Source organism: Cupriavidus sp. L7L (assembly GCF_004353535.1).
Taxonomy (GTDB): Bacteria; Pseudomonadota; Gammaproteobacteria; order Burkholderiales; family Burkholderiaceae; genus Cupriavidus; species Cupriavidus oxalaticus_A.
In genome coordinates, this window is record NZ_SMNY01000003.1 from 343292 (window position 1) to 400962 (window position 57671).

Here is a 57671-nt window from a genome sequence, read left to right on the forward strand (position 1 = left end):
TAATTTCCGCGAGTGTTTGCACAATCAAAAGAGCTAAGCAATTTTGCGAGATGATTCTAGCGGTCGGATCATACGCGGAGAAGTCGACTTGCTACACCCTGCCTTTGCCAGTCGGCTTCGTGACAGCAAAAGCCTGCCAGGTTTCCAGGGCGTTGGACCAGTAGACGTATTTAAGTACTTACCGCACGGCCCGCCGAAGGCTGCCCAATCAGTCATCAACAACCATCGACTATGTGTTGACGGGGGCGATTTGATAAGATGTAGCCTCCCGGCTGCGCCTGCAAGCAAGCCGTTTTTTTGCACATTTGTTCCCGATAACGGTGCTTTCCATGTTTTTCCCGCAGGCGGGCGTACGCTCAGGCTTTGATTCCACATGGGAGGCAGGCGACCGGCTGTTTGGCCGCGGCTGGCTGATGCAGGACGATGGTCGCAAGGTGCCCGTGCTCGGTGTCTGGCCTGCCGACAAGCATTGCACGCCGGCCGCGCTTGACCGGCTTGCTCACGAATATGCGCTTCGTGACGACCTCGATGCAACTTGGGCCGCCCGCCCGTCAAGTCTGTTGTGCGAGCGCGATGCGGCAGTGCTTCTGCTGGACGATCCGGGAGGCGAGCCACTCGCCCACCTGGTGGGTGGGCCGATTGACCCGGCGACGTTTCTCGACATTGCCGTGGCCGTGACCAAGGCGGTCAGTCATCTCCATCAGCGCGGCCTGGTCCACAAGGATTTGAAGCCTGCCCATGTCCTTGTGGCTCCGGACCGCCGCCAGGTGTGGTTGCTGGGCTTCGGCATCGCGTCGCGAGTGCAGCGTAGCGCCCAACCGCGTGCGGAAATTAGTGAGATCTCCGGCACGCTGGCCTATATGTCGCCAGAACAGACAGGCCGGATGAATCGCGCCATCGACGCGCGAAGCGACCTGTACGCACTAGGCGTGATCTTCTACCAGCTGCTTACTGGTGTGCTGCCCTTCGTCGCCAGCGACCCGCTGGACTGGGTCCATGCACACCTGGCGCGCAAGCCGTGCCCGCCGGCAGAGCGCAACCCGGCCGTGCCTGCGATGCTGTCGGCGCTTGTCATGAAGCTCCTGGCGAAAGCTCCAGAGGAGCGTTATCAGACAGCCGCAGGGCTGGTGCGGGACCTGCAGCACTGCCGCCGGGCATTGTTGGCGCATGGGCAGATTGCAGCGTTCGCGCTGGGGCAACACGACCTCTCGGGCGCCTGGGAAATACCCGACCGCCTCTATGGCCGCGAGCAAGCCATGGCGACGCTGCTGGCAGCTTACGAGCGCGTGGCATGCACGGGACGCAGCGAGATGGTGACGGTCTCCGGCCATTCTGGCGTAGGCAAGACGTCGCTGATGCGGATGTTTGGTCGCGCGGTTGCCGGGCGCGGCGGGATCCATGCCGCCGGCAATTCCGATGCGCCGGGTGACGTAGCGATCGACGCGCCTGTCGATGCGGGCATACGGCTGCCCTATGCAGCGCTCGCCCGAGCAGTCAGCGGCCTGTTGCGGATCGGACTGGCAGATCACGCGGCCGACATGGCACCCTGGCGCACTGTCATCGCGGAGGCGCTGGGGCCGAACGCCGGTGCGCTTGCGCCATTGCTGCCAGAACTGCAGACGCTGCTTGGTCCGGTACCGTGGATGCGCGACACGCCCTCGCGCGAAACGGGGCCCCAAGTGCAGCTCGCGCTGCGCAACCTCGTGGCCGCCCTTGCGAGCACCGCGCGACCGCTGACGCTGTGCCTCGACGACATCCAGTGGCTCGACGACGAAAGCGTCACGCTGCTGCACCAGATGCTCACTGAGCCGGGCACAGCAGACCTGCTGGTGGTCTGCGCCTATCGCAGTCACGAGGTCGGGGACGGCCAGGGCGTGATGCAATGCGTCGATGCGTTACGCGCGGATGGTGCCGCAGTGACCCAGGTCGAGCTGGGCTGCCTCGACGAATCTAACCTGCGGCAGCTCGTCGCCGACGCGCTCCATTGCGATACCGAAACGGCTGCCGCGCTCGCGCGACTGGTGATGGAGAAGACGGCCGGCAACGCGTTTTTCGCCACGCAGTTCATCAGTGAACTATCCGACGAGGGGCTGCTGCACTTCGACCACGGCTCGGCAAGCTGGACCTGGGATCTCGGCCAGATCGCAGCCAAGGCGCTGACCGACAACGTGGTATCGCTGATGGTTGGACGGATCGACCGGCTGGCGGCCAGCACCCAATCCGCACTGGCCCTGCTCGCCTGCCTTGGCAACGACACCACAGTCGACACCTTGGCGCGCGGTTGGACCGGCGACACCGATGAACTAGAGCCCGCGGTCCGGGAGGCCGTGCGGGCGGGGCTGGTTTCGTGCAGGGAGAACGTGCTGCGCTTCTCCCACGATCGCATCCTCGAAGCGGCCTATTCGCGCATCGCCGAGCCGACGCGGCAGGCGTTCCATTTACGTGTTGGCCGACTGCTGCTGGAGCGCACGCCGTCCGACGAGGTTGACGCGAGCATCTTTACCATCGTCGGACAGTTGAACCGCGCGACCGGCAACATCGAGGCACAGGGAGAGCGCGACAGGCTCGCGGAACTAAACCTGGCCGCTGCCCTGCGTGCCAAGTCCGCATGCGCCAACACCGCGGCGCTGCGCTATCTGTCGATCGGGCTTGCACTGCTGGGCGATCACGGCTTTTCCCGGCAAGAGCCCCTTGCCTTCGCATTGACACTGCACATGGCCGAATGCGAGTTTCTCACCGGGGACTCGGCACGCGCCGAGCATCGATTGGAGGCACTGGCCGCGCGCACCTCGTCGATCACCGCGCTGGCAGTGCTGACGCAGCTCCAGCTTGGCTTGCTGATGACCGGCGGGCGCCGTGCTGAAGCGGTCACGGTAGGCCTTGCTTACCTGCAGCGTGCAGGGGTCGAATGGGCATCGCATCCCAATGCAACGGCGTTGGCGCACGAGGAGACGCTGTTTGCCCGTCAACTCGGCGGCCGCGAGATCGCCGAACTGGCCTCGCTGCCCCCGATGACGGATGCTGGCGCGCTCGCCACGATGCGCGTGCTGATTGCCCTCGTGCAGCCGGCCTGGTACACCGACGAGCATTTGCGCAGGCTTGTGCTGCTGCGCATGGTCAACCTGAGCGTGTCGCATGGCAACAGCGACGAGTCTGCTCTGGCCTATGCATGGGTGGCAATGCTGCGTGTGGCCGCGTCAACCGATGAGCCGGCCGGCGGCGCATTCGAGCGTCTGTCGATAGACGTTGCGGAACGGCGGGGCATTGATCGGATACGTGCACGCGTTTATCAAGTCGTCGGTGGGAATCTTCTGCATTGGTCCAAGCCGCTGCGGGTCGCGCGCGGCCTGCTACATCAGGCATTGGAGTTGACACAGCAAATCGGCGACCTCACCTATGCCGCGTACATCCGTAGCAACCTGATGACGCATGCGCTGGCAATCGGCGATCCGCTCGGCAGTGTTCAGCGCGAGGCCGACTCGGGCAGCGTGTTCGCATGGGGGCCGCGATTCACGCTGGTAGCAGACCGCCTTGCGCCCCAGCGCCAGCTCGTACGTACGCTGCGCGGATTGACGCCGGTCTTCGGCCGCTTCGACGCCAAGGATTTCAGCGAAACCTCGTTCGAAGCCCGGTTGCGCGGCGACGTGGGCCTGCTTCTGGTGTCATGCTGGTACTGGATACGCAAGCTTCAGGCACGCTACCTGGCTGGTGCCGCCGCAGAGGCGTTGGATGCGGCAGCTCAGGCGCATCCGCTTCTGTGGACCTCGCCAGCCTATTTCGAGCAGGCCGAATACCATTTTTACGCCGCGCTGGCACGCGCGGCGTGCTGCAATCCGGCCGTCGAAGGCGAACTGGCAGCGCACCTTCCCGCCCTGGCCGGGCACCATTGGCAGTTGGCACAATGGGCACGACGCTGTCCGGCGACGTTTGCGCACCGGGCCACGCTGGTCCAGGCGGAGATCGCGCGGCTCGAACGACGCGACATCGACGCGATGCGCGGGTACGAGTCGGCTATCGCCCTGGCACGCGAGAGCGACCTCATCCACATGCAGGCCCTGGCAAACGAGCTGGCGGCGCGCTTTTATCTGGATCGTCAACTTGATAACGTGGCGATGGTGTACTTGCGTCAGGCGCGTCACGGCTACATGCGTTGGGGTGCAGACGCCAAGGTCTGGCAGCTCGACATGCAATATCCCGCTCTGGCAGCCGAAGCGGGAGCCGCCCTTGCCTCAGCGTCGTCGATGGGCACGATTGGCGCGCCGCTCCAGCATCTGGACCTGGCCACGGTCATCGCGATCTCGGAGGCGATTTCAGGCGAGACCGGGTTGGAGCGGCTGCTGGCGACGCTGATCCGGACAGCGATCGAGCAGGCCGGCGCGACGCGCGGGCTGCTCATCTTGCCCGAAGGCGCTGAACATCGCGTGCAAGCCGAGGCTGCCGTTCGTGATGAAACGGTCATGGTGACATTGTCCGTGCGCCCGCTCGACGCGGCCGATATGCCGATGGCGATGATCGAGCACGTGCTGGATTCCCGCGAACACGTCGTCATAAACGATGGCTGCGCCAACGGAGCCTTTTCCGCTGACCCTTTTGTTAGCCAACGCCGGGCACGTTCTATGCTGTGCCTGCCGCTGCTAAATCAAGGCCGGCTGGCCGGAGTGCTTTATCTTGAAAACGCACTTGCGCCAGGCGTGTTCGTTCCGGCACGGATCGAAGTGATCAAGCTGCTGGCGTTCCAGGCGGCCAGTGCCATTGAGAACAGCCGGCTTTCCGAGCATCGCCGACGCGCAGATGAATCCCTGCGCCAGGCGCAGGCGGAGTTGGCTCACGCAAGCCGTGTCATGACACTTAATGCGTTGACAGCGTCAATCGCCCATGAGGTGAGCCAGCCCATTGCGGCATTGACCATCGAGGCGCGCGCCGCGCTACGGTGGCTCGATCGCAAGCAACCGGACGTCGGGCAGGCGGTCGCAGCGTTGGGTGCCATTGTCGAACAAGGGGAACGTGCTGGCAGCGTTATTGCGGGCATGCGTTCGATGCTGCGCAAGACCGGGCCTCAAGCGCAGCGGATCAATCTCAACGAGATGATCGCCGAGACGCTGCCGCTCTTTGCCGGCGAACTGGAGCGCACCCAAGTCATCCTGAAAACCGAACTCCTGCCTTCGCTGCCGCTGGTGTATGCCGATAAGATCCAGCTCCAGCAAGTGTTGCTGAACCTCGTGATCAATGCCGTTGAGGCAATGCGCGAGATCCTCGAGCATTCACGCGAGCTCATTGTACGCACCGCGGTCAGTCCGGCGCGTGAGGTAGTGGTCACGGTCCACGACGTCGGTGTCGGCCTGCCTGGCGATACGGAGCAGGTTTTCCAGCCCTTCTACACGACCAAAGCCGAAGGTTTGGGCATGGGCCTGTCGATCTGTCGCTCGATCCTCGAGGCGCATGGCGGGCGCCTGCACGCCTGGCCGAACCGGCCGAGGGGCGCGGTATTCGGGTTCGTTTTAAAGGCCGCCAAAACTGCGCCCGAAGAGAGTTGCGGAGTTTAGTCTTCCTAAAGAAATGCCAATCCGGCCACTCGCTTTGAACCTTTCAGACTTCGCCTCTTGCATCAAGGCGTGTGAGGCGGCGCTCGACGCGCAGAAGGGCTTCATCAAGCCCTCACCGCAGCGGGCTACCACGCTAGCGGGGTTTCGTCCCCTGGCCATCCGGTGCCATCGGGCCGGCACGCAAGCCAAGTTCGCCGGGACCCTGATGACTCAATTCGCCAGGCCCGCTCAACCCCAGGCGCCTTGGAGTCGAGATCGGCCGTGCGGATCGTGTCTCCGCTAGAGCGCCGCGGGCCGCGGGACTGCGTGACTATCGCACCGCAGTGGATTCGCGCTCGAACTCGCGGATCACCGGGTTGCCAAGAATGGCATCCCTCCCCGCCTCGATCAGGCGATCGACGTCCACCTCGGGCAGACGAAGTCTGGTCGGTATATCGTTCAGACTTGTGGCACGCTCCTTGTCAAGGGCTTCAAACGAGATCCGCGTGACGAAGAATTCGACTTCGTTGCACCGCCAGCCTGGGCGGTATGCAGCGATCTCCTGCTGCCGAGAATGTGGCATGCCACACCGATACGCCACGAGGTCGTCGCGCCACTGCTGCATCATGGGAACGAAGGCGTCATAGCTCATTCGGACGTTGGTCGCCATTGCCGCGTCGATGGCCGCGCTTGCGACTTCGATTCCGGATGGGCCACCCTGGCTTCGGTTCCAATCGCCGCGCGGGCCCTGGCCGGCGTCAACAACGATGAAAAGCAGCCGCCGCACATTGACCGCGTCGTTCTCGCTCATGGGACCGTAAGCCGTGCCCAGCAGCAGGCGCGTTTGCAAAATGGTGGCCAAGCCGTAGTTGTCGGTCACCCCGCCGTCGACCAGCTTGATGTACTTTCCCTTCGACGTGTCCCGGTGACCGCGAACGGCGGTTGCCAACGCGCCCAGCAGCAGCGATTGCCCAGGCCTCTGGGCGTGGTCAAGGTTCGGCAGCGGTGCACTACAAGCCTCGGGATATTTATGAAGGACGATCGGTGCGAAGAAGAGCGGGACCGCCATGGACGCGGCGACGGCCTCGGAAACGGGAAAGCTCGCGAGATCACTGCATAGCGCATCGAATGCCAACTGGCTGAACGGGAACGCGACCCGGTAGTAGACATTGGTGGCGTTGATCCAGACGATTGGCTTGCCGCGGCGGAACATGTCTGCGTACGTCGCGCCCTTGAACACGTCTTCGTCGAGCCATGTCCGGAGATCTTCCCGATCGTTGAGGCCCCCCGCGAAGAGGCGCGCAAGGTTGACCGGATTCAGGAGACTGAAGCGAAGTCCCGCCTCTCCGTCCTTCAAGAGCACTGATCGAAAGGTCGCCAGGCTGGCCTTGCCGTGCAGGCCGTAGTACGCAGCGGTGATGGAGCCTCCGGACACGCTGCTAATGAATGCGACATTGTCGAGCAAGGACGCGCCCCCAGGACCTCTCATGGCGTCGAGCCCCTGCAGCGCGCCGAAGGCGAAGGCTGCGGCTCGCGTGCCACCGCCGGAGAACGACATGGCGACGGTTGTCTGGCCGGCGACGTCGGTGGGTTCGCGCATGGCCGCGGTTGCGCTGCCAGCCGCGGCCTGAGGCAGATTGCGCGGAGCATTGTGAGGAAGCGACCCGCAGGCACTGAGTCCCACAAGTAGAAGCAGCATCAGAGTGCGGTAGGCCGTGCCGCAGGCGTGTCGCTCTCTTCCCGCCCCACCCATTCGCCAAGGCAGGCTGCTCTTGCGGCCAAGAGGGTGGTCATGTCGAAACTTCCACATTGGACTAGCTCAGGTACGTGCTCGGCGTGGTGGCGGCCCGCAGGTCCAGTCCACTCTGCCCGCGGCAGCCGGACATCGAGCAGAAGGCAAGTGGCCGCGTAGGTCCCCACTCACGCCAAACTGGCATGATCCCGCAAAACATTTCATCACATTGCCGGGATCCTGAACACTTATACCATGGTGTTAGTTCGGCGTGGCTCTCGGAGCCAGCTCCAGTCGGTCAGTTTGCAGGCGACCGCAGATCAGAAGTCGCACGCAGCCCCTGTCTCCCCACGCCGCAAGGGCCGGTGAAGCCAGCCCTGCTTGCAATAGCACGGCGTGGCAGCGCCGCGATGAAACCTAGGCAGCGGACGACTAATACGATCTGCCAATGGCCACGGCCGACAGCGCCGACTATTCTTGCCTCGGGTTGCGATCCGGATACAAACGCCAGTCGCGGCCCTTATGCCTGGCCGCCCCGACGCGGCTCTGTCGCGGCGGCTGGTGCCGTGGCAGCCCTACTCTCGCCCCCAACAGGAGCAACACAATGTCCAATCCCAAGCTTGAAGTCCTCACCCCGCAGAACAGCCAGCTGATCATCATCGACCACCAACCGCAAATGGCGTTCGGCGTCCAGTCGATGGACCGCCAGGCGATGAAGAACAATGTCGTCGGCCTGGCCAAGGCGGCCAAGATCTTCAGTATCCCGACGACGATCACCACCGTCGAGAGCGAGTCGTTCTCCGGTTTCACCTATCCGGAACTGCTCGACGTGTTCCCGGACCAGAAGACGCTGGAGCGTACCTCGATGAACTCGTGGGACGACCAGAAGGTGCGCGACGCGCTCAAGGCCAACGGCCGCAACAAGGTGATCGTGGCCGGCCTGTGGACCGAAGTCTGCAACACCACCTTCGCGCTGTGCGCCATGCTGGAAGGCAACTATGAGATCTACATGGTGGCTGATGCTTCGGGCGGCACCAGCAAGGAAGCGCACGACTACGCGATGCAGCGTATGGTGCAGGCCGGCGCTGTGCCGGTGACCTGGCAGCAGGTGCTGCTGGAATGGCAGCGTGACTGGGCCCACCGTGATACTTATGACGCCGTGATGAAGCTGGTCAAGGAGCATTCCGGTGCTTACGGCATGGGCGTCGACTACGCCTACACGATGGTCCATAAGGCCGCCCAGCGCACGGCCACGGGACACGAATCCATCGCCCCGGTGCCCGCACGCTAACCAGCCGGTCAAGAACACGATAGTCATCGGCCTACACATTTGCGTGCATGGGCCGATGCAACCAGCGATCTCATTCATCCAGGATTCCGAGCCAACTTTTGGCTAACCCTAATCATGCAAATAGAACACTCCGAGGAACGAAGCCACAACATCGATGCATCGCGGCGGCAACTGCTGGTAGGCAGCACTGTTGGCGCCGCGGCCGCATCGGTAGCGTCGCTTGCCGCACTGACGCCAATGGCCGCGGAAGCCGCGCCGGCCAGCGGCAGCGCCACGAAGCAGGGCCACTACGTCACGACCAAAGACGGCACCCGCATCTTCTACAAGGACTGGGGCACGGGCAGCCCGGTGGTGTTCTCGCACGGCTGGCCGCTCAATGCCGACGCCTGGGACGCCCAGATGCTCTTTCTGGTCCAGAAGGGATTCCGGGTGATCGCCCATGACCGGCGCGGCCATGGCCGTTCGGACCAGCCCGCGCAGGGCAACAACATGGACACCTACGCCGACGACCTGGCCGCGCTGCTGGACGCCCTCGACATCAAGGGCGCAACGCTGGTCGGCCACTCCACCGGCGGCGGCGAAGTGGCGCACTACATCGGCCGTCATGGGACGAAGCGCGTCGCCAAGGCGGTGCTGATTGGCGCGGTGCCGCCAATCATGCTCAAGACCGCGGCCAATCCGAACGGCCTGCCGATGGAAGTGTTCGACGGCATCCGCAAGGGCGTGGCGGAAAACCGCTCGCAGTTCTACAGGGACCTGACCACGCCGTTCTTCGGCTTCAACCGGCCCGGCGCCAAGGTTTCGCAAGGCACCATCGATGCGTTCTGGGCACAAGGCATGACCGGCGGCCTCCTGGGCCAGTACGCCTGCATCAAGGAATTCTCGGAAGTGGATTACACCGGAGACCTGAAGAAGATCACCGTGCCGACGCTGATCCTGCATGGTGACGACGACCAGATCGTGCCCATCGACAATTCGGCCCGACTGTCGGCCAAGATCGTCAAGAACGCCACGCTCAAGGTATATCCGGGTGCATCGCACGGCATGTGCGTGACCAACGCCGACCAGGTCAATGCCGACCTGCTGGCCTTCCTGAACGCATAAGCCGAGATGTCCATTACCCGTCGGCACTTCATCGCCTCGGCTGCCGCCCTCGGTGCGGCAGCCTCGTCGGAACTATTCGCCATGTCACCGAACCCGACTCCCGACCTCATTCTCGTCAACGGCAAGTTCGCCACGCTCGACCGTGCCAATCCGCAGGCCGACGCCGTGGCCATCCAGGACGGCCGCTTCGTCGGGGTGGGTACGCGCCAGGACATCATGAAGCTGGCGGGAACGCAAACCAGGGTGATCGACCTGAACGGCCGGCGGGCCATTCCCGGGCTGATTGACAGCCACATGCACATTATCCGCGGCGGCCTGAACTACAACATGGAGCTGCGCTGGGACGGCGTGCGTTCGCTGGCCGATGCGATGCGCATGCTGAAGGAGCAGGTGGCGCGCACGCCCGCGCCGCAATGGGTGCGCGTGGTGGGCGGTTTCACAGAACACCAGTTCGTGGAAAAACGTTTGCCCACCATCGAGGAACTGAATGCCGTGGCGCCCGATACCCCGGTGTTCATCCTGCACCTCTATGACCGCGCCATCCTGAACGGCGCCGCACTGCGCGCGGTCGGGTACACCAAGGACACGCCGAATCCGCCGGGTGGCGAGATCGTGCGCGACGCCCGCGGCAATCCCACCGGGCTGCTGCTGGCCAAGCCCAATGCGACCATCCTCTACGCCACGCTGGCCAAGGGCCCGAAGCTGCCGCCCGAGTACCAGAAGAACTCGACGCGCCACTTCATGCGCGAGGTGAACCGCCTGGGCGTGACCGGCGTGATCGACGCCGGCGGCGGCTACCAGAACTACCCCGAGGACTACAACGTCATTGAGGAACTGCACAAGGAAGGCCACCTGACCGTGCGCCTCGCCTACAACCTGTTCACGCAGAGGCCCAAGGAAGAGCTTAGCGACTTCAAGACCTGGACATCGACCGTCAAGCCCGGCCAGGGCGACGACCTCTACCGCCACAATGGCGCCGGCGAAATGCTGGTCTACACGGCAGCCGACTTCGAGGACTTCCGTGTCGAGCGCCCCGACATGGCGCCGTCGATGGAAGCCGATCTGGAGCCGGTTATCCGACTGCTGGCAGAGAAGCGCTGGCCGTGGCGGCTGCATGCCACCTATGACCAAACCATCTCGCGCGCGCTGGATGTCTATGAGAAGGTAGCCAAAGACATCCCGTTCAACGGCCTGAACTGGTTCTTCGACCACGCCGAGACGATTTCCGACCGCAATATCGACCGCATCGCCGCGCTCGGTGGCGGCATCGCGGTGCAGCACCGCATGGCCTATCAGGGCGAGTACTTTGTCGAGCGCTACGGCGCTCGCGCTGCCGAAGCCACGCCGCCGGTCAAGAAGATGCTGGAAAAAGGCGTGAAGGTCGGCGCCGGTACCGACGCCACCCGCGTGGCCTCGTACAACCCGTGGGTCTCGCTGTACTGGCTGACCACGGGCAAGACCGTCGGCGGCATGTCGATGTATCCACAGGCCAACCTGCTCGACCGCGAAACGGCGCTGCGCCTGTGGACCGAGGCCAACACGTGGTTCTCATCCGAAGTGGGCAAGAAGGGCCAGATCAAGGTGGGCCAGCTGGCTGACCTGGCCGTGTTGTCGGCCGACTACTTCGCCGTGCCAGGCGACGACATCCAGGACATCACGTCCGTGATGACGGTGCTGGGCGGCAAGGTGGTCTATGGCGACAACGAATTCGGCAAGCACTCGCCGGAGATTCCGCCGGCGATGCCGGACTGGTCTCCGACCCGTCATGGCAGCCAGTACCAGCCCCGCCCGACGGCCAAGGCAAAGCAGCTCGCGATGAACACCGCCTGCGGCTGCGCCAGCTCGTGCGGCGTGCATGGTCATGCTCACGCCAAGGCCTGGACATCGAGCGTGCCGACGTCGGACGAAAGCAGCTTCTGGGGGGCGCTGGGCTGCTCGTGCTGGGCGTTCTGACGTTCCCGGCCGCAAACGCATCTTGCCACCCCGCACCGTATTGTAACCGGGGACCCGCCATGCATCCCTCGTCTTCTCCGCTGGCGGCAGCCGGCAATCCGTCCTACCTGCTGCCGCGCTGGGTGCGATGGATTGGCCTGCTGCTGCTTTGCGCGGCGTATCTGCAAGGCGGGCTGGTCAAGCTGTTGGACTTCTCCAGCGCAGTGACAGAGATGCAGCACTTCGGCCTGCCGCCCGCCGTGCCGCTGGCTGCGGCGACGATTGCGCTAGAGCTTGGTGCGTCGGCAATGATCCTGACCGGCTTCTGGCACTGGCTAGGCGCAGTGGCGCTGGCGGCTTTCACGCTGACGGCCACGTTCCTGGCCAACCGGTTTTGGAGCGCCCCCCCGAGGCGCAGTTCATGATGGCTAACGCGTTCTTCGAACATCCGGGCCTGGTAGGCAGGTTCCTGCTCGTGGCGTGGGATGACCTTCGCACGCGGAGACAACCATGACGCAATCTGCCATCTCGGCGGCCAAGCCTGCGTCGGGCGGCACGTTTGCGCCGCTGGCCCAACCCACGTTTGCGGTACTGTGGGTGGCCACGATCCTCGGTCACATCGGCAGCTTCATGCGCGATGTGACCAGCGCATGGCTGGCAACCGATCTTTCCACTTCACCGGCAGCGGTCGCCACGATCCAGGCGGCTGCCAAGTTGCCCGTCTTCCTGCTTGCGATTCCGGCCGGTGCGCCCTCCGACATCCTCGCCCGGCGCCGCTTCCTGATCGTGATCCAGATTGGCCTGGCCATGGTCAGCGGCACGCTGATGCTGCTGGCGTGGCGCCAGGCGCTGAGCCGCCCCACGTGCGACACCTGCTCGGCCTGGGCTTGCCGCCGGCGTAACGTCGCAACGATTTTCTCCTCTCCAACCTTGTCTCATATGAAACTCTATCTCGTCTCCCTTGGCGCCGGCATCCTGGTCGGCATCATCTATGCATTGATGCAGGTCCGCTCACCTGCACCGCCCGCGATTGCTTTGATCGGGCTGCTGGGCATGCTGATTGGCGAGCAGGTGGTGCCGCCGGTCAAGCGCATGCTGGCGGGCGAGCCAGTCACCATTGCATGGTTCCGCGGCGAATGCGTCCCGAAGATTACGGGTACACCGCCGCCCAATGCGGACACGAACGTTGAAACGTCGGCATCCCTTCCCGCGCGTAGCCAGGAAGGGAACCAGTAACGGCATGAGTAGTTTCCGAAACCAACCCGATGCACTTACTGGCCGTACTAACGCAATCTCGCCCCGGCGCATTCACTTCGCCCTGGCTGCGTCTTTGTCCGCGGCCGCGGCACCTGCCGTGGCGGACAACAACGTCGCGATCTATGGCCGCCTGAACACGGCAATCGAGTATGCGACCGTGACCACCGCAACCGACGGCACCATGTTGGGCAATACGGCGCGCCTCACGAATAACCGCTCCGTGTTCGGCATGCGGGGCGAGGAACAGTTGGCGAATGGCATCAAGGCGATCTGGCAAATCGAAAGCGCCCTGGCGATTGATAACGGCACGGGGCAAATCGCCGCGCGAGATACCCGGCTCGGCCTTCAGAGCCCGTATGGCACCCTCTTCGTGGGCAACTGGGACACACCATACACAAGTGCAACCAAGAGCTACGACCCGTATTACCCCACCACTGCAGGTTACATGGCGCTGATAGGCAATGGCGCTGCGTCAACCAGCGACAATGTCCAGAACACCAGTTCGTTTGATCGGCGGCAGAAAAACTCGTTGCACTACCAGTCGCCGTCGTGGCACGGCTTGCGCGGCGCCATCGCCTGGGGACTGCCGGAAGAAAAGACAACGGTGCCGCGCAATCCCGCGCTGTATTCCTTTGCCATCGCCTATGACCGCGGCAACCTGAACCTGACGCTTGCCTATGAAATCCACCAGCACTATCAGACCAGCGGACGCAACGACGACGCAATGAAAGCTGGAATTTCCTACCAGTTCCCGTCGACGCGCATCAGTGCCCTGTATGAACGCCTGCACTATCGTACCGCCACTGGAGACCTTACGCGCAATGGCTACTATGTCTCGCTGATACAGCAGCTTGGCACCGGTAGCATACGCGCCGGCTTCGCCTTTGTCGGCAATGGCACCGGCACGGCTACGGAAACGATTGGATCCGTCCGCAGTGGTTCGGAGACCGGCGCATTTCAGGTAACCGTCGGCTATGACTATCCCCTTTCCAAACGAACCGCGCTATACGCTTACTACAGCCGCATCAACAACCGCAGTAACGCGAGCTATGACTTCGCCATCAACAACATCGGCATCAAGGCTGGCGCCGACCCGCAGACGTTCGCCATTGCGATGCGGCACAGCTTCTGACCGTCAGCGACCAATCTTCGTGGAGACCGCATTGACACCCGCACAGCTTCCCGACACGGGCCGCCGCGCTGATCTTTCGGGACCAGCGTTCGGCTGCATCCTGGCCTTCGTCACAGGCTATGTAGACGTGGTCGGGTTCATTTCGCTATTCGGCCTGTTTGCGGCACACGTGACAGGAAACTTCGTGCTGATCGGCGTCGACATCGCCGGTAATTCGACGGGCCTGCTCGCCAAACTTCTTGCGCTGCCGACCTTTGCCCCTGGCGGTAGCGGCCGCCAGACTGACCGAATCGCGCATCGTGCGGGACAAACAATCGGCACCCTCACTGTTGCTATTCGCCGAAGCCGCAGCGCTGGTTCTTTTCATCATTGCCGGACTCCACGCCTCTCCCATTTCCGATCCGGGTACGCCGGCGGCGGTCGGCGCCGGCATGCTCGCCGTAGTGGCCATGGGTATTCAGAACTCACGGTCCAGGACGTCTTTGTCAGACCTTGGCTCCTTCAGCAGAGCATTGCCGGCGCTCAACGCCTATACAAGGAAGCGGTATGATAGCTCGCCCCACGATTGCAATAGTTGACGACGATGTCGCCGTCCGAAATGCCATGGGGCGGCTGCTGCGTTCCCTAGATTTTGGCGTGCAATTGTTCGGTGGCGGCCAAGAGCTACTGCGGTGCGCTTCGCTGCGTTGCCTGTCCTGCGTGATCACCGACGCGAAAATGCCCGGCATGGACGGCTTCGCTCTGATAGAGGAACTGCGGGCACGCAATCTCGATATGCCCGTCATCTTCATGACTGCGTTTGCGCATGAGGGATTCGCTCAGCGTGCCACTGCAATGAGTGCGACGTGTGTTCTTTACAAGCCATTTCAAGACACGGACATGATCCAATGCCTTGAAAAGGCATTACGTCCCCGCAAAACGGGTTCTCCTTCTCCATGAGTATGTCGTGGGGGGTCGATGAGACCGCCTTACATCACCTTCGCCCTCTGCATAAGGTCTCCCCTACGCCATGGTCGCGCTTCTAAGGTCTTGAGACCGCAGCCGGACGGCGGGCTGCCCGTCAGTCTCAGAGGGAAGGAACACGAGCCCGAGAGTTTGCGCAAGTAGCACCAGATCGGCGAAACTCCGAGCCCTCATCTTTCGCATTGCCTGGCATCGATGAACTTTGACCGTCACCACGCTGATGCACATGGCGACGGCAATTTCCTTGTTTGTCAAGCCTGATGCGGCATGCGCCATCACCTCACACTCACGTGGCGTCAGGGAACGGTAGCGGTCGCGCACTGCAGCCAATCGACGCACGCGCTCGAGTCGCAAACTTTCCTTTTGAATTGCCGCCGTGACGGCATCGAGGAGTTCCTGTTCACGGAGCGGCTTGGAAAGAAAGTGCTCTGCTCCCGCCTTCATCGCGGCAACCGTCATCGGAATGTCCCCGTGGCCGGTCATGAAGATGATAGGAACATGAATACCAAGCTCTGCCATCCGGGCTTGCACATCCAGGCCACTTTGCCCCTTCAGCCGCACATCGAGAACCAGGCAGCAAGGAGCATCCGGGAATGCGAATGCAAAGAGCTCGGCGGCGGAGCCGAGCAGCACGACTTCAATCCCGACTGAACGGAATAGACTACCGAGCGCGTTCCGCACCTGCGAGTCATCATCAACAACAAGGACCACCGCCTCGTCCTGCGGCGCTGATTCAGCGCGCGTCGGTTGTACAGCAATCACGGTAGGGCCTCCACTTGGCATCAACATCAGAAGCGCGAATCGCCCCCAGGCTCCATGCGGGGAGATACGACGCAGCCGACAGCAATGTAGTGCTACACCAGCCCTTTGGCTTGAACGCGTGTGCTCTCTATTGTCTTATTGTGCTCAGCCCAGGCGAGATAGCGGCTGGCAAGCGCTGGCAACTGGACGGACCTAGTCCTGCCGACCACTCCGCCAGTCACCCGGCGACAGACCAAGTTTCCTGGAGAAGCTACGTGTTAGATGGCTCTGGTCCGCAAATCCGCACGATGCAGCAATCCCGGCTATCGACAGGTCCGTGGCGCGCAGCAGTGCCGCAGCCCGCTCGAGGCGACGCTCCAGCAACCATTCGTGTGGTGTTTTTCCAGTACTTTGCCGAAATGCCCGGGAAAAATGACTTCGGGACAATTGACACGCATCAGCGACCTCCGCAATGGACACATTTCCGTCGTCCAGTCGCGCTGCGAGGAACTCTTGCGCCCGCGCGAGTATGCGCGGCGAAAGTCGACCAGTGGAGCGAAGGCGGCCAGGGTTGACACCTCCATAGTGCTCGACCAGGTAGGTGCCAATCGCGTGCCCGAGTTGATCGATAAACAACCTGCTGGCACCGTGCGGCCGCGCGAGCGCAGGTAAGAGCGCCTGGGCGAGATGGGCCAGCACGTCGTCCTCCCGCGCCGCGGCATGTCGAAGTTCAATGCCTGCAGGACAGCCGAGTTCAAGCGCCGTACGCTCCATGAAGGGGCGCGGCAGTTCGATGAGAATGAAATCGAACGTCCCGTACATATCCGCCTTGTAGTCATCCTGGAAGTTCCGCAGATAGATGGAACCTGCCTCGAATGCATGCATGTTCGCCTGATTCGGATGAAAAATGCGTCGACGATGGCCTTCCATCAGTGAGACACCAACCAGGAACCCTCGTGCTGACGCTGGGGTCACTACCTGACTCACCCGTTCAATCACGGAACTTTTGCGGTAGAAATGAAGATCGCCGGCGGCAAGCGCTTGATCGTATCGCAATGCCTCCGACAAGCACCCTAATGAGTCGCGCTGAATGGCCGGCCCGGAAGATTCGTGAGTAGATGTGGAGAGTCGCATGGCCTGGTAGTTATGATCGTCGCGCCAAGCCAAACACGACTGGGCGACCTTGAATTACTAAAAATACCATTGACGCTGGCAGCTCGAAAAGCGCCCGCCTTCGTGCAATCAAACGACTGCTTAGTGAACATCCTATCACCGCCAAACCATATAGCAGGACGCTGCTGCTTTAATGGCTCTCGACGTAGCGCACCGCCCCATGGCCTGTCGCGCTATATCGGTCGCTCGGTCATCTTCAACCAAGATCTGGGACACGCCCTGGGTGAAGCGAAGCGAAAGTGTCACAGGGCCTCGGGACCTGCCAGTGCGCCGAGGCGCTGGAGTAGTCATGCAAGCAGCAGTCACCGGCGAATACTGAAGGACGTCAATCCGCCTGGTGGCGAGGTGATCCGCGGGGCTTCGGCGGCGCGGTTAGATCATCTTGCAGCAGCGCGTTAGCTTGCCGAGGCTCGCTACTGCAGGCTGGTCTGACGAACATTGAGAGATTCTTGCAGGATTGGATGTACGAACCCCATGGGCAGCCCGCCGCAGCATGCCCGAGGCGCCCGCATAACGTGCAAAAGTGGTCCATGGCAAATACCTATCCTTGATAGCTGGATGTTGGTACGTCCAGTATCGAAGGAGCACCCGACTGCCGCCTATCAGAAGACGCTGATTGTAGTGTCAGCGCGGTGGCGCGCCATTTGTCCGGCGCACCCTTGCTCGCGTAGGTACACAACGACAGGCAATGTCAGGGCTGGCTGACAGTACTCGGCATGTCGGTGTCGCGAACAGCGCGCCGTTGTGCCGTCGCAACCGTCGCAGGCGAACCATTGTTGCGCAATGGCAAGGCCTTGGAGTGACGTTCGCAACAGAAACTGACTGCGGGTGCGACAGCCTTCGCCCACCAGCGCCGATACCCAAAAAGCGGAGCCAGCAAGGTGCCGGCGTGATTAGCTTCCGTGTACGGCCTGTCCCAGTGCCGCCCGCGCGGCTGCGTGACAGAGCACGCCAAAGCGCTGCGCGTTGTCGCCCACTCGCAGCCGCTCGAGTCCTGATAAGGCGTCCCCGTCCGGTCATAGAGCGCCGGGCAGTCGACCAGCCATACCGGCAAGCCGGAATCCGGCATCGAACCTGCGATCAGGCGGACTGTGGCCCCAGGCAGCAATTCCCCAAGATCGGCTGCCTGCCGCGGTGCGTCGAGACAAGCCAAGGCTTCAGGATAAGCGGGCATTATCAGGCGCACGTCGATCCCAAGCCGGGCTACTGCCGCCGGGAGCGCGCCGCAGACGTCTGCCAGGCCGCCTGTCTTGGCGAGAGGAACAATCTCCGACGCCACCAGTAACAAGTGCAGGGTGCTTTCGCCGCCGCCGCATGGCGCGGGCACAGCATCGACCATTTCGTCCATACCGGCTCCCCCCTACTTTGCTTGTTCTCTATTCTTTGCGCCGTGACTGCCGAGGAATTGATCGGCGTCAAACCGGAAGGTATTGTTTCCGGTCCGCAGGATGCGCGACTGGTCGAGCGTTCGACGTATGCGCTGCCCTCCTCCTCGACCGGGCAGCGCCGGCCCCTAACCATAAATATAGTTAGCCCTGATCGGCGCATACCTGATTGGCGCTTGCCTGCGCCATCCATGCGGCAAAGCGAGTCTGGCATATCGTCAGGCAGGCACTCCGCACCGTTTCGAGTCGCCTTGTCGACGCCGCCAACCGACCGGAAGTTCAATTGAGCGACATTGTGCGGTGCACATGGGCCGTGCGATGTTGGCATCGGCACGCACCTCGCGCCACGAGCGCGAAAAGAGGCCCTTGCGATTCGTCACGGAATAGCTCGGAATATTGTTTGATGTGGAACAAGAGGGCAGGGTCCATGCGGGCTTCAATAGATTCAAGCTCGCTCGGAGAGAGGCTCGAAGAGCTGGGGCCCGCGAGCCGTGACCTGATCCAGCGCTCCGTGCCGAGGCCGCCAAGCTCATCAAGGAAGGCAAGGGTGCTACCCACTATGGGATCGCCAGCGCGATCGGGCGAATTTGCCAGGCTGTTGTGCATGACACCTGTCTCATCCTCACGGTCGGTGTCGTGCACGCAGAAGTTGAAGGCGTGCCAGAGGTATGTCTGTCGCTGCCGATGGTGGTCAATGGCAGCGGCGCGCGGTTACTGGCCTATCCGGAACTCAACCCCACCGAGCGCGAGGGCCTGCGGCGGAGCGCGCGCATTGTCAAGGAAGCAACGGACAGCGTACTCCTCGACCAGTAGGGACATGGCGCACGCTCCGGACAACCAGTACAACGCCGCGGCACAGGAGGCTCATCATGGCTATCTCACGCCCAAAGGGTTCGCCGCAAGCAAGCTCACCTGCGGCGAACCCGGCTACACCGACAGGGCATCTCAGACATCTCTGGAAATTTCTCGTTCCGGTGGCCATCGGCATCGTCCTCTGGTTCTTGCCGGCGCCGGCAGGCCTCGAGACCAAGGCATGGCACATGTTCGCGGTGTTTGTCGCCACCATCGCCGGCATCATGACTGCACCTCTACCGATGTCGGCGGTAGCCATTATCGGCGCCACGGCGGGCGTGCTGGTTGGCGTCGTGTCCTTCGCCGACGTCACCAAATCCACGGGCACGGACCTCGTCTGGCTGGTGATGCTCGCCTTCTTCATCTCCCGAGGCGTGATCAAGACCGGCCTGGGGCGCCGCATCGCACTCCTGTTCATGCGGCTGTTGAGTAAGCGAACGATCGGACTGGGATATGGACTGGCTCTGACCGAACTCCTTATCTCGCCCGCTATGCCGAGCATCACTGCCCGCGCCGGCGGAGTAATGCTGCCGATTACCCGAGCGATGGCGGAAGTCCTCGGCAGCCATGCCGATGACCCCCAATCGCAAGGCAAGGTGGGAAGTTATCTTATCCTCTGCGCCTTCCACGCGAACATTATCACCGCAGGCATGTTCATCACGGCGATGGCCGGTAATCCGCTTGCAGTCAAGCTGGCCGCGGACCAGGGCGTCTCGATCAGTTGGCTCGACTGGGCGGTGTCAGCATCTGTCCCCGGTTTGCTGTGCCTTGCCATCATTCCAGTCGCCCTTCTGTGGATTGTCCAACCGCAGATTCGCCGAACACCGGATGCGACGGCCTTGGCACAGAGAGAACTCATAGCCATGGGCCCGATTTCCGCCAAAGAAATCATCATGGCGGCAATCTTCCTTGGATTGTTGGTGCTCTGGATTTTCGGCGCGGACTTTGGCATCGGCGCTAGCGCCACGGCACATATCAGCGCCCTCTTTCCCCTCTCCATGGCGCTCATGGTCGCTGCCGGCATCCCGCCATTCACTGCAGCCGTCTCCCTCGGTGTCCTGAGCAACGTCAATGGTTGCCTGACCCAATACGGCATCGGCTCCGGTCCGGTCATGTTCGGCGCTGGCTATGTCACCCAGGGGCAATGGTGGAGGGCTGGCTTCTTGATGAGCCTGATCTATATGGTTGTATGGCTGGTCGTCGGCCCTCTTTGGTGGAAGTTGCTTGGCCAGGTTTAAGAAGTGCAAGAAGTGCTCCGGCAAGGGAAAGCACGCCGGGGCTCATGATGGTCCAGCTCATTGCTGGCAGCAGCATTGCGGACGCCCGGCTGATATGCAACCCCTGTTGCGTGCTGATTTATTTTGGAGAAATGTCATGGCCATGACCACGATGTCGATTGCGTCCACGATCGTTTCAAGAACGTACTCTGTCGGTCGCGCCCTTCTTGGCTCTCTCTTCCTGTTTTCCGGACTCCTCAAGATCGACAGCTTTGCGGCCTATTCTGCGTGGATTGCCAGTGCCGCACTACCGAACCCCGATTTGCTGCTCGTGCTAACCATCGTGATTGAAATTGGTGGTGGACTGACCTTGATTTCAGGCTGGAACGCTCGGTGGGGAGCGCTTCTTCTTGCACTCTTCCTGATACCCACCACGATCATCTTCCACGGCTTCTGGCGCGCCGACCCCGCAGACTTCCTGAATCAGCTTAATCATATCCTGAAGAATGTCTCAATCCTGGGCGGGATGCTGGTGGTATTCGCCATTGAATCATCACGTAGCCAGGCAAGAGTCCCGTAGCAGATGCATGGCGATAGAAGCTTGCGACAGTCCGGACACAGCAGGACGAACGGCGGCAGGCAATGAAACCCGGGGTACGAGGGCTGGGGGGCAGAGCATCGTGCCTGGCTTCGCCGGCTGGAAGGAGAGCGCCATGAGCAACGATGCAGAGCAGGGCCGGCTTGACGCTGCGCAGGCGGGCCGCGCGGCGTGGAAAGAATGGGGGCCCTACCTTAGCGAGCGGCAATGGGGAACGGTGCGCGAGGACTACAGCGAGAACGGCGACGCCTGGAACTACTTTACCCATGACCAGGCCCGATCGCGCGCGTACCGGTGGGGCGAGGACGGCCTCGGTGGCATCAGCGACGACCACCAGGTGTTGTGCTTCGCGCTAGCGCTGTGGAATGGGCGCGATCCAATCCTGAAGGAGCGCGCCTTCGGCTTGGCCAACAGCGAGGGCAATCATGGCGAGGACGTGAAAGAAGCCTATTTCTATCTCGATTCCACGCCGACGCACTCGTACATGAAGTATCTGTACAAGTATCCGCAGAACGCCTATCCATATACCGATCTCGTCGAGACCAACCGCCGCCGCGGGAAGCAAGAGGCCGAGTACGAGTTGCTGGACACCGGCGTGTTCGACGAAAACCGGTACTTTGACGTCTTTGTCGAATACGCGAAGGCGGCGCCCGAGGACGTGCTGGTGCGAATCAGCGTTTTCAACCGCGGTCCGGACGCGGCGCCGCTGCACGTGTTGCCGACACTGTGGTTCCGCAACACATGGTCACACCCCGGGGGCGGATCGAAGCCGATCATCGAGCGCGTCAGTTCCTCTGGGCCAGCGGCGGTCCGCGCCCGTCACAGCGATACGTTGTTTCAGGAATCGCTGGGCGAGTATTACCTCTACTGCGACGCCGACGTGCCGCTGCTCTTCACCGAGAATGAGAGCAACAACACCCGGCTGTTCGGCACGGCCAACACGTCGCCCTACGTGAAGGACGGTATCCATAACTTCATCGTGCACGGCGATGCCGCGGCGGTGAATCCCGCGCAGCAGGGAACCAAGGCAACCCCTCACTATCAGCTGAACATTAGCGGTGGTGCTTCGCATATCGTGCGCTTGCGGCTGACGACCCGGGCGCCAGGCGCGGCATCCGCGCCCTTCAGCGATTTCGACACGGTGTTCGCCGCCCGGCTGGAGGAAGCCGATGCCTTCTACGCGTCGATCACGCCGCCCACCATTCACGGCGACACGGACCGGGTGAGCGTCATGCGCCAGGCGCTCGCCGGCATGCTCTGGACCAAGCAGTACTTCTACTATGACGTTGGCGCCTGGCTCGACGAGCACGGCGCCGGTTCACGGTTGCCAAGAGTGGAGCGCAGACAGGTACGGAATAGCGAATGGGCACATATGTTCAACGACGACATCATCTCAATGCCGGACAAATGGGAGTATCCCTGGTACGCCGCGTGGGACCTGGCATTCCACATAGTTCCGCTGAGCATGGTCGATCCCGACTTCGCCAAGCAACAGCTCGACCTGATGCTCCGAAACGACTATCTGCATCCGAATGGCCAGCTTCCCGCTTACGAATGGAACTTCGGCGATGTCAATCCGCCCGTGCATGCCTGGGCGACGATGCAGCTCTATACCCTCGACAAGGAGCGACGCGGTGGCCGGGGCGACGTCAACTTCCTCAAGTACGCCTTTGCCAAACTGCTGGTCAACTTCACCTGGTGGGTCAACCGCAAGGACCGCACGGGGGCCAATGTCTTCGAGGGCGGCTTTCTTGGGCTCGACAATATCGGCGTGTTTGACCGCTCGTCGCCACTGCCCACAGGCGGGTACCTGGATCAGGCGGACGGTACGGCGTGGATGGTGTTTTTTAGCCAGCAGATGCTGAGCATTGCGGTCGAGCTTGCGTTGCATGAACCGCTCTACGAGGAGTATGTTGAGAAGTTCTTCCAGCACACGGTATTCATTGCCGGCGCGCTGGATAGCGTTGGCGAGCAGAAGGACGAAATGTGGGACGAAGAGGATGGCTACTTCTACGACGTGCTGCGTTTCCCCGACGGCAGCGCAACGCGCCTTAAGGTGCGCTCTATCGTCGGGCTGCTGCCGCTGGCCGCGGTGGCCGTGTTCGAAGAAGACATTCTCGCCAGGCTTCCGAAATTCCGAGAGCGTGCCAGGCTGTTCCTGGGGCGTCACCCCGAGCTAGTCGCCAACATGCACCTGCCCCAACGGCCCGGCGTCGCCAACCGTCGCATGCTGGCAATCGTCGGCGAGCAGAAGCTGCGCCGGATTCTGGCGCGCATGCTGGACGAAAATGAATTCTTCAGCCCCCATGGCATTCGCGCGCTGTCACGTTTCCATTTCGAGCATCCTTATGTCTTCCGCCATGCAGGCCAGGAGTATCGCGTGGCCTATGTGCCCGGCGATTCGAACACCGGCATGTTCGGAGGCAACTCCAACTGGCGCGGGCCGGTGTGGATGCCGATCAACTACCTGCTCTACACGTCGCTGATACGCCTGTATGCCTACTTCGGCGAGGACTTCAAGATTGAGTGCCCGACCGGGTCTGGCCGGATGATGACGCTGCTCGACGTGGCGAAGGAACTGGGCGAACGCCTGAGCCGGCTCTTCCTGCGCGATGGCGACCAAGGCAGGCCCATCCATGGCGCAGCGCGCAAGTTCCGCGACGACCCGCACTGGCGCGACCTGGTGCTGTTCTATGAATATTTCCACGGCGACACCGGCGCCGGGATCGGCGCCAGCCACCAGACCGGCTGGACCGGCTGCGTCGCGCGCATCATCCAGGCAAATTGCGTATTGTCGAAAGACATGCTGCTCACGCCGGGCGCGCAGGTAGCGCTCTTGCGAGCGCTGGGGGCCGCCCACAAGGAATCGGAGCCCCCAACGCCCGGTAGCACTATAGATCCCCAGATGGGAACCTAAGGGAGGACTGCTGTGCTGACGCCTCGCTATCCAGCGCTTTACCAACTCAACACTCGGGTTCGGCTTACCGAAATGTCGCAGTCGCTTGGCCGTGCCGCCACGCTGGACGACATCACCGACACCGAACTGGACCGCCTGGCGGACATGGGCTGCGACTGGCTCTGGTTGTTGAGTGTTTGGCAGACCGGGCTTGCCGCACAGCGCGTCTCGCGCGGCAACGTGGCGTGGCGGCACGAGTTCGAGCAAACGCTGCCCGACCTGTGCGAGGACGATATCGCCGGTTCCGGCTTTGCGATCAAGAGCTACACCGTGCACCACGGTCTCGGCGGTAACGAAGCGCTGGCCCGCCTGCGCGTGCGCGCGCGACAGCGCGGGCTGCGCCTGATGCTCGATTTCGTGCCGAACCACATGGCCCCCGATCACGCGTGGATCGACGAGCAGCCGGACTATTTCGTCCATGGCAGCGAAGAGGACCTGGCGCGTTCACCCCGCAACTATTGCCGCATGAACACGAAGAACGGACCGCTGCTCCTCGCCTACGGCAGAGACCCCTACTTCGATGGCTGGCCCGACACGCTGCAGCTTGACTACGGCAACCCGCAACTGCAGCAAGCGATGATCGCCGAACTGACACGCATCGCCGGCCAGTGCGACGGCGTGCGCTGCGACATGGCCATGCTCGTCTTGCCCGAGGTGTTCGAGCGCACCTGGGGCATCCGAGCCGACTTGTTCTGGCCGAAGGCGATTGGGGCGGTGCGGCGCCAGCATCCCGGCTTCCTGTTCATGGCCGAGGTGTACTGGGATATGGAATGGACGCTTCAGCAGCAGGGCTTCGACTATACCTATGACAAGCGCTTGTACGACCGCCTGCGCGAACAGCGTGCCCGCCCGGTGCGCGAGCACCTCGGTGCGGACATGGCCTACCAGGACAAGCTGGCGCGCTTTCTGGAGAATCACGACGAGCCGCGCGCCGCATCAATCTTTGCACCCGAAGTCTATCCCGCGGCCGCCGTGCTGACATTCCTCTCGCCGGGCCTGCGCTTTTTCCATCAAGGGCAGTTCGCGGGCCGGCGCACACGCATTTCGCCGCATCTGGTCCGCGCCCCGGAGGAGCCGGTCGACGGAGCGCTCGCGCAGTTCTATGCCCGGCTGCTTGCCGTGCTGCGCCAACCGGTGCTTCGGGAGGGCAATTGGTCCTTACTGGAATGCATTCCCACCTGGGCCGAAAACAAGTCCGCCGACAATTTCATTGCATTCCGCTGGGTCGGGACTTCTCACGAGTGGATGTTCGTCGCCGTAAACTACTCGCCGCAGCAAAGCCAGTGCTTCATGCAAACGCCCTTCCCGGAACTGGGGGACCGGACCATACGACTTGAGGACCGGCTCAGCTCGGCTGTCTATGACCGACAGGGCGCTGACCTGCGCGCCCGTGGTCTCTTTCTGGACCTGCCTCCCTGGGGCTATCATGTTTTTGCTATAAAAGGAATTGATTAACAGGTTCAGGTTCACCAGGCGCTCCGAGAAGGCTAAGCCGGGTAGGCAGCGGCTAGTTCAGCACCTAGCTGGCGCGTTCATTGAAGGAACGCCTCAGCCGCAGTCTGCCGTCAAGTCCATAGACAACCAGTTCGGCTCGCTCGAGCTCAGCGATACCTATCCCCGCTTCTATAGCTTCATTCAGCGAAACGCAGAACTCGTACACGTCGGGCCTATCCTCGGCGCGGACGCACCAGCCAAGATGGGCTGGCATCACACAAATATTCATCGATGACATGGTTACCCCCTCAAAGACCGCTTATCGCGCGAGAAGGGAAAGACTTCATGGCGATCGCGGCTTTTGGTCCAATTCATCGTTGGTGAACCGAGACCGTTTCACACTCGGAAGCGCAACGGGTCCAGAAGGCAAGCTAATTTTCCATGCACGAAGTAAATTCTCAAAATTTATCTGAGCACGCGCTTGATGTAATGGAAGCGGCAACTTCACGGATAATTCGAGCGCTTTCTCTGTCAACTTGTAGCGAGTATGATTCCGGCGAACGATTTTCATGGTGGAACTGCGGCAAATCAGGCCCTCCTTAAGCAGATGATTCTTGGCCCTGGTGAACTCATCACCCGTCAACGCATTCATGGCTACTACCTGCGATCGGCTCAGTGCTTCTTCACCCCGCAAGGTAGCGAGCAGGATATTGCAGCATTCAATTGTCGCTCGCTTCGGTTTCATAGGTCTGAGAAGTTCAATCTGCGTCCTACACTTCCATAGCGTAGTCATCGGACATGAAGTCGAGTTGCTGTAGGTCAAAGAACGCCGTACTGGCCGTGCTGTATCCGCGCCCGCGCGGCGGCGATGTCGGCCAGTTACCCGTGGCAGGTTGCGGCGGACCATAACGCTGTGCCTTCGCGAAATCGGCAAGGAAAGGGAGCCAAACCCCGATTGAGAACTAGCTAGCCGGGGGCAAGGCGTGAAGAAAGCCGCATCTCTGCGCCGCTAGCGGAATCGTTGATGAAACACCTCATCAGCCGCTTGCCCAGAGGGCAACAGATGCGATGGTCGATTCAGCGGTGCGCACTCCCTGCTGCAAACACGAATGGATCTGCCTGGCGGTTAGGCTCGACCCCAACTTTACCTGGCGCCACTACATAGAATGGTTGCAGGGTGACTGAAAGGGGTTCGAGATGCCTACTATGGAGAACATTTCGATTTCCATCTCGAGTCGGCCGTCGTGGCGAGGCGAGCCGACGGAAATGTGCGAGCACAAGGGCATCGGCCATCCCGATAGCCTATGCGATGGGGCTGTCGAAGCTGCGGCCCGCGCCTTGTGCCGCGCCTACCTCGAAGCCTATGGAGCAGTCCAGCACTTCAATCTGGACAAGGCCCTACTCATTGGTGGCATAAGCGCGCCAAGGTTCGGCGGTGGCAAAGTGCTGCGCCTAACGCGGTTGATAGTTTCCGGCCCTGTTACCGAACTCCCGTCGGCCAAGGCCGAGCTAATTGTCGAGCAGGCCATTCGCGAGTACCTGGCAATGTCCTTGGGCGGTATTGGCAATGACATCGGCATCGAGCCCATCCTCCGCCCCTCAGCCCCGAACCTTCGGCGTGTGGCCAATGCAGCGTCTCTTCCGCTGTCCAATGACACATCCTTTGGCGTCGGCTATGCGCCACACTCATCACTTGAGAGAGCGGTGCTCCTGGTTGCCGACCTTCTGCGCTCACGTTCCGGCAGGGGAATGTTTGAGGCGGCTGGCCTCGATTACAAGGTGATGGGGAGTCGGCTGGGTGAGCATCACCGTCTCACGCTTGCCCTGGCGTTTGTCGACCGATACGTCCAGGGCGTCGACGACTACTTCATCCTCAAGGGGCGAATTGGGTCGTATCTGGCCGAGCACATCGGCGCTGAATGTGAGATTGCAATCAATACCCTCGATCGCAGGGATGCCTGCGACGAAAGCGGGATTTACCTGACGGTCACGGGCTTAAGCGCTGAGCATGGTGATGACGGCCAGGTTGGCCGCGGTAACCGGGTCAATGGCCTGATTACTCCCTATCGGCCAATGTCGCTGGAGGCCGCAGCTGGCAAGAACCCGGCGTCACATGTCGGCAAACTATACAACGTGCTCGCCCATCGACTAGCCACTCGTATTCAGGCAAGCGTGGATGGCGCGGATGAAGTCACCGTCCGGCTCCTCTCCGGTATTGGACGCCCCATCAACCAGCCACAACTGGTTGCCATTGATATCGTGGCCGAGCGCGGCCTGTCGAGCGCTCAGGCGCAACAAGTTCGTGAACTGGTGTCGCAACAGCTGGCGGAGCTTCCTGCCTTGGTCAATGAGCTGGTCAATGGCTCGGTAGCGGTTTTCTAGGCCCGGAATATTGGGAAGCCGAGCAACCTCGGCGCCGGCATCAGCGGGCCGAGCGGCTTCCGCAGCCTTCAGTGCCTGCATATGTGGCGTTCGACATCCATTAGCAGAACTGCTACCCCCGCTCGCCCCACCACCCATGAATGCTTGATCCAAATCAAGAAGCAAGTCGACTGGTCGCCCAGAATGAAAATGTAATTTATGCGCGTTAGGTTCTCCTAGTCGCCCCGAGGAGAGGATGGAATGCTGGGGCATTACGGCGTCACCGGCGCCGAGGCAGCTCCAACTGCCACCGCGGGTCCAGCCGCCCGCCAGCAGATCGTGCGCGAACCAGTCTGTGGCATGGAGATTTCGCCTCACAAGGCCGCTGCCAGCACGGAAGTCGACCAGAAGCGATATTGGTTCTGCTCCCCACGCTGTGAGCAGGCTTTCCTTGCCAACCCGGCGAAATATATTCTTCACGCCGTTGGTAGGCCTAGCTCGGCTGATTCCTCTAGCAGTCCTGGCCGCCCACCGGGCGTCGCTCCTATCCCCGCGGCGACGCCTCTTCATGCACGGTGGTCATAGACACGGACACGGACCGGATGGCTCCACAAAGGACACGAAACCCGAAGGAGAGCAATGATGCAACCCGAAACACAATCCAGCTACGGCCTCTGGTCTCTGGTCATTATCAACTCCGCTGTCTTCATCATCTTCGCCTTCAGCTTTACCAGGCCGAAGACCCAGCGCGACTGGCGCTCGTTTGGCGCGTTCTCAGCATTCGTTGTGGCGCTCTTTACGGAGATGTATGGAATTCCGCTGACCATCTATCTCCTGCTGCCGTGGCTTGCGGCGAGGTTCCCGGGAATCGACTTTCTCTCTCATGATGCCGGTCATCTTCCCGAGATGATTTTCGGCTGGAGCGGCAACCCGCACCTGGGGCCATTTCACATCGCTAGCGACATCTTGATTTTTGGCGGATTCATCATGCTGTCTTCCGCTTGGCGCATTCTGTACCTGGCCCAGCAGCAGCACCGCCTGGCGACCACAGGCCTCTATGCGCGCATGAGGCATCCCCAGTATGTCGCTTTCGTCCTGATTATGTTCGGCTTTCTCCTGCAATGGCCGACGATAGTCACCCTGGTGATGTTCCCCATCCTGGTCTGGATGTATGTTCGACTGGCTAAGTCAGAGGAGCAGGACGCATTGGCCGAGTTCGGGCAGGCTTATGAGGAATATCGTCAAAAAACACCAGCGTTCATTCCACACATGTCAGGCCGAGATGTTCCTCAGGCGCGTCGTCCTCATTGAATTCAACCGTAATTTTCCTTGCACCCGGAGGCTGTCATGAAGCCCTTCACGACTGGTGTGACGCTATCCGCCACGGTCGTGCTGTTCTACGTTCTATGCACGCTCGTTTGGATGGTTCTTCCTGAGCCCTTCATGAATTTCATGAATGCGCTCTTTCACGGCCTCGATTTCCGGCGCCTTCGGACCGGCGAACCGGTTTCCTGGTGGTCCATCATCTATCCAGCCTTTGTGTTTGCAGTGTGGTTCTTTGCTGCCGGCGCTTTCTTTGCATGGTTACACAACAGCCTTCAAGGAGAGACCTGACAGCTCTTTCCGAGCTCGTTTCACGTCCGGGCCGGCGGCCAGCTGCGAAGTAGGGGGTGCCGTCGAGTTTTCTTGGTCCGGAAAATTCAAAGCACCATTGGAGGGCGCAACTCTCATCCGCCACGAATCGGTCAGGTCGGTCACTAAGCTGGCTCAGAGGACGTTAAGCGGGATTTTCAGATAGCGAACGCCATTGGCATCGGGCGGCGGCAACTTCCCGGCTCGGATATTGACTTGCACCGACGGCAGAAGCAGCGTCGGCATCGCCAGCGTCGCGTCGCGCGCCTGGCGCATGGCCACGAACTGTTCCTCGTTCACGCCGTCATGCACCTGGATGTTGCCTTCACGCTGAGCGCGCACCGTCGTCTCCCATGCGGGCCCCCGCCCATCGGGCGGATAGTCGTGGCACATGAACAGCCGTGTGTTGCCCGGCAGGTCCAGCAGCTTGCGGATGGAGCGATACAAGTCGTGCGCGTCGCCGCCCGGGAAATCGCAGCGAGCCGTGCCGACGTCCGGCATGAACAGCGTATCGCCGACAAAGACCGCGTCCCCAATCTGGTAAGCCATGTCGGCGGGTGTATGCCCTGGCACGTGAATCGCCCTGCCGGTGAGGCCGCCGATGGCAAACGTCGCACCGTCGTGAAACAGGTGGTCGAACTGCGATCCGTCGAGCTGGAACTCAGGCTCCAGGTTGAAGAGCTTCTTGAAGACCCCCTGTACGTTGCGGATGTTTTGGCCTATTGCTATCTGGCCACCTAGGTGTTTCTTCAAATATGGCGCGGCAGACAAATGGTCGGCATGCGCGTGCGTCTCGAGAATCCACTCGACTCGCAGCTCATTCGCGCGCACAAACGCAACGACCTTATCGGCACTTGCCGTCGACGTCCGCCCCGCCTTCGGGTCGTAGTCCAGCACCGAGTCGATGATGGCGCACTCGGGGTGCCCCTCCTGAAAGACCACGTACGTCACAGTCCAGGTCGCCGGGTCGAAGAACGGCTGGATAGTCGGGTGCATGCTCGCCTCCTTAAATGCAGTACACTCTATTCACATACATTATATTCTTCAATATACTATACATAGGCAAAGTGTGGACAACCTATGGATCAGCTTCACTCCGTCATCGACCTCGCCACCATGCAAGCTGCTGCGGCGAACGCCTGTTCCCTGCTCAAGGTACTAGCCAATCCAGACCGCCTGATGCTGATGTGCCGCCTGTCCCAAGGCGAGCTATCTGTCGGTGAACTGGAGGAGCAGCTCGGCATCAGGCAGCCGACGCTGTCTCAACAGCTCGGCGTGTTGCGCGAGAACAACCTGGTGGCGACGCGCCGTGACGGCAAGAACATCTTCTATTCGGTGGCGAGCACCCAGGCGCTTGCCGTCATGGCGGTCCTTTATGAACAGTTCTGTGCCAACCCCAATCAGGAGGCGACATGCTGATTGACCTCGCTAATTTCACGCCCGGCCCGTCACTGGTCGGCGGGCTCATCATCGGTGTGGCAGCCGCCGTGCTGCTGCTGTTCAACGGTCGCATTGCCGGCATCAGCGGCATCTTTGGCGGCCTGCTCAGCCTGCCTCGAAAGGACATGGCCTGGCGCCTGGCCTTCCTTGCCGGCCTGGCTGGCGCTCCTGTCATTGCGAGCCTGCTCGGCAAGCCGGCCGTTGCGGATATCCAGGCAAGCTGGGGCGAAATCCTGGTCGCCGGCTTCATGGTAGGCCTTGGCACTCGCTACGCCAGCGGCTGCACCAGCGGTCATGGCGTGTGCGGCATCTCGCGCGGTTCCATCCGCTCGCTGGTCGCCACCCTGACCTTCATGATGGCGGGATTTCTGACCGTCTTCGTGCAACGGCACTTGATTGGAGGCTGATATGACCGCCATTACTGCACTCCTGGCAGGCCTGCTATTCGGCATTGGCCTGATGATCTCCGGCATGGCCAACCCGGCCAAGGTGCTGGATTTTCTTGACCTTGCAGGAACGTGGGACCCCTCCCTCGCTTTTGTGATGATCGGTGCCATCGCCATTGGCTCGCTCGCCGTCCTCATCGCCAAGCACCGCAATCGCTCCTTCCTTGGGCTGCCTGTGCAACTGCCGGCCAGCACGACCCTGACGCTTCGGCTGGTACTGGGAAGCGCCGCCTTCGGTGTCGGCTGGGGTCTGGCCGGCTTCTGTCCTGGCCCCGCGCTAGTGGCCCTAGGCGCGGGCTATCCGAAGGCCGTCGGCTTTGTGGCGGCCATGGCGGCTGGCATGGCCGTCTTCGAACTCGTCGAGCGGACGAAATCGAGCATGCAGCGCGTCTAAGCACAGCACGCGTGGTGAATTCATTGGCAGCAGCATGGCTGCTGGCACATCCGAGCACCGCTGCAGATGGCATCAGAAAAAGGTCTGCGCCGATTGCTCCGGCGCGCAGACCGGCACATCGAAGGGACTGAACATCCCGTGCACCAAACGCTTCGTTGATCCCAATCAAATCAAATCCATGACTGCCGCATAGCTTAGAGAAGGAATTGTCATGTTTTCATAGGAGGATTTTCATCATGTCCAATATTCATCGCCTCTCTACCCTGATCACTGCGGCCATTGCGCTCGCTTGGGCGACAACAGCTTTCCCGGCGTCGCCGGCTACCGGCACGGAGCATGAGCATCCCGAAAATCGGCAAGATAAGCCTCCGGTCGTAGCCCCAGGAGTGTCCAGTGACGCAAGGCTGGATGCCCAGGTTGCCCACCTGCGTGCCATCAGGGAGCGGCTTTCGCGGGCCAAAACGCCGGAAGAGCGCCAGGCCCTCTTGGTTGAACGCCATCAGGTCATGCAGGATGCAATGGCCATCATGCAACAGGACATGATGAAAATGGGCGGCCCTGGTCGTATGGCTGCCGGCAAAGGAGCCGCCAAGGGAAACGCCCCATCAAATCAAATGCAGATGTGCCGGGATATGGCAGGTAGTCACATGGCGCTCATGCAGGAAATGATGCAGACGATGGCCAGCGACCAGGGCATGGGTCCGGGCATGGGTCCGGGCATGGGTCCGGGCATGGGTCCGGGGAGGGGTCCGGGGAGGGGAATGGGTGGAATGATGTCGCCAGGCGGCTAATGGGTCTAGCCGTAAGGGGGGGGCAACCTGGCCGCCGTCACTGACTTGTTCAGCCGCCAGGTTGCAGGCTTTCCTTGGGCTCGCCGCGCTTGCCGAATTTGTCCCACTTCTCGCGGGTCCACATTACATGCGCCCAGCACGCAAAGTGGCTCGCGCTGCGGCTTGGCGCGTAGGTCGGGTGCAAGTACATGCCACGCTGAGCTTCATAGCTCAGTGGTCCTGAACCGATAGCGGCTTGCCCGTTGAAATCGAGCTCCATCGTGTCCTGAAGGCAAAATCACCGCCGAAGTCAGCACCGGTCGGCAAAAGCCCAGCGCAGGGTGGCTGCTCCTCCTCTGCACAACGGCTGGGGATCTTGGGCTATTCCGCCGCGCGCATGTCAGATTCCGCTGACAGCGCGGTGCGCACGACGTACAAGCGCCCTCCTGATACACGCACAAGGCGCATGGCACCAAGCCGACACGTTTTTCGGATCCGGCTGATTTCGGCATCGCCGGGCGGCAACGATACTGCAGGCATACACGAAGGCAGACGGTTGCCGGAAATCGGCAGCAAGACAGGTCAGCGCGTCAGTGTTGCTTGCCGGCAGGAGCGAGAATCCGGGCCCAACGCGGCAGGAGCGACCAGCGCAACAAGGGCGACAAGGAGAAAGGCGATGAGCGACGATCTCCCCATCGGACATGCACCGCGCATTACGGCAATCGCGGCGGACATTCCACTTGGCGCACACCTGAAGACGGACCGCCGTGGCTATGTCCATCACGGCATCTATGTCGGCAACGGCGAGGTGGTGCACTATGTCGGATTCAAAAGCTTCCTGCGTTGCGGCCCGGTGGAAAAGACGTCCCTCGCCGGCTTTGCCGACGGCCACGGCTTTCGCGTCGAGCCGGCCACGCAAGCCAGGTACATCGAGGCGGAGATCGTACGGCGCGCGACTGCGCGGCTCGGGGAGGACGATTACCGCATTCTCACCAACAACTGCGAGCACTTCTGCAGGTGGTGCCTGTCTGGCGAGAGCCGCAGCGAGCAGGTGGAGGCGCTGCTGAGTCACCCGTGGCGCGCGCTGCAGGCTATCGCGGGCGTACTTTGTAGCGCGGCAGGTATCCTGGGTCAGGATCTGGCCGCACGCGTGACAGCCTAGGGCGCAGCGGGGCGAACGGGTAGTCACGGTTTGCATTGCCGCGGCTGCAATGAGAAGCAAGGCACAACAGCGCAAGGGAGCAGGCGGCAAGGGACATGGAGAGTCAATGGGACGACGCGGCATTGACGGCCGCCTTGCAGAAGTCGGACGCCTATCCCCATCTGGCGCCGGCAGTGCAGGTCATCGAGACGCATATCTCGCGTGTCTTTCTGGCCGGGGACTTTGCCTACAAGATACGCAAGCCGGTGCGGTTCGACTTTGTCGACTTCTCCACCGCGCAGGCACGCCGCGACGACTGTGAAACCGAGTTCCGCCTGAATCGCCGGTTCGCACCCGACCTGTACCTGGATGTGGTGCCAATCGTGCCGGCCCCCGCGCCCGGCTCGGTGCGCATCGGCGGCAGCGGCATTCCGATCGAACATGCGCTCCGGATGCGGCGCTTCGACCAACAGGACCTGCTGAGCGCAAGAATCGCTGCAAACCGGCTGGAGCCGACCCATATCGATGCGCTGGCGCGCAGCATTGCTGCCTTTCACCGGGCGCAGCCCCCGGCAGCCTATTCCGATGGCTTTGGCACGCCGGCCCGCATCGACGCGACACTCGCGGAGTGCCTGCGCGGCATCGGACGAATCGTGCAGGCGACGCACCTGGCCAGCCGCGTGGCCCAGCGGGCGCGCAGCGAGGCCATCCGGCTAGCCGGCGCGTTCCGGGCACGCCTGTGCCACGGCCATGTGCGCGAGTGCCATGGCGACCTGCATCTGGGCAACATCGTCCTGATGAACGGCGTGCCGACGCCATTCGACTGCCTGGAGTTCGACGCCGCGCTGCGCTGGACCGACACCATCAGCGATCTGGCCTTCCCTGTCATGGACCTGCTGCACCACGGCCGACCGGCGCTGGCTTACCGGCTGCTCAACGGCTACCTGGAACAATCGGAAGACTACGGCGCGCTGGCCGTGTTGCCCTTCTATCTCGCCATGCGGGCCCTGGTGCGCGCCCGCGTGCTGCTGGAGCACGCCAGCCAGCAGCACGCGGCAGGCGCGTCCATGGCACCGGCTCAGTCCGAGGCAGGCAGGCTGCTGGCGCTGGCATGGCAGTGCCTCAACCGCCGTCGCGGGTCGATGGTGCTGATGCATGGCCTGTCCGGCAGCGGCAAGTCCACGGTGGCAGGGCAGATGAGCGAGGCCGCAGCGATGGTACGCGTGCGCTCCGACGCCATACGCAAGGGCTTGCACCGCGGCGTTGCGCCGGCGAGTGGTTGGTATGCCTCCAGCGAAACGGCGCGGACCTACCGACGCCTGCTCGCCGTCTGCCGGCTCGGCTGCCGTGCCGGTTTCCCGATGATTGCCGACGCCACCTTTCTGGTCCGCGCCGAGCGCGAGCGCTTTGCGGCCCAGGCCCTCCGCCTTGGTGTCCCCTTCGCCATCGTCACCTGCGAAGCCACCCCTGAGACGCTGCGCGCCCGCATCGCCGCCCGTGCCCGGGCAGGCGGGGACCCGTCGGATGCCGACGACCGCGTGCTGGCGTGGCAGATGCGTGTCCAGGAGCCGTTGACCGAAGGCGAGCTTGCCTGCGTCGCCTCGCCGGGCAGCCTTGTAAGCCTCGCCGCAACCGGGCTGAGGCGGTGATCGACGCCAACGTCGCGTTGTGCGCCGGCCTCGCCTTTACCGCCGCGACTCAATCCGCTATGGCCTGGCGCTGAAACGCGCGGGCCGCGGGGCGCTCAGTTGCACCCGGCGGCCTGCCGCCGGCATCTGTCAACGGTCTGCATAAAGCTGCTCGTGCCGGCGCTGACATGCCGTACAGCGCTTCGCGGTCGGATATGCTTGCAGGCGCGAGAACGGGATCGGCTGCTGGCAATCGATGCAGGTGCCATATTGGCCGTGCTGCATCCGCGTCCGCGCGGCGGAGATGTCGGCCAACTGCATGCGGTAATGGTCCAGCATCGCATCGTCCTGCCGCTGGTTGATTTCGTCGTCGGCAAGGTCCCCCTCGTCCCGCGCCTCTCGCTGTGCCATTGGCGTCATCGGCGTGTCGGCGGAGCCGACAGCCGCTCGGATGCTCGCTTCTTCCGCATCAAGCTGCGCCACCAGTGAAGCGGATTGCTGTGCTGTAAGATTGGTCATGAGGGACTTCCTTCCCCCGCTGGCGCTTGGAGTACTTCCGGATGCCGGCTGCCAGGCATTCTGCAGCGGGAATGCGATTGGATGGGGTGTAACGGTGTCGCGCGTGACGATGTCCGCTGCTGCCGCTTGCAGGTCAGCGCAGGCTGTGTCCGAGAACAATGCGTGGACGCCGACGCAGGTCGCAGCAGTCTGATGTAGGACTCGCCTTCAGGAAGATGCCGGATCTCGGCCTCGCCCCGCTGGCCGGGCAGGCAGGCTGCGATCGCCGCAGGCTGTTTGCCCGGCATGGCGAATACGGTGGTGTCCATGCAGGCATCCTTGCGCGCCCGCCGCTATTGGCGCGTGACGGCCAGCGCGACCAGTGCACCGGCCACGGCTGCGACCGCGGCGACGGAGCCGATGCTCTCCCAAGGATGCGCGTGAACATAGCGATCCGTGGTGTCGGCCCATCGCGAGACACGCGTCCGTGCCGCCTCGCGTTGCTCGGCCAGACGCCCCTGGAGCGCGTGCAGGCGTGCGCCCAGCTGCGCGCGTGCCGCGGCGGTCTCCTCGCTGGCTTCGTCGGCAACATCCCTCAACAATGCCTGTACATCGGCCAGCAGCGTATTGGCATCACGGGCCAGTACCTCCTTGTGCAGCAAGAGCGCGGCGCGAGTATCGTTCATGTCATTCTCCTTTTCACTGAGTCATCGCCGTGCATCACACGGCACCATGCTTAGCCGGCGTGGCCGTGCGGCGCGGGCTGCGTTGCCGCTGCAAAATGCTGGCAGAACCATTTGCCCGCTAGCTTGCCGACCTGTTCCAGCGCGCCTGGCCCCTCGAACAGATGAGTGGCGCCGGGAATCACCTCCAGCCGCTTCTCGCAGGGCATCCAGGCGGTGGCGCGCGCGTTGAGTTTGAGTACCTCAGGATCCGCTTCCCCCACGATCATCAGCGTCGGCGCACGCAACTGGCATAGTGCCTCATGGCCGGCCAGGTCGACGCGGCCGCCGCGCGATACCACCGCGTCGATCCGCATATGCGGCGGCGAGTCCACGGCGGCACGGATGGCCGCGGCAGCTCCCGTGCTGGCGCCGAAATACCCGAGGCGCAGGTGGCGCTCGCGCGTCAGGTGCGCCACAGACACCGTGGCAGCCTTGAGCCGCTCGCCAAGCAGGGCGATGTCGAACCGCTTCGACATCCCGACGTCCTCGTCGGCCGTCAGCAGGTCAAACAGTAGCGTGCCCAGGCCCATCCCGTTCAGCATCGATGCGACTTCGCGATTGCGCGCACTGTGGCGCGAATTGCCGCTTCCATGTGCAAACAGGACCAGACCGGATGCAACTTCGGGCACGGCAAGGTCGCCCGGCAACGCGATATCGCCGATATGGATCCGCACCTGTTCGTTGGTAATGTGCCCCATGAACTCCCCTTCCCGATCTTGCCTGTGACCTCGCCGCCGTCACGCCCTGTGCCAGTGCACGTTCAGCTCGGTCTCGGCGTTGCCGTAATCGATCGTGAGTGTTCCGCGGTAGGCATGGTGGATGGCGTTGCCGATGTCCCGCGCCAGGTGCAGCCCGGTCGTGGTAACCACCGTGCCCTGTTCTCCCGAATCGATTGCCATCACGCGCTCCATCGGATGCTGTGCGCGCAGTTGGGCTTCGCGGTGTCGTATCAGCGCCAGAATCTCGGCCCGATGCGCGGACTCGAAGGTGCCGCCCAGCGTCACTCTCCCGGCGGGGGTCTTATCGGCGACGCGCTGGCATGCAGAGCAAACCAAGGTTGCGGCGCCCGGTGGTACGGCGCGCCATTGCCAGTGCCCGCGCATGAATACGGCATGGCAGACCGGGCAGCTCGCCAGCGTCGGGGCCGCCGCCGGCTGCTTGTAGCGGTCGGGGACGTGCTCGACGGGGAACGGATGCCAGCGGACCGGCCTGACCTTGATTGACTGCGCTCGGACTTTCATCTTGATGCCTCGTTGGTTATGGACAATGCACGCCGGTCGCCGGCGCGCTGCGGCGCGTCTGCGGCGCCCCTCACCATTCCGGTAAAGCCCGACGCGCCCCCACAGTTAAAGCTATTCGCCTGTGCGGCTATCAACTTGGGCTGGATCAAACAATGGTCAGACATCTGCGAGGTTGCTGGCTACATGGTCCGCCGCAGCAAGCTGCATAGTTCCGGCAGCGGACGGGCATTGAGCACGTCGTCGGCCTGCGGCCAGCCCCGCCGCGCCTGGGCCAGCCCTAGGGACAAATTCTGGAAGTCGCGCACGCGATGCGCATCCGAGTTGATGCTCACCAGCACTCCGCTAGCCTTTGCCATCCGACAGCCGCTGTCCCTCCTGCAGGGGCTGCTTTCTTTCCTCCGGAGTCTGGACGACCGTGCGAGCAGTGGGTTGCGGCACATCAAGGATGCCGCCCGCCGCCTGCAGCGAGCTTCCGAAAAGACCGCCATCGTTGGTGACGGTGGCCGTTGATACGGATCAAAGGCCAACCCCGACCCGCCGCTATCTTGGAATGACGCACAACCCTCACAACGATCCGAACGATGGCATCGGACACCGGTATCCAGGAAGCTGATGTGAAGCATTACTTGCGCAAGTCGGCCGCGTATCTTTTCCACTCGCGACGCATCGCCGCCGTCGCACACCGCAGTACTCGCCGGCCGGCCAGCCAATCCGCCACCTGCGCCACCTCGGCGCAGCGAATCCCCGGCCGCCGACAGCCCACCGCCACCTGACTTCGGCCATGGAACGCAGCAAACGGAATTTCTCGCTCTGGTACCTGCTCGCGGCTGTCCTGACGACGCTGGCGCTCCAGTTCTACGTCGCCACGGAAACCGTCACCTCCCTGGCCTACAGTGACTTTAAGGCCTTGCTCAAGGCCGGCAAGGTGCGCAGCGCTACTGTTGGCGAGACGGCGATCAGCGGCAAGCTGGCGACAGCCGGGGTCGAGACCATCCTGCCAGCCGACCAGGTGGCCGCGGTACAGCGCGGCGGCAGCCCCGACCGGACCTTCACCACGGCCCGCATCAGCGATCCCGGGCTGCTGGCCGACCTGGACGCGGCCCATGTGCGCTATGCCGGGCAGCCCGATGCTCGATGGCTGGGCACGCTGCTGTCCTGGATCGTGCCTGCCCTCGCCTTCTTCGCGATCTGGAGCCTGCTGTTCCGGCGCATCGGGAATGCCGCTGGGGGGCTGATGGAGATCGGCAAGAGCAAGGCCCGGGTCTATCTTCAGCAGGAGACCGGAGTGAGCTTCGCCGACGTGGCCGGCATCGACGAAGCCAAGGTCGAGTTGATGGAAGTGGTGGACTTTCTCAAGAACCCCGGGCGGTACCGGCGCCTGGGCGGCAAGATTCCCAAGGGGGTACTGCTGCTGGGCGCCCCGGGCACCGGCAAGACCCTGCTGGCACGGGCGGTTGCCGGCGAGGCCGGGGTGCCATTCTTCAGCATGAGCGGCGCCGAGTTCGTGGAAATGTTCGTCGGCGTCGGCGCGGCACGCGTGCGCGACCTGTTCGCGCAGGCCGAGCAGAAGGCGCCGTGCATCATCTTCATCGACGAGCTGGACGCGTTGGGCAAGACCCGCACCCTCAATGTGGCCGGCGGCCAGGATGAGCGCGAACAGACGCTCAACCAGTTGCTGGTGCAGATGGACGGCTTCGACACCAACAAGGGCGTGATCATCATGGCCGCCACCAACCGGCCGGAAATCCTCGACGCCGCGCTGCTGCGGCCCGGGCGCTTTGATCGCCATATCGTGCTGGACCGCCCTGACCTGAAAGGGCGCGAGCAGATCCTTGGTGTGCATGTGCGTCATGTCAAGCTGGCTCCGGAAGTCAATCTCCGGGAACTGGCCGCGCGCACGCCTGGCTTTGCCGGCGCCGACCTCGCCAACCTGGTCAACGAGGCGGCACTGCTGGCCGCCCGCAACGACAAGCCGGCGGTCGACAACGCAGACTTCAACCTGGCGCTCGACCGCATTGTCGGCGGGCTGGAAAAACGCAACCGGGTCATGATCCCGCTGGAAAAACAGACCATTGCCTACCACGAGGCCGGGCATGCACTGGTGGCCGAATGCCGCCGGCATGCGGACCGGGTCTCGCGCATCTCCATCATTCCGCGCGGCGTTGCGGCGCTCGGCTACACGCAGCAGACCCCGACCGAAGACCGCTACCTGCTACGCCGCAGCGAATTGCTGGACCGGCTGGATGTGCTGCTTGGCGGGCGCGCGGCGGAACAGATGGTCTTCGACGACGTTTCCACCGGCGCGCAGAACGACCTGGAACGGGCCACCGACATGGCGCGGCAGATGATCACGCAGTTCGGCATGAGCGAATCGCTCGGCCTGCCGTGTTACGAGCGCGCCGGCAGCCCGTTGCTGCCCTCCGCGGCCGCGCTGTCGCGGCCGGAACGCGAGTACAGCGAGCGCACCGCGCAGGCCATCGACGAAGAGATCCGGCTCACGCTGGACCAGTCCGCCGAGCGGGCACGCCAGACCTTGCTCGGGCAGCGTGCGCGCCTCGACCGGCTGGCGCAGCTGCTGCTTGAAAATGAAGTGGTCGAGCGGCATGCGCTCGATGCCCTGATGCGGGCTGAAGGTGCGACGGCGCCACACGATGAACCCGTCATGCAGTAGCCACCCGAGGAGTCCCCATGGCATCTCCGCTTACCCCGTTCCTTGCTGTCCGGGAGGCCGCACAACGCCTGCAGGGCAATGCCTCCGACTACGATCCGCTGCTTGACATGGCCCGCGGGAAGGATTTCGTATTGCTTGGCGAAGCCACGCACGGCACGGCCGAGTTCTACCGGATGCGGGCGCAGATCACGCAGGCGCTGGTCCGTGGCCAGGGCTTCGATGCCGTCGCCATCGAAGGCGACTGGCCAGACGCCTGGCGTGTCAACCGCTACGTGCAGGGCGAGGGCGATGACAGCGCGGGGGAGGCCCTAAGCGATTTCGAGCGTTTCCCGTCCTGGATGTGGCGCAACCGGGAGTTCCTGGCGTTCATCGAATGGCTGCGCGGCCACAATGCCAGCCTGCCGCCGGAGCGGCGGGTCGGTGTCTATGGGCTCGACCTCTACAGCCTGTATCGCTCAGCCGAGGCCGTGATCCGCTATCTGGAGCGCGCCGACCCGCTGCAGGCCGAGGCTGCCCGGCAGCACTATGCCGCGCTCGACCATGTGCGTGATCCAGCTGCCTACGGCTACCAGGCCGCCGCCGGGCTGCGTGAGCCCGCGCGCGACGGCGCCATCCGCCAGCTGCTGCAGCTGCGTACCGACGAGGCCGCCTATATCTCCCGCAATGGCCTGGCGGCCATGGATTCGCACTACTTCGCGGAGCGCAACGCGACGGTGGTGGTGAATGCGGAAGCCTACTACCGCGAGATGTTCGGCCGCCGTGTCAGCACCTGGAACCTGCGCGACGCGCACATGGCGCAAACGCTGTTTTCGCTGGCCGCCTACCGGCTGCGCCGCGGCGGCAACGGGCGCATTGTGGTCTGGGCCCACAACTCCCACCTCGGCGATGCGCGGGCCACGGAATCGCAGCTGCGCGGCGAGTGGAACCTCGGCCAACTGGTACGCCAGCAGGCCGGCACGCAGGCGCTGCTGGTCGGCTTTACCACCTACGCCGGCCACGTCTGCGCCGCCTCTCGATGGGACGGCGACCCCGAACACAAAACCGTCGTGCCGGCACTGCACGACAGCTGGGAAGCACTTTTCCACAGCACCGGCTTGGATCGCTTCTTCCTCCCGCTTGGGCCACAGGCCAGCCACGCGCTCTTCGAGGTCATGCTGGAACGCGCCATCGGCGTGCTCTATCTGCCGCGCACGGAGCGTGCCAGCCACTACTTCGACGCTTCAATCGCCGGCCAGTTTGACGCCCTCTTCCACCTGGACGAGACCACCGCGCTGGAACCGTTGCAGCCAGGGCATCCCGTGCCCGTGCCGGACAGCGACCAGCCAGACTGAAGCACGCGCCTATTTCAGGCAGCGGCCGCGAGCCTGGCGCTTGCGTTGCATCAACGTCCGGACTGGCACGCCAACTACCGTAAAGCGAGCCAGACCACTCATGTCAATGCGGAGATCGTCATGTCTGCCAGAACACTCATCTTCCACCAGGACGCGCGCCGCATGATGCTGAGCGGCGTGGAACAACTGGCCCACGCTGTGAAGGTGACGCTGGGTCCAGGTGGCCGCAACGTGATCGTGGAGCGGCCCGACATGGTGCCGCTGGTCGCCAATTCCGGCGTGGTCGTGGCGAAGTCGGTGACGCTGGCCAATCCTTTCGCCGACATGGGCGCCCGCCTGCTCTGCGAGGCCGCAGTGCGCACCAGCGAGATCGCTGGCGACGGCACCACGACCGCCACCACGCTGGCCCACGCGATCGTGGCCGAAGGCGTGAAGTACGTCGAAGCCGGTCACGATCCCATGCAGCTCAAGCGCGGCATCGAGGCCGCCGGCAAGCTGGTCGCCAGCGCCTTGCTGGAGAGTGCCCGGCCGTGTGGCAGTACCGACGAGATGCGCCAGATCGCCACGATCTCGGCCAGCGGCGACCAGACTGTCGGCACGCTGGTGGCCCAGGCTGTCGAGCGGGTCGGCAAGGACGGTGCGATCAGCGTGGAGGATGGCTCGAAGCTGGACGACGCACTCGACATCGCCGACGGCGCGCTGATCGATCGTGGCTACCTCTCGCCCTTGTTCGCGACCAACGAGAGCCGTGCCGTCGTGCTGGAGTCACCATTGGTGCTGCTGTGTGACGCGAACATTGCCGCGATCGCGCAACTGCTGCCGGTCCTGGAAGCCGTGAGCCGCGCCGGCCGGCCCTTGCTGCTCATCGCCAACGACGTGGAGGGTGAGGCGCTGGCCACGCTCGTGGTCAACAACCTGCGCGGCGCGCTGAAGAGTTGCGCGGTCAAGTCTCCGGGTTTCGGCGACTCGCGTACCGAGCAGCTGGGCGACCTGGCCGCGCTGACCGGCGCTACCGTGGTCTCGCCGCAGGCCGGCATCTCGCTCGAGCACGTCACCCTGGAACAGCTTGGCGAGGCCCGCCGCGTGGAGGTCAACAAGGACACCACCATCCTGATCGCCTCCGGTGACGAACGGCCGCGCGTGGCCGAGCGCGTTGCCGCCCTGCGCCTGCGCCTGGACGAGGTGCGCTCGGACTATGAGCGCGAGGCCCTGCAGCGGCGCCTGGCCCGGCTTGCCGGCGGCGTAGCCGTGATCAAGGTGGGCGCGGCGACGGAGAGCGCGCTGCACGAGCGCAAGAACCGCTTCCAGGATGCGCTGCACGCCACCCGAGCCGCGGTGGACGAGGGCATCGTCGCAGGCGGTGGCGTGGCGCTACTGCGCGCCCGCGCCGCCCTTGAGGCCTGGCAGGCGCCGAATCCCGAGCAGGCCGCCGGCGGCCACATCGTCCACGCGGCACTGGCCGCGCCGATGCGGCAGATCGCCGCCAACGCCGGTGCGGATGCCGACGCCGTGGTGCACCAGGTGTGCGCCGGCTCGGGAACGCTCGGCTACGACGCCGGCACCGAGCGCTATGGCGACATGCTCGAACTGGGCGTGATCGACCCCGTCAAGGTGGTGCGCACGGCCCTGCAGAATGCCGTCTCGATCGCCTCCCTGCTGCTGACGACGGACTGCATGATCGCGATCCAGCGCAGCCCTGCCGGCCACGGCGATGCCGGCACGCGCCCGGGGTCATCCATGTTCGGCGAAGATTATTGAGCAATGCCGCCTGCGCGAGCCGCCATGACTACCCCCGATTGCGAAAGCCCGCTGCTGACCGACCTGTACGAGTTCACCATGATGCAGGCGTATTTCGACAGCGGCATGCACGATATCGCCAGCTTCGAGTTCTTCGTCCGCAAGCTGCCGCCGGGCAGGAACTTCCTTCTGGCCGCGGGACTGGAACAGGTGGTCGCCTACCTGGAACGGCTGCGCTTCAGCGCGGACGATCTCGACCAGCTCGCGTCGACCGGGCATTTCAGCCCGGCGTTCCTGCAATCGCTCGCACACTTCCGCTTCAGCGGGGATGTCCAGGCCGTGCCGGAGGGCACGGTGTTCTTCCCGGACGAGCCCATCCTGCGCATTACCGCGCCGATCCAGCAGGCCCAGCTGGTCGAAAGCCGGGTCATGAACCTGCTGCACTACGAGACCATCGTGGCCAGCAAGGCGGCGCGCGTGGTGCTGGCGGGATCGGGGCGCATGCTGGTGGATTTCGGCCTGCGCCGCGCGCATGGTGCCGAAGCCGGCCTGCTGTCGGCCCGGGCCAGCTATCTGGCGGGGTTCACCGGCACCGCGACGCTGCTGGCCGGTGTGCGCTTCGCCATCCCGTCGTACGGCACCATGGCGCATTCCTATGTGCAAGCGCACCTGGATGAGGGCGAGGCCTTCGCGTCGTTCGCGCGCTCGCAGCCCGACAACGCCACGCTGCTGATCGACACCTACGACACCGAGGCCGCCGCGCACAAGGTGGCGGCACTGGCCGCGACGCTGCGCGCCAGCGGGATCTCCGTCAAGGCAGTACGCATCGACAGCGGCGACCTCGGCGAGCATGCGCGCCGGGTGCGCGCCATCCTCGACGGCGCGGGGCTTCAGTCGATCAGCATCTTTGCCAGCGGCAACCTGGACGAGTATCGCATTCGCGATCTGGTGGCAGCGGGCGCTCCCATCGACGGTTTCGGGGTCGGCACGCGCATGAACACCTCGGCCGACGCCCCGTATCTGGATTGCGCGTACAAGCTGACCGAGTACGCGGGCCTGCCGCGCCGCAAGCGCTCGGAAGGCAAGGCAACCTGGCCTGGCCGTAAGCAGTCCTACCGTCGTTACGGCGCTGACGGCACCATGCTTGGCGATACGCTGACGATCGAGGGGGATGCCTGTGACGGTCTGCCGCTGATGCAGTCGTGCATGACGGGTGGCCGGCGTGTGGCGCCAGAAGTGCCGCTGCTCACTAGCCGGGCCTATGCCGCACAGCAACTGGCCGCGCTGCCTGTCGCCCTGCGCGCGCTGGAGCAGTCGGCGCCCTATCCTGTCACCGTCAGCAATGCCCTGCAAGACCTGGCGCGCGCTGCCGATGCGCTGACCGCGCAGGCCAGTCCGGCAGCGACACCCCGGTAGTGCGGCAAGGACGAATGCCTGAGCTAGCCGGGCCTGACTTCGATCTGGTTGACGACCGCGCTGACGCCCGGTGCAGACCAGGCCGCTTCGAATGCCGCGTCGCGCTCGGCCAGCGTAGGCAGAGTGCCGGTCAGCGTCACCGCGCCATCCCTCACCGCCACGGTCACCTGGTCGACGTCGCCGACGGCCTGGCGTGCGATGGCCGCCTGGATCCGTGCCGCCACGTCCTGCGCGTCGGCACGAGGCCGGAGGGCAAGCGCATTGGTGACCCCGACCACGCCGAACAGTCCGGCCACGGCGTGCTCGGCGGCGGTGCGCTGGTAGTACCAGTCGACATCGCCGCTCAGGGTCACGACGCCGTGTTCGACCAGGATCCGGATACGGTCGGCCGGCACCATCGCGTCCCAGGACAGCACGTTGGCCGCGGCGCGGGCAATGTCGGCATCGGTGCGGCGCGCATCGTCGGGCAGGTGAACGTCCAGTTCCACGGCCAGCGCCCGCACGCCGGCGATGCGCCTGACGGCCGCTTCCGCCGAGTACTTCTCGGCAAAGGTCCCAAGGTGCCCCGTCAGCGTGACGACGCCGTCCTGGACCTGGACCCCGATCTCGTTGCCATGGACCGCCGGATCCCAGATCAGCGCCTCGGTCACGTCTTGCTGCAGCTGCCTGTCGCCCTTCATGGATGCCTCCTCGCGTATACGCGTCTTTACCGCCCTTTCAGACATGCCACTACCTCCGCGTCCTCGACCTGCGAGAAGTCGCGGTAGAACTGGCCCACTGCCCGAAAGCCGGCTGGCGTCTCCAGGCACACCACCTCGTCTGCATAGGGCCGCAACAGCTCCAGCGTCCGCGGTGGCGCCACCGGCACTGCACAAATGAGCCGCGCAGGCTGCTCCTCGCGGATGGCATGCAGCGCGGCAATCATCGAGGCACCGGTGGCCAAGCCGTCGTCCACGACGATAACCTGGCGTCCGGTGGCGCGGATCGGCTCCCGCCCCGGTGTGTAGGCGGCACGGCGCTGCCGCAGCACTTCAAGCTGGGCTGCGCGCTCGCGGTCGATGTATTCGCTGTCGGCGCCGACCGCGGCGGCATAGGGTGTGAGATAAGTCCAGCCACTCTCGCCCACGGCGCCGATGGCGTACTCGGGGTTGCCTGGCGCGCCAAGCTTGCGCACCAGCACGACGTCAAAGTCTCCACCTAGCGTATCGGCAATGATGGCGCCCATCGGCACCGCGCCCCGGGGTACGGCCAGCACCAGTGGCCGTTCTCCAGCGTGGCCAGCGAGCGCACGGGCCAGCTGTTTGGCGGCATCGGCCCTGTCAATGAATGGCATGGTCCTCCTCCTGTGCCTGCCTGGACGGCCGCTTACGCCGGATAGCCCACGCTCTGGGCCAGGATCACGCGCTGGTCGGGCTCCAGCCGCATGGCGGTGGCCAGCGCGCGGCGGTCCAGCAAGCCACGCGCCACCGTGGCCAGGCCCGACGCAGCGCAGAAGAGATAGACGTTCTGGCTGATATACCCCGTATCCAGCGCAGTATAGAACTGGCGCAGAGGCTTGTCGGTCTCGTCGAGCCTGGAGAGCCGGCTGACGTAGACGAGGTTCAATGGTGCCTCGGCAACATAGTCCTGCAGGCCGGTAGCCGCGCGCAGGTCTTCGCCGATGACCAGCCGAAGGCGCCAGTCCGGCGGTTCGAGCACGTACAGGCCGTCGCGCAGCGCCACGTACAAGTCGATTTCCTGCCAGTTGCGGGTCGAAGGTGCGGTGCGCAGGCCGGTGCCCGGGCGGTTGACGCCGAAAGCGGCCCACAGCAGGGACGACAGCAGCGCGTCATCCAGGCGCCGCGAGGCGAAGTGCCGGGTCGAGCGGCGCTGCTGCAGCGCGGTCAGCAGCGGCATGCCGCCTTCGGTCTGCGGGGCCGGCAGCTTCAGGTATTCCACGCCGGCTTCGGATAAAACGATGGGATGTGTCACGTCGTGCTCCAGAAGGACGGGGGTCGGCACGGCCCCTCTGGGATTACCGTAGGCGGCGAGCGGGCGCTGCCATTTGGGATGGATCAAAGGAACGCCTGTTTGCGCGTGGGAGGTAGAAGGACATCTTCAGTTTCGGGTTCCTGATCGGCTTTGTCGCGCTGGTGGTTGCTGGCGCGATGCGTTCATGCGCAACGAGGCCTTCTGGGAGTCGCTGACGCAGGATATCGACGGCCTGTCGCGCCATCACCAGCACATCGTCGCCTTCTGTGCCCGGCAATGGCTTGACCTGTTCGCACCGGGCAATGTCTGGTGGATGAACCCCGCTGTCGCCAGCGCCGCCTCGAGCACTTTCGGCGCCAACTTCCTGCAAGGGGCCCATCACTGGCTGCAGTACGCCAGTGAGTTGCTGTCGGAGTTGCCCGGCCTGCCCGCCGGGCGGCCCGCGCTGGAGTATTTGCCCGGGCGCGACGTGGCGCTGACACCCGGCAAGGTGGTGTTCCGCAACGCGAACCGCGACACCACACGCCTGCCTTATCGGCTGCATTCCGAATGCTTGCACAAGCTGTTCCTGGGCAACGAACTGGCCACTGGCAAGCTGTGCGTCGGCGGGCGGCCGATCGCCCTATCTGACCTCGACCTGCCGCTCTTCGTGGCCGGCACCGAGCACGACCACGTCTCGCCCTGGCGCTCCGTCTACAAGCTGCACTTGCTGACCCAGGCCGAACTGACCTTCTTGCTGACTTCGGGCGGCCACAACGCGGGCATCGTGTCGGAACCAGGCCACCCGCGCCGGCGCTACCATGTGTACACGAGATTGGCAGCCGCGCCTTACCTGAGCCCGGAGCAATTCCTCGACATGGCTGAGTACCGCGAGGGTTCCTGGTGGCCGGCGTGGCATGACTGGCTAGTGGCCCACTCGACAGAGCGCTGCACGCGACAAGCGCGGGCCCGGGATTTAGCGGACGCCCCTGGTGCCTACGTACTGGAACCCTAGATGCTCGAAGGACTGGAACAGATAAGCCCTCTAAAGTAAAGGCTTCGCGAACCCCTTACGAGAGGAGCATGCAAGAGAAGAAGGATGGAACATGACCGTGCCCCAATCGCATGGCCGGGCTCGCGCGCTTCATGCGCCCTCTGCCCTGGGCCCCGACGTACGACCGCGCGAAGTATGGGCATGGGCCATGTATGACTTTGCCAATTCCGGCTACACCACGGTGGTCATCACCGCGCTGTTCAATGCCTACTTCGTCGCCGTGGTGGCCGGCAATGCCCCCTGGGCCACGCTGGCCTGGACCGCGGCACTTTCTCTTTCCTATGCACTAGTGGTGCTCAGCGCGCCGCTAGTCGGCGCCTATGCCGACCTGCGCGCAGCCAAGAAGACACTGCTTGCCGTGACGACGGCGGGTTGCGTGGTGTTCACCGCCCTGCTCTATTTCGCACAGCCCGGCACCCTTGGTCTGGCCATCCTGTGCGTAGTGCTGTCCAACTTCTTCTTCAGCAGCGGCGAAAACCTGATCGCCGCTTTCCTACCGTCGCTTTCTACTCCGCGCGCCTTGGGTCGGGTATCGGGCTGGGGGTGGAGTCTTGGCTATATCGGTGGCCTGGTCACGTTGGGCCTATGTCTGCTCTATGTCAACTGGGCGACCGCCCGGGGCCACGTCGCCAGCCAGTTCGTGCCCGTCACCATGCTGATCACGGCGGCCATCTTTGCCCTGGCGAGCCTGCCGACCTTCCTGCTGCTGGGCGACCGCGGCGCGCCGCAGATCGCTGTGGCCGCACCGGCTGGCGAGCAGGCGATCGGCGTAGCCTGGGCCCGAGTATGGCAACGCCTGAGCCAGCTGCGGCAGTTCCGGGACCTGCGCCGCTTCCTGCTGTGCACCCTGTTCTACCAGGCCGGTATCCAGGCGGTGATCACGCTGACCGCCATCTACGCCAACCAGGCCATGGGTTTCAGCACGCAGCAGACGCTGACCCTGGTGCTGGTGGTCAACCTGACGGCAGCGGCTGGCTCCTTGCTGTTCGGCCATGTGCAGGACCGGATCGGGCACGTGCGCGCCATTGCCCTGACGCTGCTGGGCTGGATCCTGACCATCCTGCTGGCGCGCGCCGCGCGCGACGCGCCGCTGTTCTGGCTTGCCGCCAATGTGGCCGGCCTGTGCCTGGGCGCCGCCCAGTCCGCCGGACGGGCCATGGTGGGGCTGCTGGCCCCGCCCTCGCGCGCGGCCGAGTTCTTCGGGCTGTGGGGCCTGGCGGTCAAGCTGGCCTCGATCGCCGGGCCGCTGACCTATGGCATGGCAACCTGGCTGACGGGCGGCGATCATCGACAGGCGCTGCTGATCACCGGCAGCTACTTCGTCGTCGGGCTGGGCCTGCTGTGCAGGGTCAACACCGGGCGAGGGCGGCAGGCTGCCTTGCGCGCTGAGCGCAAGGTGGGAATGGAGACCGGCAACGGCGCTGCTACTGCCATTCCCCCTTGCCAGTAATGCCATTCACCAGGCCCTCTACTCGAATTCACGCATGTGAACAAACGCCGTCGCCGAGCGAGAGCCTCCATCTTCTCGCCCATTTGAGGGCCATATACCGTTGGCCAGCAACCTGCCGTACCTGTCTTTGACGGGCTGTATCTGACGCGTCGGGGAGGTGTCAACGCCCTCCAAGCGGACACGGTCATCAAGGGCTGTACGGCCGATACATCGCCGCACTTACGCGAATGCACGCGCGGAAAAGTTACCTGGTAGAAAGGCCGGCCATTTAGCGCCCGAGCTCGCCTCACACGGCAAAGCGAAAATGGCCGCTGTGCAACACGATGTGCCGCGCACCTGTCATCTCGAACAGCGCTCCCGCGACGCGTTCAATGTCCTGCCGGTTGCTCATGAATGCCGGTAGCAAATCTTCACTGCGGTACGAACGCGCGCCGAAATGATCTTCAAGCGCCTCGGCTGTGATCTCATAGGTTGCCGGCGAGCCGTCTACTTTCGCGGCGCACTGCAGGCTTGGGCCGGTCGGACAATAATCCGGCATCTCGCCGGCAAAGTCGATCTTATGCATAGCTCTCTGGCGTACTGCCCTCCAAAGTCTGTGCCTGCCTACGCCTCCTCGGCGCGGACTAGCGGGACGGGCGCGACGGCTACTAGGGTGATCAAGCCCGCGCGACGCTGCCCATGGCGACAACGATGCGCTGGTACATAGCGGTTTCCCACGATGCGACCCTGTGGTGATTCATGTCTGGACTGGTTGGATTCAGCGTAGGGCGGCTCAGCATTTCCCGGTTGGTGCGCATCAACCGAACGGTCAGGACATATCGCCGACTGGCCGCTGGCGGACAAGCAGTATGGGGCGAACCGACTTGCTGACGACGTGCTCCGAGACCGAGCCCAGCACCATGCGCCGCACGCCACGATGGCCGTGAGTGCCCATTACGATCAGGTCCGCGCTCCAGTGATCCGCTTCCTTGACGATCGCCTCGGCAATCTTCGCAGGGGTGCCTGGCGTCTCGGCCAACCTGCTGCTCCAGCGCACGCCGGCGGCACTCAGCCGCTCGCCGGCGCGAGCCAACACCTGCTTGCCGTAGGCAATAATGTCGGCCATCAGCCACGGCCGGTCGCCCGAACTGACCTCGAGAAGCAGGTCGCTGTCGTCAACGACAAACATGGCGCTGACTTCGGCATGAGTGACCAGCGCCATGGACACTGCCTGCTCCAGGGCATCTAAGGATGAGCGGCTACCATCGATGGCTAGAAGAATGCGGCGGTACACGGCGACCTCGGCTGCGGCTATGGTTCTTTCAAAGTAGCGGTCGCAACGATATGAAGGTTGATGCCAGTCAACAAATCCCTAAAGTCCCTCCCGCCGGTGGGCTGGGAATTCGGACCGGGGCAACGACATGCGCAGGCCCACCCGTCTTCATGCGGCCAGTCGCGGTGGGCAAGTGGTAGACGGCGCTTCGCCGCGATTCAATGCGACAACAGCAGCGGCATCGCGTCCGCCTGCCGTTAAGCTGCCTTGTGGGGGCTTGCGTTGGATCAACTCACGGCGCCGTTTGACCACTAGTGTGAATGCGTCAGTCGCTCGCGAGCGCTGTTCAGCACCCTTGGAAGCTTCCCGGACGTTATCCGTTCCAAGCGGAACCTTGGCCTTGCTTAGGCGTCGGCATAAATCCGCCGAGAAGGAGTAGCACATGTCCAACGAACATGCGCAGGTTGTCTGGTTCGAAGAACTAAGGCGGGCCGATGTTCCTCGCGTCGGTGGCAAGAACGCGTCGCTGGGCGAGATGGTGGCGAACCTCGCGCCCGGAGGGGTCAAGGTTCCACCCGGGTTCGCAGTCACGGCGGATGCATACTGGCGCTTTATCCATGCGAATAGCCTGCGCGAGCCGGTGTCCAGGACGCTCGGCGAACTTGCTGAAGGCAAGGTTTCCCTCGCCGAGGCCGGGGCCGCCATTCGTCAGCTCATTCTCCGAGGCGAATGGCCCAGAGAGACGGCAGAGGCGATCCGTGTGGCTTATGAAGAGCTGAACCAAAGGACCGGACGGGTCAACATGGACGTCGCAGTCCGCTCGAGTGCGACCGCCGAGGACTTGCCGGATGCGAGTTTCGCCGGACAACAGGAAACCTTCCTCAATATCCGGGGTGATCGCGCGCTCCTTGACGCTTGCCGGCGCTGCTACGCCTCACTTTTCACCGACCGCGCGATCAGCTACAGGCAGGCGAAGGGCTTCGACCATCTGAAGGTTGCTTTATCGGTCGGCGTCCAACGCATGGTGCGATCCGACCTGAGCGGCGCCGGAGTGATGTTTTCGATAGACACCGAAACCGGCTTCGACAAGGTCGTCCTGATCAACGCCGCCTGGGGTCTGGGCGAGAGTGTCGTGCAGGGCACCGTCGAACCAGACGAATACGAGGTGTTCAAGCCACTTCTGTCCGACCCGTCGCTCACGCCGATCATCGGGAAGAAGCTCGGCGACAAGAGCCGCAAGATGGTCTACACGAGCGATAGCCGCGCTCCGACCAAATGTGTCCCGACCTCGAAGGCAGAGCGCACGTCGTTCGTGTTGGGAGACGAGGAGATTCTCACCTTGTCGCGCTGGGCTCGCGCAATCGAAGACCACTATGGCCAACCCATGGACATCGAATGGGCGAAGGACGGCGAGACCGGAGAGTTGTTCATCGTCCAGGCCAGGCCGGAAACCGTCCAGTCGCGACGCGAGGCTAGCGCTGTGAAGCGCTATCGCATCAAGAAGGCCGGCCGCAAGCTGGCATCGGGCGTGAGCATCGGGGAGGCCGTCGCGGCAGGCGCGGTCTGCGTCATCGATAGCCCAAGGGAAATGGGACGCTTCGTCGACGGCGCCATCCTCGTGACCCAATCTACGGACCCCGACTGGGTGCCCGTCATGCGGCGTGCGGCTGCCATCGTCACCGACCTTGGCGGGCGGACCTCGCACGCGGCCATCGTCAGCCGCGAACTGGGGCTTCCGGCAATCGTCGGTACGGGCAATGCGACCCATCTGCTACACGACGAGCAAGAGGTCACCGTCTCCTGCGCGGAAGGCCGCGAGGGTTTCGTCTACGAAGGCACTGCCGACTATGAAGTCGACGAAATCGACTTTGGCAGTATCCCGGCAACGCATACCAGGGTCATGCTGAACCTGGCCAACCCCGCAGCAGCGCTCCGCTGGTGGCGGATCCCGGCCGATGGCGTCGGGCTGGCGCGAATGGAGTTCGTGATCGGTAATCACATCAAGATCCATCCAATGGCGCTGGTCCGCTACGACACGCTAAAGGACGATGCGGCCAGGCAGACGATTGCCGGCTTGACAGCCGGATACGAAAGCAAGACGGAGTACTTCGTGGACCGGCTCGCGCGCGGACTGGGGCGAATTGCCGCTCTGCAGTATCCCCGTCCTGTAGTGGTCCGCATGAGCGACTTCAAGACAAACGAGTACGCGCATCTGATCGGCGGTGCGGAATTCGAGCCGCGGGAGGAGAACCCGATGCTTGGATTCCGTGGCGCGTCACGATACTACTCGCCTCGCTATCGAGAGGGCTTCGCGCTGGAATGCCAGGCGATTTGCCGCCTGCGCAGGGAGATGGGGTTCACTAATGTGATCGTCATGATCCCGTTCTGCCGCTCGGCGAAAGAGGCGGACCGCGTACTGGAGGTCATGGCGGAGAACGGCCTCGTGCGCGGCGAAGCCGGCCTGAACGTATATGTCATGTGCGAGATACCGTCGAACGTGATCCTGGCGGGCGAGTTCGCCAAGCGCTTCGATGGCTTTTCGATCGGCAGCAACGACCTGACTCAGCTCACGCTCGGCGTGGACCGCGACTCATCAGAACTCGCGGCGTTGTTCGACGAGCAGGACGACGCCGTCAAATGGATGATCCGCAGCGTCATCGCAGAGGCGCACAAGGCCGGGGCCGAAGTCGGCTTGTGCGGCCAGGCGCCTAGCGACCACCCGGAGTTCGCTGGATTCCTTGTCGAAAGCGGCATCGATTCGATGTCGGTGAGTCCCGATAGCTTTATCGCGGTCAAGCGTCACGTTGCTGCCGCCGAGCATGCGAGGACAAGGATCTCGTATGTATGAGCGTCAGAAAGGTGAAGGATGGAAGTGATATGGCGGGAGAACCGAAGAACATTCCCTGCTGCCAGGCCATGAGTCCGATGTCCTCGCTAAAGCGGGCAGGACTTGCCCTTGCCCGCTCAGGTAACGGACGGCCGGGCAGCGCTGGCCGCCCCGCTTCTCGTCGCCTGCCCCCGCCCCTATAGTGGTCCCAAGGAGACCAAGCGCCAGAATGGATCTATCCACAATCATCCACAAGACCGCAGCGGATCTGCGTGTTGCGCCAAATTTTGCCGACTATGAGGCGGAGCGTCATGGATTTTCCTGGGACGCCATCCGCAGGACCCTCGGCGCCCAACCCGATGGCGGGTTGAATATCGCGTGGCAGGCGGTGGATCGCCATGTGGAAAGTGGTGCGGGTGACAAGGTCGCATTCCGCTTTCTTTCACGGGGCGGACCGGCAGCGCGCGCCGTCACCTACGCACAGCTGGCCAGTCTCACCAATCGCTTCTGCAACGTACTGCGCGCGCTCGGCGTGGGCAAGGGAGACCGGATCTTCATTCTCGCTGGACGCATTCCGGAGCTTTATACGGCCCTGCTCGGCGGCCTGAAGAACGGCTGCGTGGTGTCGCCGCTGTTCTCGGCATTCGGGCCCGAGCCGATCGCCACGCGACTGAACCTCGGCAAGGGCTCGGTGCTGGTCACCACCGATCAACTCTTCATGCGCAAGGTCGCCGCATGGCGCGACCGCATGCCGAGCCTCAAACACATCCTGCTGGTCGCGGAAGACGGCGGCTCCACCGCGATACCGGGGACGCTTGACCTGGCTGCAATGATGCGCAGCGCGACCGACGCGTGCCAGATCACGCCTACCACGTCCGAAGACATGGCGCTGTTGCATTTCACCAGCGGCACGACCGGCACGCCAAAGGGGGCCGTGCACGTCCATGGTGCCGCGCTCACCCACTGGGCAACCGGCAGGTATGCGCTCGATCTTCATGCGGACGACATCTATTGGTGCACCGCCGATCCGGGTTGGGTGACCGGCACATCCTACGGTGCCATCGCGCCATTGCTGCATGGCATAACGTCTATTGTGGACCTCGAAGAATTCGACGCGCAGCGCTGGTATGGAATCCTTCACGACGAAGGCGTCACGGTCTGGTATACGGCGCCGACCGCGATCCGCATGCTGATGAAGGCGGGAACCGAAGCAGCCAGAGTGCGTGCTTTCCCGCGACTGCGGTTTATCGCCAGTGTCGGCGAGCCCCTGAACCCAGAGGCCGTCTGGTGGGGCAAGAACGTGCTGGGCCTGCCGATTCACGACAACTGGTGGCAAACGGAAACGGGGGGCATCATGATCGCCAATACGCCAGCCTTTGATATCAAGCCTGGCTCGATGGGCCGGCCGCTTCCCGGCGTGGATGCTGCCATCGTGCGGCGTAACGAAGACGGGCGCGCCGAACTGATCGATAGCCCCGGAACCGAGGGCGAGCTTGCACTCAGAAGCGGTTGGCCGTCAATGTTCCGGGCTTATCTCAACGAGGAAGCGCGCTACCGCAAGTGCTTCGCACACGAATGGTACCTGACCGGCGACCTGGCTCGCCGCGATACCGACGGCTACTACTGGTTCGTCGGCCGCACTGACGACGTCATCAAGTCGTCCGGACACCTGATCGGCCCCTTCGAGGTCGAAAGTGCGCTGATGGAGCATCCGGCCGTCGCCGAAGCCGGCGTCATCGGCAAGCCGGATCCGGTTGCGGGAGAAGTGGTGAAGGCATTCGTATCGCTCAACAAAGGCTTTGAACCTTCTGAAGCGCTGCGCCTGGAGCTTCTTGGTCATGGCAGGAGCCGCCTCGGCGCGTCGGTGGCCCCCAAGGACATCGCCTTCCTTGCGGAATTGCCACGAACACGCAGTGGCAAGATCATGCGCCGATTGCTGAAGGCACGGGAACTTGGCCTGCCGGAGGGGGACACCTCCACGCTTGAGACCGGATCATGATGGACATCGAGCATCCCGCCCCGCCGCCACCTTCCGGACCGGTGCCCTATGACAAGGCCTTCGCGCTTACGCTGCTGCGCGACATGGTACGTATTCGCCGTCTTGAGGAGACATGCGCGCAGCGCTACGGCGAGGGCAAGATACGCGGCTTCCTGCATCTGTACATTGGCGAGGAAGCCGTATGCGTTGGTGTTCTCCATGCGCTCGCCCCCGACGACAATGTGGTCGCCACCTATCGGGAGCACGGGCATGCGCTGGTTCGCGGCATGGACATGCGCGTGCTGATGGCCGAAATGTACGGCAAGCAGGAGGGCTGTGCGCGAGGCCGCGGCGGCTCGATGCACCTGTTTAGCCGCGCTGCCCGGCTCTTCGGGGGCAATGCCATCGTGGGCGCAGGTCTCCCGCTGGCGGTCGGCCTTGCGCTCGCCGGACAAATGCAGGGCAGCCAGCGTGTCACCGCCTGCTTCTTCGGCGACGGAGCGGTCGCCGAAGGCGCGTTCCATGAATCGATGAACCTGGCCGCATTGTGGAAGCTCCCGCTTTTGTTCTGCTGCGAAAACAATCTCTATGCGATGGGGACGGCTCTTGAGCGTCATGAGTCCCAGACAGACCTCTGCGCCAAGGCAGCGTCCTACAACATGCGGGCTTTCGCGGCCGACGGAATGGACGTGGTCGCCGTCTGCGAAGCTGCCCGGAATGCCGTGGCCAGCGTCCGGGGCGGCACGGGGCCGGTGTTCCTTGAACTGCGCACCTATCGCTTCCGCGCTCACTCCATGTACGACCCGGATCTGTACCGCCAGGCGGCCGAGGTCGAGGCGTGGAAGACACGCGGTCCCATTCATACGTTCACCGCGCGGCTGAAGGCGGAAGGCAAGCTGACGGAAGACGAGTTTCTCTTGCTGGACACCGACGCTGGTGCGGAGGTTGCGAGGGCCGAGGCCTTTGCCGAGGCGGGCACCCTGGAGCCTGTCGAGGATCTGCTGAAGGATGTTTACTCACCGGCAGGAGGTACCCCATGAGCTTGCGCCTCAGCTACCGGGAGGCCGTGCGCGAAGCCCTGCGCGAGGCGCTTGCCAAGGACCCCCGCGTCTTCCTGATGGGCGAGGACGTCGGCCGCTACGGCGGCAGTTATGCGGTCTCCAAGGGGCTGCTGGCCGAGTTCGGCCCGGAACGCATCCGCGATACACCTCTTTCGGAACTCGGCTTCACCGGCGCCGGCATCGGCGCGGCCCTGGGCGACATGCGCCCCATCGTCGAGGTGATGACCGTCAATTTCAGCCTGCTCGCACTCGACCAGATCGTTAATACCGCAGCCCTGTACCGCCATATGTCTGGTGGGCAGTTCTCCGTACCGCTGGTGATCCGGATGGCCACCGGGGCTGGCCGCCAGGTCGCGGCCCAGCACTCTCACAGCTTCGAGGGCTGGTATGCCAGCATACCCGGCCTCAGGATCCTGGCGCCCGCCACTGTCGAGGACGCACGCCGCATGCTGGCGCCGGCATTGGCCGATCCCGACCCGGTGCTGATCTTCGAGCATGCAGGCCTGTACAACGTGGAAAGCGAGATTCCGGAAGCGTCCGTCGTGGATATCCACTCGGCACGGGTCAGGCGGCCCGGCAAGGACGTGACCCTGATCGCGTATGGTGGTGGCCTGCCCAAGGCGATGCAAGCCGCCGATTCGCTTTCGGCCCAGGGAATCGATGCCGAGGTGGTCGATTTGCGCGTCCTGCGTCCGCTGGACGATGCGACCATCATGGCCTCCGTCGCAAAATGCCGTCGTGCGGTGATCGTCGACGAGGGCTGGCGCAGCGTCAGCCTCGCCGCGGAGCTGATGGCGCGCATCGTCGAGCAGGTTTTCTATGAACTCGACGCACCTGTCGCGCGGGTCTGTTCTGCGGAGGTACCGATTCCTTATGCCAGGCATATGGAAGAGGCCGCCCTGCCCCAGGCGGACAAGATTGCAACCGCCGCCAGCCAGCTGATCGCATGAGCAAGCCGGCAGCCCTCACTTTCAGCGCCCGCAACCGGCGCATCGCTCCGGCGAGGACAACATGATCGAATTCCGCCTCCCCTCGCTGGGCGCAGACATGGACGAGGGTACGCTGCTCGAATGGGCCGTGCAGCCCGGCGACACCGTGAAGAAGGGGCAGATCATCGCCGTGGTCGACACCAGCAAGGCTGCGATCGAGGTGGAGACGTGGCACGACGGTGTCGTCGCCGAGCTTCTGGTTTCGCGGGGAGACAAGGTTCCCGTCGGCACGTTGATGGCGACCTTCCTTGAACCTGGCGAAACACCAGGCGCCCTGCAGCGCGCATCTGGGCCAGAGCAGGCGAGCGGCACTCCGGGTCGACGCATGGTGTCCCCGGCAGCGCGCAAGCTCGCACTGGAACAGGGGATCGACGTCGCAGCCCTCACCGG

Annotated in this window: 51 protein-coding genes and 3 pseudogenes (1 of these 54 cut by a window edge); 36 read left to right on the forward strand and 18 right to left on the reverse strand. The window is 63.5% G+C overall.

The features are described 5' to 3' along the window. The first annotated feature begins 329 nt into the window (after nt 1–329). Complete coding sequence (locus tag E1J61_RS03605) at nt 330–5543, forward strand: AAA family ATPase (protein WP_133092768.1); 5214 nt, start codon at nt 330–332, stop codon at nt 5541–5543. Between the two features lie 310 nt (nt 5544–5853). Here E1J61_RS03605 and E1J61_RS03610 read toward each other — a convergent pair whose 3' ends face one another. Further along, the gene (locus E1J61_RS03610; protein WP_133092769.1) at nt 5854–7122 is read right to left on the reverse strand and encodes a patatin-like phospholipase family protein; all 1269 of its coding nucleotides are present in this window, start codon (nt 7120–7122) and stop codon (nt 5854–5856) included. A gap of 736 nt (nt 7123–7858) precedes the next feature. Here E1J61_RS03610 and E1J61_RS03615 point away from each other — a divergent pair. The 9 genes and pseudogenes from E1J61_RS03615 (at nt 7859) to E1J61_RS03655 (ending at nt 14909) form a co-directional block, all read left to right on the forward strand. Continuing rightward, nucleotides 7859–8545: a hydrolase gene (locus E1J61_RS03615; protein ID WP_133092770.1), complete on the forward strand. Its 687-nt coding sequence runs from the start codon at nt 7859–7861 to the stop codon at nt 8543–8545. A 237-nt stretch (nt 8546–8782) separates the two neighbouring features. Next, nucleotides 8783–9649, forward strand: a complete 867-nt coding sequence (locus E1J61_RS03620; RefSeq protein WP_133092987.1) for an alpha/beta fold hydrolase — start codon at nt 8783–8785, stop codon at nt 9647–9649. Between the two features lie 6 nt (nt 9650–9655). Next, the gene (locus E1J61_RS03625; protein WP_133092771.1) at nt 9656–11602 is read left to right on the forward strand and encodes an amidohydrolase; all 1947 of its coding nucleotides are present in this window, start codon (nt 9656–9658) and stop codon (nt 11600–11602) included. Nucleotides 11603–11661: 59 nt separating this feature from the next. After that, a pseudogene (locus E1J61_RS03630) lies at nt 11662–12095 on the forward strand (DoxX family protein). Beyond that, nucleotides 12092–12436, forward strand: a pseudogene (locus E1J61_RS03635) (MFS transporter); the annotation flags it as partial. The pseudogenes E1J61_RS03630 and E1J61_RS03635, both read left to right, overlap by 4 nt. An 84-nt stretch (nt 12437–12520) precedes the next feature. Then, nucleotides 12521–12817: a XapX domain-containing protein gene (locus E1J61_RS03640; RefSeq protein WP_133092988.1), complete on the forward strand. Its 297-nt coding sequence runs from the start codon at nt 12521–12523 to the stop codon at nt 12815–12817. A 4-nt stretch (nt 12818–12821) separates the two neighbouring features. Beyond that, nucleotides 12822–13970: a porin gene (locus tag E1J61_RS03645; RefSeq protein WP_243736755.1), complete on the forward strand. Its 1149-nt coding sequence runs from the start codon at nt 12822–12824 to the stop codon at nt 13968–13970. Between the two features lie 31 nt (nt 13971–14001). Next, on the forward strand, nt 14002–14520 hold the full coding sequence (locus tag E1J61_RS03650) for a DUF1275 family protein (protein ID WP_243736756.1): 519 nt from the start codon (nt 14002–14004) through the stop codon (nt 14518–14520). Then, nucleotides 14517–14909, forward strand: a complete 393-nt coding sequence (locus E1J61_RS03655; RefSeq protein ID WP_133092772.1) for a response regulator transcription factor — start codon at nt 14517–14519, stop codon at nt 14907–14909. The genes E1J61_RS03650 and E1J61_RS03655 overlap by 4 nt, the downstream gene beginning before the upstream one ends. 63 nt (nt 14910–14972) lie before the next feature. Here E1J61_RS03655 and E1J61_RS03660 read toward each other — a convergent pair whose 3' ends face one another. From E1J61_RS03660 to E1J61_RS38075, 4 genes are all read right to left on the reverse strand, one after another. Further along, a complete protein-coding gene (locus tag E1J61_RS03660) occupies nt 14973–15716 on the reverse strand; it encodes a response regulator transcription factor (RefSeq protein ID WP_133092990.1) in 744 nt (247 codons plus the stop codon). A 171-nt stretch (nt 15717–15887) separates the two neighbouring features. Then, complete coding sequence (locus E1J61_RS03665; protein WP_346769565.1) at nt 15888–16730, reverse strand: helix-turn-helix domain-containing protein; 843 nt, start codon at nt 16728–16730, stop codon at nt 15888–15890. Between the two features lie 808 nt (nt 16731–17538). Beyond that, the gene (locus E1J61_RS03670; RefSeq protein ID WP_243736758.1) at nt 17539–18195 is read right to left on the reverse strand and encodes a glycogen/starch synthase; all 657 of its coding nucleotides are present in this window, start codon (nt 18193–18195) and stop codon (nt 17539–17541) included. A gap of 316 nt (nt 18196–18511) precedes the next feature. Further along, nucleotides 18512–18838: a hypothetical protein gene (locus E1J61_RS38075; RefSeq protein WP_243736759.1), complete on the reverse strand. Its 327-nt coding sequence runs from the start codon at nt 18836–18838 to the stop codon at nt 18512–18514. Here E1J61_RS38075 and E1J61_RS03675 point away from each other — a divergent pair. The 5 genes from E1J61_RS03675 to E1J61_RS03695 all read left to right on the forward strand — a co-directional run bounded on the left by E1J61_RS03675 (nt 18797) and on the right by E1J61_RS03695 (nt 25310). Then, nucleotides 18797–19045 (forward strand): hypothetical protein, encoded by a 249-nt coding sequence (locus E1J61_RS03675; protein ID WP_371702807.1) that lies wholly within the window; start codon nt 18797–18799, stop codon nt 19043–19045. The two genes, E1J61_RS38075 and E1J61_RS03675, sit on opposite strands and share 42 nt — an antisense overlap. Before the next feature lie 56 nt (nt 19046–19101). Beyond that, entirely contained in the window at nt 19102–20322 is a 1221-nt protein-coding gene (locus E1J61_RS03680) for a DASS family sodium-coupled anion symporter (RefSeq protein ID WP_133092773.1), read from the forward strand. 136 nt (nt 20323–20458) lie between these two features. Then, nucleotides 20459–20881, forward strand: a complete 423-nt coding sequence (locus E1J61_RS03685) for a DoxX family protein (protein ID WP_133092774.1) — start codon at nt 20459–20461, stop codon at nt 20879–20881. Between the two features lie 133 nt (nt 20882–21014). Continuing rightward, nucleotides 21015–23816, forward strand: coding sequence for a glucosidase (locus E1J61_RS03690; protein ID WP_207951174.1), 2802 nt, complete (start codon nt 21015–21017; stop codon nt 23814–23816). A 72-nt stretch (nt 23817–23888) separates the two neighbouring features. Beyond that, nucleotides 23889–25310 (forward strand): alpha-amylase family glycosyl hydrolase, encoded by a 1422-nt coding sequence (locus E1J61_RS03695; protein WP_207951175.1) that lies wholly within the window; start codon nt 23889–23891, stop codon nt 25308–25310. A gap of 64 nt (nt 25311–25374) precedes the next feature. Here E1J61_RS03695 and E1J61_RS38770 read toward each other — a convergent pair whose 3' ends face one another. Further along, a complete protein-coding gene (locus E1J61_RS38770; protein ID WP_133092776.1) occupies nt 25375–25587 on the reverse strand; it encodes a DUF2188 domain-containing protein in 213 nt (70 codons plus the stop codon). A gap of 899 nt (nt 25588–26486) precedes the next feature. Between E1J61_RS38770 and E1J61_RS03705 the strand changes: the two genes are divergently transcribed. The 4 genes from E1J61_RS03705 (at nt 26487) to E1J61_RS03720 (ending at nt 29264) form a co-directional block, all read left to right on the forward strand. Beyond that, the gene (locus E1J61_RS03705) at nt 26487–27671 is read left to right on the forward strand and encodes a methionine adenosyltransferase (RefSeq protein WP_133092777.1); all 1185 of its coding nucleotides are present in this window, start codon (nt 26487–26489) and stop codon (nt 27669–27671) included. A 240-nt stretch (nt 27672–27911) separates the two neighbouring features. Continuing rightward, complete coding sequence (locus tag E1J61_RS03710) at nt 27912–28235, forward strand: YHS domain-containing protein (protein ID WP_133092778.1); 324 nt, start codon at nt 27912–27914, stop codon at nt 28233–28235. Nucleotides 28236–28292: 57 nt separating this feature from the next. Beyond that, nucleotides 28293–28961, forward strand: coding sequence for an isoprenylcysteine carboxylmethyltransferase family protein (locus E1J61_RS03715; protein ID WP_133092992.1), 669 nt, complete (start codon nt 28293–28295; stop codon nt 28959–28961). 36 nt (nt 28962–28997) lie between these two features. Next, nucleotides 28998–29264, forward strand: a complete 267-nt coding sequence (locus E1J61_RS03720; protein ID WP_133092779.1) for a DUF5676 family membrane protein — start codon at nt 28998–29000, stop codon at nt 29262–29264. A 153-nt stretch (nt 29265–29417) separates the two neighbouring features. On the opposite strand, the gene E1J61_RS03725 is transcribed toward E1J61_RS03720, so the two are convergent. Beyond that, nucleotides 29418–30278 (reverse strand): MBL fold metallo-hydrolase, encoded by an 861-nt coding sequence (locus E1J61_RS03725; RefSeq protein WP_133092780.1) that lies wholly within the window; start codon nt 30276–30278, stop codon nt 29418–29420. Between the two features lie 84 nt (nt 30279–30362). Here E1J61_RS03725 and E1J61_RS03730 point away from each other — a divergent pair, with 84 nt between their 5' ends. The 4 genes from E1J61_RS03730 to E1J61_RS03745 all read left to right on the forward strand — a co-directional run bounded on the left by E1J61_RS03730 (nt 30363) and on the right by E1J61_RS03745 (nt 32353). Next, complete coding sequence (locus E1J61_RS03730) at nt 30363–30701, forward strand: metalloregulator ArsR/SmtB family transcription factor (protein WP_133092781.1); 339 nt, start codon at nt 30363–30365, stop codon at nt 30699–30701. Then, on the forward strand, nt 30695–31129 hold the full coding sequence (locus tag E1J61_RS03735) for a YeeE/YedE family protein (RefSeq protein ID WP_133092782.1): 435 nt from the start codon (nt 30695–30697) through the stop codon (nt 31127–31129). The genes E1J61_RS03730 and E1J61_RS03735 overlap by 7 nt, the downstream gene beginning before the upstream one ends. Before the next feature lies 1 nt (nt 31130). Beyond that, complete coding sequence (locus E1J61_RS03740; RefSeq protein WP_133092783.1) at nt 31131–31562, forward strand: DUF6691 family protein; 432 nt, start codon at nt 31131–31133, stop codon at nt 31560–31562. A gap of 236 nt (nt 31563–31798) precedes the next feature. Then, nucleotides 31799–32353 carry a hypothetical protein gene (locus E1J61_RS03745; RefSeq protein ID WP_133092784.1) on the forward strand — a complete coding sequence of 185 codons (555 nt, stop codon included), beginning with the start codon at nt 31799–31801 and terminating at the stop codon, nt 32351–32353. 67 nt (nt 32354–32420) lie between these two features. On the opposite strand, the pseudogene E1J61_RS03750 reads toward E1J61_RS03745, so the two are convergent. Continuing rightward, a pseudogene (locus E1J61_RS03750) lies at nt 32421–32627 on the reverse strand (IS4 family transposase); the annotation flags it as partial. Nucleotides 32628–33008: 381 nt separating this feature from the next. Between E1J61_RS03750 and E1J61_RS03755 the strand changes: the two are divergent. Both E1J61_RS03755 and E1J61_RS03760 read left to right on the forward strand, forming a co-directional pair. Further along, nucleotides 33009–33494, forward strand: a complete 486-nt coding sequence (locus tag E1J61_RS03755; RefSeq protein ID WP_133092786.1) for a lecithin retinol acyltransferase family protein — start codon at nt 33009–33011, stop codon at nt 33492–33494. A 95-nt stretch (nt 33495–33589) separates the two neighbouring features. Continuing rightward, nucleotides 33590–35122 (forward strand): bifunctional aminoglycoside phosphotransferase/ATP-binding protein, encoded by a 1533-nt coding sequence (locus E1J61_RS03760; RefSeq protein WP_133092787.1) that lies wholly within the window; start codon nt 33590–33592, stop codon nt 35120–35122. Between the two features lie 129 nt (nt 35123–35251). Here the strand turns inward: E1J61_RS03760 and E1J61_RS03765 are convergent, their stop codons facing one another. From E1J61_RS03765 to E1J61_RS37295, 5 genes are all read right to left on the reverse strand, one after another. Next, nucleotides 35252–35620: a TraR/DksA C4-type zinc finger protein gene (locus E1J61_RS03765; RefSeq protein ID WP_133092788.1), complete on the reverse strand. Its 369-nt coding sequence runs from the start codon at nt 35618–35620 to the stop codon at nt 35252–35254. 332 nt (nt 35621–35952) lie between these two features. Beyond that, nucleotides 35953–36285: a YqjD family protein gene (locus E1J61_RS03770; RefSeq protein ID WP_133092789.1), complete on the reverse strand. Its 333-nt coding sequence runs from the start codon at nt 36283–36285 to the stop codon at nt 35953–35955. A gap of 50 nt (nt 36286–36335) precedes the next feature. Beyond that, complete coding sequence (locus E1J61_RS03775; RefSeq protein WP_133092790.1) at nt 36336–37022, reverse strand: dienelactone hydrolase family protein; 687 nt, start codon at nt 37020–37022, stop codon at nt 36336–36338. Nucleotides 37023–37061: 39 nt separating this feature from the next. After that, entirely contained in the window at nt 37062–37565 is a 504-nt protein-coding gene (locus tag E1J61_RS03780) for a BCAM0308 family protein (RefSeq protein WP_133092791.1), read from the reverse strand. Nucleotides 37566–37744: 179 nt separating this feature from the next. Continuing rightward, nucleotides 37745–37897: a hypothetical protein gene (locus E1J61_RS37295; protein WP_165971417.1), complete on the reverse strand. Its 153-nt coding sequence runs from the start codon at nt 37895–37897 to the stop codon at nt 37745–37747. A 449-nt stretch (nt 37898–38346) separates the two neighbouring features. Here E1J61_RS37295 and ftsH point away from each other — a divergent pair, with 449 nt between their 5' ends. The 4 genes from ftsH (at nt 38347) to E1J61_RS03800 (ending at nt 44720) form a co-directional block, all read left to right on the forward strand. Continuing rightward, nucleotides 38347–40236, forward strand: coding sequence for an ATP-dependent zinc metalloprotease FtsH (ftsH, locus tag E1J61_RS03785; RefSeq protein ID WP_133092792.1), 1890 nt, complete (start codon nt 38347–38349; stop codon nt 40234–40236). A 17-nt stretch (nt 40237–40253) separates the two neighbouring features. Then, nucleotides 40254–41567: an erythromycin esterase family protein gene (locus E1J61_RS03790; protein WP_133092793.1), complete on the forward strand. Its 1314-nt coding sequence runs from the start codon at nt 40254–40256 to the stop codon at nt 41565–41567. A gap of 120 nt (nt 41568–41687) precedes the next feature. After that, nucleotides 41688–43325: a chaperonin GroEL gene (gene groL / locus E1J61_RS03795; protein ID WP_133092794.1), complete on the forward strand. Its 1638-nt coding sequence runs from the start codon at nt 41688–41690 to the stop codon at nt 43323–43325. A 24-nt stretch (nt 43326–43349) separates the two neighbouring features. Continuing rightward, on the forward strand, nt 43350–44720 hold the full coding sequence (locus E1J61_RS03800; RefSeq protein WP_133092795.1) for a nicotinate phosphoribosyltransferase: 1371 nt from the start codon (nt 43350–43352) through the stop codon (nt 44718–44720). A 23-nt stretch (nt 44721–44743) separates the two neighbouring features. On the opposite strand, the gene E1J61_RS03805 is transcribed toward E1J61_RS03800, so the two are convergent. The 3 genes from E1J61_RS03805 to E1J61_RS03815 are packed head-to-tail and all read right to left on the reverse strand — an operon-like array spanning nt 44744 to nt 46691. Next, complete coding sequence (locus tag E1J61_RS03805; protein ID WP_133092796.1) at nt 44744–45400, reverse strand: BON domain-containing protein; 657 nt, start codon at nt 45398–45400, stop codon at nt 44744–44746. A 26-nt stretch (nt 45401–45426) separates the two neighbouring features. Beyond that, nucleotides 45427–46053 carry a phosphoribosyltransferase gene (locus E1J61_RS03810; protein WP_133092797.1) on the reverse strand — a complete coding sequence of 209 codons (627 nt, stop codon included), beginning with the start codon at nt 46051–46053 and terminating at the stop codon, nt 45427–45429. A 32-nt stretch (nt 46054–46085) separates the two neighbouring features. Next, nucleotides 46086–46691: a nitroreductase family protein gene (locus E1J61_RS03815; RefSeq protein ID WP_133092798.1), complete on the reverse strand. Its 606-nt coding sequence runs from the start codon at nt 46689–46691 to the stop codon at nt 46086–46088. A 184-nt stretch (nt 46692–46875) separates the two neighbouring features. Between E1J61_RS03815 and E1J61_RS03820 the strand changes: the two genes are divergently transcribed. Both E1J61_RS03820 and E1J61_RS03825 read left to right on the forward strand, forming a co-directional pair. After that, nucleotides 46876–47685: a hypothetical protein gene (locus E1J61_RS03820; protein WP_243736760.1), complete on the forward strand. Its 810-nt coding sequence runs from the start codon at nt 46876–46878 to the stop codon at nt 47683–47685. Between the two features lie 91 nt (nt 47686–47776). Further along, on the forward strand, nt 47777–49174 hold the full coding sequence (locus E1J61_RS03825) for an MFS transporter (RefSeq protein ID WP_133092799.1): 1398 nt from the start codon (nt 47777–47779) through the stop codon (nt 49172–49174). Between the two features lie 286 nt (nt 49175–49460). Here the strand turns inward: E1J61_RS03825 and E1J61_RS03830 are convergent, their stop codons facing one another. Together E1J61_RS03830 and E1J61_RS03835 are read right to left on the reverse strand one after the other, a co-directional pair. Further along, nucleotides 49461–49739, reverse strand: coding sequence for a DUF1488 domain-containing protein (locus tag E1J61_RS03830; RefSeq protein ID WP_133092800.1), 279 nt, complete (start codon nt 49737–49739; stop codon nt 49461–49463). A gap of 243 nt (nt 49740–49982) precedes the next feature. Then, nucleotides 49983–50447, reverse strand: coding sequence for a universal stress protein (locus E1J61_RS03835; RefSeq protein ID WP_133092801.1), 465 nt, complete (start codon nt 50445–50447; stop codon nt 49983–49985). Nucleotides 50448–50868: 421 nt separating this feature from the next. Between E1J61_RS03835 and ppsA the strand changes: the two genes are divergently transcribed. From ppsA to E1J61_RS03860, 5 genes are all read left to right on the forward strand, one after another. Beyond that, entirely contained in the window at nt 50869–53274 is a 2406-nt protein-coding gene (gene ppsA, locus E1J61_RS03840) for a phosphoenolpyruvate synthase (protein ID WP_133092802.1), read from the forward strand. Nucleotides 53275–53482: 208 nt separating this feature from the next. Further along, on the forward strand, nt 53483–55252 hold the full coding sequence (acsA, locus tag E1J61_RS03845; protein ID WP_133092803.1) for an acetate--CoA ligase: 1770 nt from the start codon (nt 53483–53485) through the stop codon (nt 55250–55252). Beyond that, nucleotides 55249–56271, forward strand: a complete 1023-nt coding sequence (gene pdhA / locus E1J61_RS03850; RefSeq protein WP_133092804.1) for a pyruvate dehydrogenase (acetyl-transferring) E1 component subunit alpha — start codon at nt 55249–55251, stop codon at nt 56269–56271. Before acsA ends, pdhA begins: the two co-directional genes overlap by 4 nt. Further along, nucleotides 56268–57242, forward strand: a complete 975-nt coding sequence (locus E1J61_RS03855; RefSeq protein WP_133092805.1) for an alpha-ketoacid dehydrogenase subunit beta — start codon at nt 56268–56270, stop codon at nt 57240–57242. Before pdhA ends, E1J61_RS03855 begins: the two co-directional genes overlap by 4 nt. 61 nt (nt 57243–57303) lie before the next feature. Further along, nucleotides 57304–57671: the 5' portion of a dihydrolipoamide acetyltransferase family protein gene (locus E1J61_RS03860; protein ID WP_133092806.1), read on the forward strand. The gene runs 748 nt beyond the window's last position; the window shows 368 of its 1116 coding nt (coding positions 1–368); its start codon is at nt 57304–57306; the stop codon falls past the right edge of the window.

Bases quoted from the DNA above. Each gene is read 5' to 3' on its own strand.
- E1J61_RS03640 (WP_133092988.1), top strand. From the start codon at position 12,521: ATGAAACTCTATCTCGTCTCCCTTGGCGCCGGCATCCTGGTCGGCATC.
- E1J61_RS03685 (WP_133092774.1), top strand. From the start codon at position 20,459: ATGGCCATGACCACGATGTCGATTGCGTCCACGATCGTTTCAAGAACG.
- E1J61_RS03735 (WP_133092782.1), top strand. From the start codon at position 30,695: ATGCTGATTGACCTCGCTAATTTCACGCCCGGCCCGTCACTGGTCGGC.
- E1J61_RS03695 (WP_207951175.1), top strand. From the start codon at position 23,889: ATGTCGCAGTCGCTTGGCCGTGCCGCCACGCTGGACGACATCACCGAC.
- E1J61_RS03780 (WP_133092791.1), bottom strand. From the start codon at position 37,565: ATGAAAGTCCGAGCGCAGTCAATCAAGGTCAGGCCGGTCCGCTGGCAT.
- E1J61_RS03745 (WP_133092784.1), top strand. From the start codon at position 31,799: ATGTCCAATATTCATCGCCTCTCTACCCTGATCACTGCGGCCATTGCG.
- groL (WP_133092794.1), top strand. From the start codon at position 41,688: ATGTCTGCCAGAACACTCATCTTCCACCAGGACGCGCGCCGCATGATG.
- E1J61_RS03825 (WP_133092799.1), top strand. From the start codon at position 47,777: ATGACCGTGCCCCAATCGCATGGCCGGGCTCGCGCGCTTCATGCGCCC.
- E1J61_RS03805 (WP_133092796.1), bottom strand. From the start codon at position 45,400: ATGAAGGGCGACAGGCAGCTGCAGCAAGACGTGACCGAGGCGCTGATC.
- E1J61_RS03855 (WP_133092805.1), top strand. From the start codon at position 56,268: ATGAGCTTGCGCCTCAGCTACCGGGAGGCCGTGCGCGAAGCCCTGCGC.
- ftsH (WP_133092792.1), top strand. From the start codon at position 38,347: ATGGAACGCAGCAAACGGAATTTCTCGCTCTGGTACCTGCTCGCGGCT.
- E1J61_RS03625 (WP_133092771.1), top strand. From the start codon at position 9,656: ATGTCCATTACCCGTCGGCACTTCATCGCCTCGGCTGCCGCCCTCGGT.
- E1J61_RS03610 (WP_133092769.1), bottom strand. From the start codon at position 7,122: ATGCGCGAACCCACCGACGTCGCCGGCCAGACAACCGTCGCCATGTCG.
- E1J61_RS03800 (WP_133092795.1), top strand. From the start codon at position 43,350: ATGACTACCCCCGATTGCGAAAGCCCGCTGCTGACCGACCTGTACGAG.
- E1J61_RS03830 (WP_133092800.1), bottom strand. From the start codon at position 49,739: ATGCATAAGATCGACTTTGCCGGCGAGATGCCGGATTATTGTCCGACC.
- E1J61_RS03690 (WP_207951174.1), top strand. From the start codon at position 21,015: ATGAGCAACGATGCAGAGCAGGGCCGGCTTGACGCTGCGCAGGCGGGC.
- E1J61_RS03645 (WP_243736755.1), top strand. From the start codon at position 12,822: ATGAGTAGTTTCCGAAACCAACCCGATGCACTTACTGGCCGTACTAAC.
- E1J61_RS03730 (WP_133092781.1), top strand. From the start codon at position 30,363: ATGGATCAGCTTCACTCCGTCATCGACCTCGCCACCATGCAAGCTGCT.
- E1J61_RS38770 (WP_133092776.1), bottom strand. From the start codon at position 25,587: ATGTCATCGATGAATATTTGTGTGATGCCAGCCCATCTTGGCTGGTGC.
- E1J61_RS03740 (WP_133092783.1), top strand. From the start codon at position 31,131: ATGACCGCCATTACTGCACTCCTGGCAGGCCTGCTATTCGGCATTGGC.
- E1J61_RS03765 (WP_133092788.1), bottom strand. From the start codon at position 35,620: ATGACCAATCTTACAGCACAGCAATCCGCTTCACTGGTGGCGCAGCTT.
- E1J61_RS03655 (WP_133092772.1), top strand. From the start codon at position 14,517: ATGATAGCTCGCCCCACGATTGCAATAGTTGACGACGATGTCGCCGTC.
- E1J61_RS03790 (WP_133092793.1), top strand. From the start codon at position 40,254: ATGGCATCTCCGCTTACCCCGTTCCTTGCTGTCCGGGAGGCCGCACAA.
- E1J61_RS03615 (WP_133092770.1), top strand. From the start codon at position 7,859: ATGTCCAATCCCAAGCTTGAAGTCCTCACCCCGCAGAACAGCCAGCTG.
- E1J61_RS03810 (WP_133092797.1), bottom strand. From the start codon at position 46,053: ATGCCATTCATTGACAGGGCCGATGCCGCCAAACAGCTGGCCCGTGCG.
- E1J61_RS03680 (WP_133092773.1), top strand. From the start codon at position 19,102: ATGGCTATCTCACGCCCAAAGGGTTCGCCGCAAGCAAGCTCACCTGCG.
- E1J61_RS38075 (WP_243736759.1), bottom strand. From the start codon at position 18,838: ATGCACAACAGCCTGGCAAATTCGCCCGATCGCGCTGGCGATCCCATA.
- E1J61_RS03670 (WP_243736758.1), bottom strand. From the start codon at position 18,195: ATGGACGAAATGGTCGATGCTGTGCCCGCGCCATGCGGCGGCGGCGAA.
- E1J61_RS03725 (WP_133092780.1), bottom strand. From the start codon at position 30,278: ATGCACCCGACTATCCAGCCGTTCTTCGACCCGGCGACCTGGACTGTG.
- E1J61_RS03660 (WP_133092990.1), bottom strand. From the start codon at position 15,716: ATGCCAAGTGGAGGCCCTACCGTGATTGCTGTACAACCGACGCGCGCT.
- E1J61_RS03715 (WP_133092992.1), top strand. From the start codon at position 28,293: ATGCAACCCGAAACACAATCCAGCTACGGCCTCTGGTCTCTGGTCATT.
- E1J61_RS03720 (WP_133092779.1), top strand. From the start codon at position 28,998: ATGAAGCCCTTCACGACTGGTGTGACGCTATCCGCCACGGTCGTGCTG.
- E1J61_RS03620 (WP_133092987.1), top strand. From the start codon at position 8,783: ATGGCCGCGGAAGCCGCGCCGGCCAGCGGCAGCGCCACGAAGCAGGGC.
- acsA (WP_133092803.1), top strand. From the start codon at position 53,483: ATGGATCTATCCACAATCATCCACAAGACCGCAGCGGATCTGCGTGTT.
- E1J61_RS03820 (WP_243736760.1), top strand. From the start codon at position 46,876: ATGCGCAACGAGGCCTTCTGGGAGTCGCTGACGCAGGATATCGACGGC.
- E1J61_RS03755 (WP_133092786.1), top strand. From the start codon at position 33,009: ATGAGCGACGATCTCCCCATCGGACATGCACCGCGCATTACGGCAATC.
- E1J61_RS03760 (WP_133092787.1), top strand. From the start codon at position 33,590: ATGGAGAGTCAATGGGACGACGCGGCATTGACGGCCGCCTTGCAGAAG.
- E1J61_RS03770 (WP_133092789.1), bottom strand. From the start codon at position 36,285: ATGAACGATACTCGCGCCGCGCTCTTGCTGCACAAGGAGGTACTGGCC.
- E1J61_RS03710 (WP_133092778.1), top strand. From the start codon at position 27,912: ATGCTGGGGCATTACGGCGTCACCGGCGCCGAGGCAGCTCCAACTGCC.
- pdhA (WP_133092804.1), top strand. From the start codon at position 55,249: ATGATGGACATCGAGCATCCCGCCCCGCCGCCACCTTCCGGACCGGTG.
- E1J61_RS03775 (WP_133092790.1), bottom strand. From the start codon at position 37,022: ATGGGGCACATTACCAACGAACAGGTGCGGATCCATATCGGCGATATC.
- E1J61_RS03705 (WP_133092777.1), top strand. From the start codon at position 26,487: ATGCCTACTATGGAGAACATTTCGATTTCCATCTCGAGTCGGCCGTCG.
- ppsA (WP_133092802.1), top strand. From the start codon at position 50,869: ATGTCCAACGAACATGCGCAGGTTGTCTGGTTCGAAGAACTAAGGCGG.
- E1J61_RS03605 (WP_133092768.1), top strand. From the start codon at position 330: ATGTTTTTCCCGCAGGCGGGCGTACGCTCAGGCTTTGATTCCACATGG.